Annotated in this window: 36 protein-coding genes; 22 read left to right on the top strand and 14 right to left on the bottom strand. The window is 71.6% G+C overall.

Annotation, left to right across the window (positions count from 1 at the left end; translation table 11 throughout):
* Positions 1 to 866: LysR family transcriptional regulator (locus tag EES42_RS09405; RefSeq protein ID WP_164495233.1), on the bottom strand; the 866-nt coding region annotated here is incomplete at its 3' end.
* Positions 867 to 983: 117 nt separating this feature from the next.
* On the opposite strand from EES42_RS09405, the gene EES42_RS09400 reads away from it, so the two are divergent.
* Positions 984 to 1,583: a short chain dehydrogenase gene (locus EES42_RS09400; protein ID WP_124717688.1), complete on the top strand. Its 600-nt coding sequence runs from the start codon at positions 984 to 986 to the stop codon at positions 1,581 to 1,583.
* Between the two features lie 299 nt (positions 1,584 to 1,882).
* Here the strand turns inward: EES42_RS09400 and EES42_RS09395 are convergent, their stop codons facing one another.
* The 3 genes from EES42_RS09395 to EES42_RS09385 form a co-directional block, all read right to left on the bottom strand.
* On the bottom strand, positions 1,883 to 2,689 hold the full coding sequence (locus EES42_RS09395; protein ID WP_124717687.1) for a hypothetical protein: 807 nt from the start codon (positions 2,687 to 2,689) through the stop codon (positions 1,883 to 1,885).
* A gap of 206 nt (positions 2,690 to 2,895) precedes the next feature.
* Positions 2,896 to 3,075, bottom strand: coding sequence for a hypothetical protein (locus EES42_RS09390; protein WP_206433469.1), 180 nt, complete (start codon positions 3,073 to 3,075; stop codon positions 2,896 to 2,898).
* 209 nt (positions 3,076 to 3,284) lie between these two features.
* A complete protein-coding gene (locus EES42_RS09385) occupies positions 3,285 to 3,938 on the bottom strand; it encodes a hypothetical protein (RefSeq protein WP_124717686.1) in 654 nt (217 codons plus the stop codon).
* A 67-nt stretch (positions 3,939 to 4,005) separates the two neighbouring features.
* On the opposite strand from EES42_RS09385, the gene EES42_RS09380 reads away from it, so the two are divergent.
* Together EES42_RS09380 and EES42_RS47255 are read left to right on the top strand one after the other, a co-directional pair.
* Positions 4,006 to 4,374 (top strand): toxin-antitoxin system YwqK family antitoxin, encoded by a 369-nt coding sequence (locus tag EES42_RS09380; RefSeq protein WP_241196335.1) that lies wholly within the window; start codon positions 4,006 to 4,008, stop codon positions 4,372 to 4,374.
* 92 nt (positions 4,375 to 4,466) lie between these two features.
* Positions 4,467 to 4,595, top strand: coding sequence for a hypothetical protein (locus EES42_RS47255; RefSeq protein WP_266621085.1), 129 nt, complete (start codon positions 4,467 to 4,469; stop codon positions 4,593 to 4,595).
* A 207-nt stretch (positions 4,596 to 4,802) separates the two neighbouring features.
* On the opposite strand, the gene EES42_RS09370 is transcribed toward EES42_RS47255, so the two are convergent.
* Positions 4,803 to 5,780, bottom strand: coding sequence for an ArsR/SmtB family transcription factor (locus EES42_RS09370; RefSeq protein WP_124717684.1), 978 nt, complete (start codon positions 5,778 to 5,780; stop codon positions 4,803 to 4,805).
* 74 nt (positions 5,781 to 5,854) lie between these two features.
* Here EES42_RS09370 and EES42_RS09365 point away from each other — a divergent pair, with 74 nt between their 5' ends.
* The gene (locus tag EES42_RS09365) at positions 5,855 to 7,090 is read left to right on the top strand and encodes an MFS transporter (RefSeq protein WP_124717683.1); all 1,236 of its coding nucleotides are present in this window, start codon (positions 5,855 to 5,857) and stop codon (positions 7,088 to 7,090) included.
* Positions 7,038 to 7,631 (top strand): NUDIX hydrolase, encoded by a 594-nt coding sequence (locus EES42_RS09360; RefSeq protein ID WP_124717682.1) that lies wholly within the window; start codon positions 7,038 to 7,040, stop codon positions 7,629 to 7,631. Before EES42_RS09365 ends, EES42_RS09360 begins: the two co-directional genes overlap by 53 nt.
* On the opposite strand, the gene EES42_RS09355 is transcribed toward EES42_RS09360, so the two are convergent.
* Positions 7,594 to 8,241, bottom strand: a complete 648-nt coding sequence (locus tag EES42_RS09355; protein ID WP_124717681.1) for a mycothiol-dependent nitroreductase Rv2466c family protein — start codon at positions 8,239 to 8,241, stop codon at positions 7,594 to 7,596. The two genes, EES42_RS09360 and EES42_RS09355, sit on opposite strands and share 38 nt — an antisense overlap.
* A gap of 133 nt (positions 8,242 to 8,374) precedes the next feature.
* Here EES42_RS09355 and pepN (EES42_RS09350) point away from each other — a divergent pair, with 133 nt between their 5' ends.
* The 4 genes from pepN (EES42_RS09350) to EES42_RS09335 all read left to right on the top strand — a co-directional run bounded on the left by pepN (EES42_RS09350) (position 8,375) and on the right by EES42_RS09335 (position 17,033).
* Positions 8,375 to 10,996 carry an aminopeptidase N gene (gene pepN / locus EES42_RS09350; RefSeq protein WP_124717680.1) on the top strand — a complete coding sequence of 874 codons (2,622 nt, stop codon included), beginning with the start codon at positions 8,375 to 8,377 and terminating at the stop codon, positions 10,994 to 10,996.
* 226 nt (positions 10,997 to 11,222) lie between these two features.
* The gene (locus EES42_RS09345; RefSeq protein WP_124717679.1) at positions 11,223 to 12,311 is read left to right on the top strand and encodes a hypothetical protein; all 1,089 of its coding nucleotides are present in this window, start codon (positions 11,223 to 11,225) and stop codon (positions 12,309 to 12,311) included.
* 188 nt (positions 12,312 to 12,499) lie between these two features.
* A complete protein-coding gene (locus EES42_RS09340; RefSeq protein ID WP_206433423.1) occupies positions 12,500 to 15,814 on the top strand; it encodes a S8 family serine peptidase in 3,315 nt (1,104 codons plus the stop codon).
* 190 nt (positions 15,815 to 16,004) lie between these two features.
* Positions 16,005 to 17,033: an aspartate-semialdehyde dehydrogenase gene (locus EES42_RS09335; RefSeq protein WP_124717677.1), complete on the top strand. Its 1,029-nt coding sequence runs from the start codon at positions 16,005 to 16,007 to the stop codon at positions 17,031 to 17,033.
* 66 nt (positions 17,034 to 17,099) lie between these two features.
* Here the strand turns inward: EES42_RS09335 and EES42_RS09330 are convergent, their stop codons facing one another.
* Together EES42_RS09330 and EES42_RS09325 are read right to left on the bottom strand one after the other, a co-directional pair.
* The gene (locus EES42_RS09330) at positions 17,100 to 17,447 is read right to left on the bottom strand and encodes a type II toxin-antitoxin system PemK/MazF family toxin (protein WP_124717676.1); all 348 of its coding nucleotides are present in this window, start codon (positions 17,445 to 17,447) and stop codon (positions 17,100 to 17,102) included.
* The gene (locus EES42_RS09325) at positions 17,440 to 17,664 is read right to left on the bottom strand and encodes a ribbon-helix-helix domain-containing protein (RefSeq protein ID WP_124717675.1); all 225 of its coding nucleotides are present in this window, start codon (positions 17,662 to 17,664) and stop codon (positions 17,440 to 17,442) included. The genes EES42_RS09330 and EES42_RS09325 overlap by 8 nt, the downstream gene beginning before the upstream one ends.
* Before the next feature lie 100 nt (positions 17,665 to 17,764).
* Here EES42_RS09325 and pepN (EES42_RS09320) point away from each other — a divergent pair, with 100 nt between their 5' ends.
* Positions 17,765 to 20,341, top strand: a complete 2,577-nt coding sequence (pepN, locus tag EES42_RS09320) for an aminopeptidase N (RefSeq protein ID WP_124717674.1) — start codon at positions 17,765 to 17,767, stop codon at positions 20,339 to 20,341.
* A gap of 150 nt (positions 20,342 to 20,491) precedes the next feature.
* Here pepN (EES42_RS09320) and alc read toward each other — a convergent pair whose 3' ends face one another.
* The 5 genes from alc to EES42_RS09295 form a co-directional block, all read right to left on the bottom strand.
* Complete coding sequence (alc, locus tag EES42_RS09315; protein WP_124717673.1) at positions 20,492 to 21,631, bottom strand: allantoicase; 1,140 nt, start codon at positions 21,629 to 21,631, stop codon at positions 20,492 to 20,494.
* A gap of 55 nt (positions 21,632 to 21,686) precedes the next feature.
* Positions 21,687 to 22,610 (bottom strand): LysR family transcriptional regulator, encoded by a 924-nt coding sequence (locus EES42_RS09310; protein ID WP_124717672.1) that lies wholly within the window; start codon positions 22,608 to 22,610, stop codon positions 21,687 to 21,689.
* A 109-nt stretch (positions 22,611 to 22,719) separates the two neighbouring features.
* Positions 22,720 to 22,950 (bottom strand): hypothetical protein, encoded by a 231-nt coding sequence (locus EES42_RS09305; RefSeq protein WP_124717671.1) that lies wholly within the window; start codon positions 22,948 to 22,950, stop codon positions 22,720 to 22,722.
* Between the two features lie 164 nt (positions 22,951 to 23,114).
* Positions 23,115 to 25,325 carry a 4-alpha-glucanotransferase gene (malQ, locus tag EES42_RS09300; protein ID WP_124717670.1) on the bottom strand — a complete coding sequence of 737 codons (2,211 nt, stop codon included), beginning with the start codon at positions 25,323 to 25,325 and terminating at the stop codon, positions 23,115 to 23,117.
* Positions 25,326 to 25,625, bottom strand: a complete 300-nt coding sequence (locus tag EES42_RS09295; RefSeq protein ID WP_124717669.1) for a hypothetical protein — start codon at positions 25,623 to 25,625, stop codon at positions 25,326 to 25,328.
* A 331-nt stretch (positions 25,626 to 25,956) separates the two neighbouring features.
* Between EES42_RS09295 and EES42_RS09290 the strand changes: the two genes are divergently transcribed.
* On the top strand, positions 25,957 to 28,971 hold the full coding sequence (locus tag EES42_RS09290; protein ID WP_124717668.1) for a beta-N-acetylglucosaminidase domain-containing protein: 3,015 nt from the start codon (positions 25,957 to 25,959) through the stop codon (positions 28,969 to 28,971).
* A gap of 45 nt (positions 28,972 to 29,016) precedes the next feature.
* On the opposite strand, the gene EES42_RS09285 is transcribed toward EES42_RS09290, so the two are convergent.
* On the bottom strand, positions 29,017 to 29,553 hold the full coding sequence (locus EES42_RS09285) for an HNH endonuclease (protein ID WP_018552807.1): 537 nt from the start codon (positions 29,551 to 29,553) through the stop codon (positions 29,017 to 29,019).
* A 366-nt stretch (positions 29,554 to 29,919) separates the two neighbouring features.
* Here EES42_RS09285 and EES42_RS09280 point away from each other — a divergent pair, with 366 nt between their 5' ends.
* From EES42_RS09280 to EES42_RS09230, 11 genes are all read left to right on the top strand, one after another.
* The gene (locus tag EES42_RS09280) at positions 29,920 to 30,984 is read left to right on the top strand and encodes a mechanosensitive ion channel family protein (RefSeq protein WP_164495208.1); all 1,065 of its coding nucleotides are present in this window, start codon (positions 29,920 to 29,922) and stop codon (positions 30,982 to 30,984) included.
* 219 nt (positions 30,985 to 31,203) lie between these two features.
* Positions 31,204 to 32,427, top strand: coding sequence for an ROK family transcriptional regulator (locus EES42_RS09275; protein ID WP_124717667.1), 1,224 nt, complete (start codon positions 31,204 to 31,206; stop codon positions 32,425 to 32,427).
* 62 nt (positions 32,428 to 32,489) lie between these two features.
* Entirely contained in the window at positions 32,490 to 33,824 is a 1,335-nt protein-coding gene (locus EES42_RS09270; RefSeq protein ID WP_124717666.1) for an ABC transporter substrate-binding protein, read from the top strand.
* A 7-nt stretch (positions 33,825 to 33,831) separates the two neighbouring features.
* Entirely contained in the window at positions 33,832 to 34,773 is a 942-nt protein-coding gene (locus EES42_RS09265) for a carbohydrate ABC transporter permease (protein ID WP_124717665.1), read from the top strand.
* A gap of 1 nt (position 34,774) precedes the next feature.
* Positions 34,775 to 35,677 (top strand): carbohydrate ABC transporter permease, encoded by a 903-nt coding sequence (locus tag EES42_RS09260; RefSeq protein ID WP_124717664.1) that lies wholly within the window; start codon positions 34,775 to 34,777, stop codon positions 35,675 to 35,677.
* Positions 35,678 to 35,680: 3 nt separating this feature from the next.
* A complete protein-coding gene (locus tag EES42_RS09255) occupies positions 35,681 to 36,946 on the top strand; it encodes a 6-phospho-beta-glucosidase (protein ID WP_124717663.1) in 1,266 nt (421 codons plus the stop codon).
* Positions 36,937 to 37,911 carry an N-acetylglucosamine kinase gene (locus EES42_RS09250; protein WP_124717662.1) on the top strand — a complete coding sequence of 325 codons (975 nt, stop codon included), beginning with the start codon at positions 36,937 to 36,939 and terminating at the stop codon, positions 37,909 to 37,911. The genes EES42_RS09255 and EES42_RS09250 overlap by 10 nt, the downstream gene beginning before the upstream one ends.
* Positions 37,912 to 38,339: 428 nt before the next feature.
* A complete protein-coding gene (locus EES42_RS09245; protein ID WP_124717661.1) occupies positions 38,340 to 39,638 on the top strand; it encodes a hypothetical protein in 1,299 nt (432 codons plus the stop codon).
* A gap of 11 nt (positions 39,639 to 39,649) precedes the next feature.
* A complete protein-coding gene (locus EES42_RS09240) occupies positions 39,650 to 40,693 on the top strand; it encodes a glutamate ABC transporter substrate-binding protein (protein ID WP_124717660.1) in 1,044 nt (347 codons plus the stop codon).
* A 105-nt stretch (positions 40,694 to 40,798) separates the two neighbouring features.
* Complete coding sequence (locus tag EES42_RS09235) at positions 40,799 to 42,121, top strand: hypothetical protein (protein WP_124717659.1); 1,323 nt, start codon at positions 40,799 to 40,801, stop codon at positions 42,119 to 42,121.
* Positions 42,122 to 42,182: 61 nt separating this feature from the next.
* Positions 42,183 to 43,739, top strand: a 1,557-nt coding sequence (locus EES42_RS09230) for a serine/threonine protein kinase (RefSeq protein ID WP_164495207.1), incomplete at its 3' end; no start/stop codon positions are given.

The raw sequence follows: 43,739 nt of genomic DNA, 5'->3' as shown, positions 1-43,739 counted from the left end.
CCGCTGCTCACCACGTCCCGGACCGCCGCGAGGAACTCCGCTGTCCGTGGATGCGTGGGGTGGGCGGGGCGGGCGAGGTAGACCGTGGCGGCAGGGGCGTCGGAGACCGGGACGAAGCGGACGCCTGGGTGGCCGTGGCTCTCCGCCGTGCCCGCCGCGCCCAGGCCGAACGCACCGCCGGCGGCGATGAGGTTCAGCCACTCGTCCACGTTGCCCACCTCGACCGTCCGGGCCGGGCGCTGCCCCGAGGGCCACAGGTCCGGCGAGGCGGTGCCGGTGTCCGGCCACAGGGCCAGCGGGAGGTCCTGGTCGGCGGTGAGCTCGGCCAGCAGCACCCGGTCCCTGCCCGCGAGCGGGTGGTCGTCGGGCAGGGTCGCGACCCGGTCCTCCGTGTAGAGGGCCTCGGTGCGGATGCGCGGGTCTGCGGGAACCGTGCGAAGCACCGCCACGTCGGTGTCCCCGGTGGCGAGGCCCGCGGTGCTGTTGTCCTGCCGAACCACCTCGAGCGCGGTGTGTGGGTGCGTACGACGCCAGGACCGGAGCAGCGGAACGGTCTGCTGCCCGAGCACCGCGCAGGTGTAGCCGAGACGCAGAGGGCGGGAAACCGTCCGGGTGTCCGCGAGGGCCGCGTCCAGGTGGGCGAGGATCGCCCGCCCGTGGCCGAGCAAGGTCGTCCCGGCAGCAGTGAGGGCAAGGTGTCGGGTGGAACGATCGACGAGCCGGACACCGACGCGCGCTTCCAACTGGACGAGCGTACGGGAGAGCGCGGGCTGCGTCATGTGCAGCCGGGCCGCCGCGGCGGTGACAGTGCCCGCCTCGGCCACCGCGTTCAGAGCTCTGAGGTGGCGCAGTTCCACATCATTCATGCCTACGGAGCATAGTCCCTGACCAAACGGCATTTCCGGGCATGCGGGCGCGATCCGTAGCGTCGTGGATGCCCGGGGGGTTCCCGGGATTTCCCGACATGTGATGGACGGTGTGTTGTGAGGATTCTTTTGGTCGGCGCGGGCGGAACACTCGGCGGTGCGGTACGCCAGGCGCTCGCGGCCCGCGGGCACGAGGTGATCGGCGTGGGCCGTACGGGCGGAGACCTGGTGGCCGACGTCACCGACCCGAAGGCGGTGGCCCGGCTGTATACGGAAGCCGGCCCGCTGGACGCGGTCGCGGTCGCGGCGGGCGACGCCGTGTTCAAGCCGCTGCGTGAGCTGACCGCCGACGATTTCGCGGCGACGTTCCGCGGCAAGGCGCTGAGCCAAGTGGAGTTGGTCCGTCAGGGCGCCCGGCACGTGGCCACGACCGGCTCGTTCACTCTGATCAGCGGGGTCCTCACCGAGGAGCCCATCGTGGCGGGAGCGGCCGCGTCCGCGGCGAACGGTGCGGTCGAGGCGTTCGTACGGGCCGCCGCGATCGAACTCCCGCCCCAGCGGATCAACGCGGTCAGCCCGACGGTGGCCGAGGAGTCACTGCCCTCCTACGGGCCGTTCTTCTCCGGCATGGAGGCGGTCCCGGCGGCCCGTGTGGCGACGGCGTACGTCCGCTCGGTCGAGGGCGCGCAGACGGGCCAGATCTACGGGGTCCGCTAGCCGGTTCGCAGTTCAGAAGGCGTGTGGGACGCCAGCGGGGGCGCTAGCGGTGGTTTGTTAAGCCGGGGAGTAGAGGTCAAGCGGGTGGCCTGCGCCGACGGCGTTGATCAGGGCTCGGAGTTCCGGTGATGGGGTGCATTCGTCCAGGCTCGCCGGCATCGTTGGAGGCTGGTCCAGGGGCCGAGCCAGGCCCGGACGGCGCGTATTGCTTTGGACCGGCCGGGTCAGGGCGCGGGCGGCGTCGGCGGGGGTGTAGCAGTCAGGTCTGGTCACCTGACCCGTCGTGCCGGCCTGCCCGCTCACCCCCGCCGCCGGACGAAACCTGCCACCAGCACAGCCAGGACCACGCCGAACGCGACGACGACCGGCCAGACACTCCCGGTGAGCCAGTACGCACCGATGCTGCAGACCACGACGAGAACGCCCCACACCCAGCCCACAGCGGTGGACCGCTCGGCACTCTGGCTGGATGACCGCCTGACCGCAGTGGCAGCGTAGTGCTCCCGCAGCGCGACGCTCGGCCATCCGTCGCCAGCACCTGACAGTAGCCAGACCGGATCCGTGTGCTGCCACCGCTGAAAATCCGAGATCAGGCTGTCCACTCGCCCGCCGGCCGCTGTGGCATGACCGGCGTCGAGGCGCTCCAAGTCGGCCAGGGTCTCCTCGAACAGCAGGCGGATGCCGCCTTCACCGCCATCGGCCAACGCCTCGGTCCGCAGCAGCACGTAGGGACCGAACCGGGCGTCGATGAGTGCGACGAACTCATCGTAGAGGGGCGAGAACTGCGCGCCGAGCCGACTGGTCAGTCCCTGCCACCGGGCGTGCAGTCGCGACAGCGCCGTCCGCTGGTCGACCACCAGGTACGGGTAGGTGGCCTCGCCCCACTCGCTCAGCAACTCCGCGTGCTCATCGGTACCGGCGTCCTCGGTGTCGGCGATCCTCGCATCCACGAGGTCTCCGGGGCTGAACATCGCCCACCACAGCAGCGGCGGCCAGTTCTTGGCCTCCAGTTCCATCGTCCCGTCGAAGAAATCGACCCATTCACCTGCCGACCCGTCCGGCATACGAGGCTCCCGGGCGCTGTCCAGATAGAGGCGCAAACTCATTTCGGTTCCCCACCTTCACTTGCGGATGCGCCGGCCATGGGGCATCGGTGGCCGCTGCAGCACCATCGCTCACCACCACGGCTTCCTCCCCTGTCGCCGGCGAAGTCTTCCGCAGCTTGATCGTTCCGTCGCGTGAGGACTCACTTTCGCCGACTGCACCGCTCCGGTGCCAGCTGAAGCACTGGGGCGGGTTTCGGAAGTACTGGTCACAGCCATTCGTTGATGGCGGCGACCAGCACCGTGGCTTCGTGGCGGACGGCAAACTTGTCGTATCTCGTGGCCACCGCCCGGTGGCGCTTGAGGCGGGGGCGGCCGGACTTGATGCCCGGCGGCATCAACCGCTCCAGTACCGTCCACTGAGTGGCTGCCAGATCTCTCCGAGCCATCAAACGTGATCAGCGCACAACCTTGATCCACTTCTGAAACACACCCCGGCGGTGGACTGTTGACGGGGGGCAGGGTCGCAGTAGGCCGGTAGCAGAGGAACAAACCACCGCCAGGTGTTCTGGCCGAGAAGGATCAACGGGTCGGCGGTCGCGGTGGCGGTGGCGGTGCGAATACCCCGGCGCCCACCTCCGCTTCACCCCGAGTGGGCTCAGGGCGCGCTTCCTGGCCCCTCCCCCGCCCGGTCGACCAGGAGATCGATGGCCGCCTTCGCCTCCGTCACGGTCGCACCGGTCGCCTTGCGCCAGGTTCTGATCGCCCGGATGCGGTCGCCCGCACGCGCGTGGGCGACGGCGAGCCTCGCGTGGAGCGGGTGGCCCGGCAGCCGGGCGGGAATCGGGCGGCCGCGCGGCTCGCCGTGGCGGCCGCTGGGGTCGAGTTCGTCGAGCGAGGAGTGCAGCCCGTGGACCGGCACTCGTCCGGCCGGCTCCCCGTCGCGGACCGCCACGAGCTCCCAGCGGAACTCCGCGGGCCGGGATCCCTCGTGGTCCAGCCCGATTCCCAGCAGGCCGGGATCGTCGAGCAACTGGCATACGTTGTAGAGGACTTCGTGCTGCACCTCCCGTACCACGTCGGTCAGGTCGTCCGGGTCCACACCGCACGCCAGCACCCGCTGGAGCGCGCTCGCCCCCGCGTCGGCGGGACCGTTGCCCTGCTGGTCGCTCCTGCGCTCGGGTTCGAGCCAGGACGGGTGACCATCGGTGTAACTGTCCTCATCGACGACCATGCTCCACAGTGTGACGAGGAACGACTGGAGTGCCTGCGCCGACCGTTCGTCAGGGCGGGAATCTTCGCGCTCGATCATCCGCCAACCCTGCCAGACGGGACATCCGGGGAGTCGGCGGACAAGGACAAGGGCTACAAACGTGGTGATGGATATGCGCCGTATCGACATCGACGACCTGGACGTCGACATGGACGGCGCTCAGCGAGTGCTCTACCGACGAGAACTCTTCACGGGGGAAGTGGCCGAATACCAGGGCGAACACCTGATCAGCCTGGACGAATACACCGACGGGGTGCCGAACGGACTGTCCCGTGAGTGGTACCAGGACGGGACCCTTCGTTCCGAGGGGGTTGTCCGGAACGGCCGCGCCCTGGGCGAGTTCAAGGAGTGGCACCCCGACGGGGGCCTGAAGTCCCGCAAGTTCTTCGACAGAGAAATCGCTTCTCTTCGCGAAGAGGAAACATGGGACGAGCACGGCGTCCGGCTGACCTCGTGGCACCGCGACAACAGTTGAGCAGCAGCGGATCAAGCACCGCCCACGCGACGGCCGACGCGGGGCCTGCCCAGCAGATTGCGGTCGAGAGTCGCCACGGGGCGTGCAACCAATTGCTCAGCGGGAGCATCCCGAACTGGCGCGAGGCGGAGTACGCGCTGATGACCGACCGGGAGTCGCTGTACGACTGGTCCAAGCCCTGGCCGCCGGACTTCCCGGTGGAGACGGGCAACGTCGGCTGACTCGTCTTTCTGTACGAACGGACACAGCTGGGCGGCCATCCGGGACCCACCGTTGATTCAGATCCGCCATGCGCAGCTCACCGGGCGGATACGCCATAAGAAACGACGTCTGAAGCCCGCGCAGCACGTCGCGTTCGCGGTCGGTGAGGGGGCTCGCTCCGTCGACGGGCGCCGCTGCCGCTGTGAAGGGGTGAGCGGCCGGCCCCCTCAACCACCCTGCTGCGCCCCCACCAGCACGTCGCCCGCCTCCGTGCGGAAGTACAGGACCGAACGGCCTGATCGGCGGCGGTCCGCCAAGCCCGCGTCGAGGAGGATCTTGAGGTGGCGGCCGACCGAGCCGAGGGCCTGGTCGGTCAGGGCGACCAGTTGGGTGGTGCTCTTCGGGGCGGCGAGGAGGACGAGGACGGCCGCTCGCGCGGGACCGAGGAGGCGGGACAGGCTGTCCGGGACCCGGGCCCGGTCCGCGTCGGCCAGGGTGCCGGAGCAGGGGTAGACGACCGCGTAGCGCCGGGCTTCGTCGTCCCAGGAGACCCAGCCCGAGCGCTGGGTGACCGGGACGAACAGCAGCCGTACGCCGGACAGTTGCTTCGGCGGGTAGTCGTGCGCGTTGATCTGGAGCCGGCTGTCGCCCAGCCACCGCATCCCCGGGCGCAGACCGCTCAGGGCGGCCGCCCAGCCGCCCTGGCTCAGCTGTCCGGTCCGCGCGACGATGTCCGCCTCGATGATCCGGCGGCGGCGCGGCCAGTCCGGCAGGACGGTGTGCAGCCAGACCCAGTGCAGGACGTCGGCGGCCCGCCGGGCCAGGTCGTCGCGGTCCAGGAGCACCGGGAGGGGGCCGCCGCCGAGCGACACCACCAGGTCCGCTCGGGCGCGCTCGGGTGTGGTCGCCCGGACGGGGGCCAGCTCCTCCTCGAAGGGCGGGGCGCCCTCGCCCGTCGGCGTCGGGGTGATGAAGTCCGCGTTCCAGCTGCCGCCGAGCGCCGCCGGTACGAGGAGGGCCGCGACCGGGTCGGCGGCCTGCCGGGCGCGGTAGGCGGGCAGATGGGCGTCGAGCCAGGCCCGTTCGCCGGGGTGCTCGGGCCGGCCCCGCTCCAGGGAGTTCAAGGCGGAGAGGGTCTCGGCGAGCGGTGAGACGACGAACCGGCTCCCGGCCAGCGTGTCCGTGTTGATCTGCCACAGGCCCACGACGTCATGCCTCCACGTTTCGCCGACACGCGAAACTGTAACGGTCGCCCCGGACGGCCGCCGAGACTCCCCGCATGCGCACCTACCGGGAACTCTTCCGTACGCCGCAGTTCGGACCGCTCTTCGCGACAAGTGCCGTCCAGGTCGCCGCGTCGACGACGAGCGGGCTGGCCCTCGGCACCCTCGTCTACGCCGCGACCGACTCGCCGCTGCTCGCCGCCCTGTCCATGTTCGGCTCCTCGCTCGCCCAGGTGATCGGGGCGACCGTGCTGATGTCGGCGGCGGACCGGCTGCCGCCCCGGGCCGCGACGACCGGCATGGCGCTCGCCTTCGGACTGGCCACCGCCGTCCTCGCCGTCCCTGGGCTGCCGCTGCCGGTGGTCTTCGCGATCATCCTGGCCGAAGGGGCGGTCGCGGCCGTGGGCGGCGGTGTGCGGTACGGACTGCTCAACGAGGTGCTGCCCAAGGATGGCTATCTGCTGGGGCGTTCCGTACTGAACATGTGCTCCGGCCTGATGCAGATCGGCGGGTTCGCCCTCGGCGGGCTCCTGGTGGCGACGCTGTCCGCGCGCGGCACGCTGCTGGTCGCCGCCGCCCTGTATCTGGCGGGTGCGGTAGTCGCCCGGTTCGGGCTGGCGCGTCGGCCGCCCCGTTCCGCCGGGCGGCCGTCGGCCGCCGAGACCTGGCGGATCAACGCCGTGCTGTGGTCCTCGGGCCCGCGCCGCCGGGTCTATCTCGCGCTCTGGGTGCCGAACGGGCTGATCGTCGGCTGCGAGTCGCTGTTCGTCCCGTACGCACCCGAGCACGCCGGGCTCCTCTTCGCCTTCGCCGCGCTGGGGATGCTCGTCGGGGACACCGTGGCGGGCCGGTTCTTCGCGCGGCGGTGGCGGGGACGGCTGGCCACTCCCCTGCAGCTGCTCCTGGCCGCCCCGTATCTGCTCTTCGCCACACGCCCGGCGTTCCCGGCGGCGCTCGCCCTGGCGGCGCTCGCCTCGGTCGGGTTCGCGGCGAGTCTGCTGTTCCAGGAGCGGCTGATGGCGCTGGTCCCGGACGAGTTCACCGGCCAGGCGCTCGGCCTGCACTCCTCCGGGATGCTCACCATGCAGGGCGTCGCGGCGGCGCTGGCCGGCACCGTCGCCCAGTGGACCTCCCCCGCGACGGCGATGACCGTGATGGCGGCGGCCTCGATCGCGGTCTCCCTGGCCCTGACCGCGGCCGGGCGCCGGGCCGCGGGAGCGGTGGATAGCCTTGCGCCGCATGGGACTTCGGAAGCGGTGGACATCGCGGGTGCTGCTGATCGACGGGTATGAACGGCTGCTGCTGTTCTGCGGCAGGGACCCGAGGCGGGACGGCGCCCGGTGGTGGTTCACCGTCGGCGGCGGGGTCGAGGACGGCGAGGACTACGTACGGGCCGCGTTGCGCGAGGTACGGGAAGAGACCGCGCTGAGTCTGTCGGCCGACCGGCTGGGGCCGGTGGTGTGGACCCGGAACACACTGTTCGGCGTGGACGGTCAGGGCTTCGACCAGTACGAGGAATACCGCGTGGCCCGCGTCACCGCCGCCGAGGTGGCGGCGATGCGGGTGGAGACCGACGAGGCCCGGTACGGCCATCGCTGGTGGACGGTGGACGAGCTGGCGGCCACCCGGGAGACGATCTGGCCGAAGGGGATGGGTGATCTCCTGCCGCCCCTGCTCGGGTGGCAGGAGCCCGGTCCGCGGCCCCCGCTGCATCTGGGCGATTTCGAAGTGGACAAGGACAACGAGGGCGGTGCGGGGCCCGGCAGCTGCCAGAGCCCGCACCGCCCCGTACAGGTCAGTCGAAGATCGGCCCCTGGGTCCGGGTCCGCTTGATCTCGTAGAAGCCGGGGATCGACGCCACCAGCAGCGTGCCGTCCCACAGCTTTGCCGCCTCCTCGCCCTTCGGGGCGGGGGTGACGACCGGGCCGAAGAAGGCGATCTGCTCGCCGTCCGCGCCCGGGACGGCGATGACCGGGGTGCCGACGTCCTGGCCGACCTTGTCGATGCCCTCCTTGTGGGAGGCGCGCAGCTCGGCGTCGTACACGTCCGAGTCCGCGAAGTCCGCCAGCTCGGCCGGCAGGCCGACGTCCTGGAGCGCCCCCACGACCGCCTCGCGGGTGGGGCCCTCGCCCTGGTTGTGGAAGCGGGTGCCGAGCGCGGTGTACAGCGGGCCGACGATCTCGTCGCCGTGCTTCTGCTGGGCGGCGATCACCACGCGGACCGGGCCCCAGCCCTTCTCCAGCAGCTCGCGGTACTCCTCGGGCAGCTCGTCGATCTTGTCCTCGTTGAGGACGGACAGGCTCATCACGTGCCAGCGGACCTCGACGTCGCGGACCTTCTCCACCTCCAGCATCCAGCGGGAGGTCATCCAGGCCCAGGGGCAGAGCGGGTCGAACCAGAAATCGACGGGGGTCCTGCTGGTCGCCGTGCTGTTGTCAGACATGTCTCTCCTCATAAGGGCCATCGCATCTGCCCGCCAGAACGCCCCGGGGCGCACCGGCCATTCCCGTATGCCGGGCCGAGTGGTGGCATGGGAGGATCAAAACTATTCGAACGTGACACAAAGGAGTGTGCCCGTGCCCGGTGAGAACCTGTCCCGTGACGAGGCCCGCGTGAGGGCCGAGCTGCTGACCGTCGACGGTTACGAGGTCGAACTCGATCTGCGTTCCGCCGTGGATGGGCCCGACGGTGACGGGGACGCCGCCTCCGGTCCGCGGACCTTCCGCTCGGTGACCACGATCCGCTTCCGCAACGCGCGGGCGGGGGCGTCGACCTTCGCGGATCTGGTGGCGCCGGCCGTGAACGCGGTGACGCTGAACGGGCGGCCGCTCGACCCCGCCACCGTCTTCGACGGCACCCGGGTGGCGCTGGAGGACCTCCCGGAGGGTGCCAACACCCTGGTGGTCGACGCGCAGTGCGCGTACAGCCGGACCGGCGAGGGTATGCACCGGTTCGTCGACCCGGAGGACGGCGAGGTCTACCTCTACACGCAGTACGAGCCGGCCGACTCGCGCCGCGTCTTCGCGAACTTCGAGCAGCCCGACCTGAAGGCCCCCTTCCGGTTCCAGGTGACGGCGCCCGAGGGCTGGACGGTCCGGAGCAACGGGGCCGAGGAGTCCCGGGACGGCGAGGTCCGGCGGTTCGCCGAGACGAAGCCGATCTCCACGTACATCACGGCGGTCGTCGCCGGTCCGTACCACTACGTCACGGACTCCTACAGCCGCACCTTCGAGGACGGCACGACGCTGGAGATCCCGCTCGGCGCGATGTGCCGCAAGGGCCTCGCCCGGCACTTCGACGCGGACGACATCTTCTTGATCACCAAGCAGGGCCTGGACTTCTTCCACGACAACTTCGACTACCCGTACCCGTTCGGGAAGTACGACCAGGCGTTCGTGCCCGAGTACAACCTCGGCGCGATGGAGAACCCGGGCTGTGTCACGTTCCGCGAGGAGTACATCTTCCGCGGCAAGGTGACGCAGGCGGCGTACGAGAGCCGGGCCAACGTCATCCTGCACGAGATGGCCCACATGTGGTTCGGGGACCTCGTCACCATGCAGTGGTGGGACGACCTGTGGCTGAAGGAGTCGTTCGCCGACTTCATGGGCGCCTTCACGATGGTCGAGTCGACCCGCTTCAAGAACGGCTGGATCACCTTCGCCAACAACCGCAAGTCCTGGGCGTACCGCGCCGACCAGCTGCCGTCCACCCACCCGGTCACGGCCGACATCCGTGACCTGGAGGACGCCAAGCTGAACTTCGACGGCATCACGTACGCCAAGGGCGCCTCGGTGCTGAAGCAGCTGGTGGCGTACGTGGGGCGGGAGGCGTTCCTGGAGGGCGCCCGGCGCTACTTCAAGAAGCACGCCTACGGCAACACACAGCTGGGCGATCTGCTGTCGGTGCTGACCGAGACCTCGGGGCGGGACATGGCCGCCTGGTCGCGGTCGTGGCTGCAGACCGCGGGCGTCAACTCGCTGACCCCGGTGGCGACGTACGACGCGGCGGACCGGATCACGGAGCTGGCGGTGCTCCAGGAGGCGGCCGAGTCGCACCCGGAGCTGCGGCCGCACCGGGTCGCGGTCGGCCTGTACCGGCGCGCCGTCGACGGCGACCTGGTGCGCTACGCCCGCGCCGAGGTCGACGTGGCCGGGCCGCGCACGGTGGTCGCGGAGCTGGCGGGGGCCGAGCGGCCCGAGCTGATCCTGGTCAACGACGACGACCTCACGTACTGCAAGGTCCGCTTCGACGAGGCGTCGCTGGCCACGCTGCGGGCGCACCTCGGCGACATGACCGACCCCCTGGCCCGGGCGCTGTGCTGGTCCGCGCTGTGGAACATGACCCGGGACGGGCTGATGCCGGCCCGCGACTTCGTCTCCCTGGTGCTGGCCTTCGCCGGCCGGGAGTCCGACATCGGCGTGCTCCAGATGCTGCACGCCTGGACCCGGACCGCGCTCACGCAGTACGCGACGCCCGGGTGGCGCGAGGAGGGCGGCCGGGCGCTGGCCGAGGGCGCGCTGCGGGAGCTGCGGGTCGCCGAGCCGGGCAGCGAGCACCAGTTGGCGTGGGCGCGGTTCTTCGCGTCGGTCGCCGATTCGGAGGCGGACTTCCGGCTGCTGTCGGGGCTGCTGGACGGTTCGGCCCGGATCGACGGGCTCGACGTCGACCAGGAGCTGCGGTGGGCGTTCCTGTCCCCGCTGGCCTCGCACGGGGTGGCCGACGAGTCGGCCATCGATGCCGAACTGGCCCGCGACGACACGGCGTCCGGCAAGCGGCACCAGGTGCGGTGCCTGGCCTCGCGGCCCTCCGCCGCGGTCAAGGCGCAGGCGTGGGCGGGCGTCGTGGAGTCGGACGCGCTGTCCAACGCGCTGGTCGAGGCGACGATCGCGGGCTTCACGCAGTCGTCGCAGCGGGAGCTGCTGGCGCCGTACGCGGGCAAGTACTTCGACGCGATCGAGCGGGTCTGGGCCGAGCGGTCGATCCAGATCGGGGTGATCGTGGTCAAGGGCCTGTTCCCGGCGCTTCAGGACGACCCGGCGACGCTGGCCGCGACGGACGAATGGCTGTCCGTCCACGCGGACGCGGCCCCGGCGCTGCGCAGGCTGGTGCTTGAGGCCCGGGACGACCTGGCGCGGGCGCTGCGGGCGCAGGCGTGCGACGCGGGCGCGGCGGAGGCCGCGGCAGCGGCCGGGATCTGAGGACGCGGGGCGGGGAGGGGAGGGGTCGGCGTGTCCGGTCCCGCCCCTCCCCGGTCCCGCCCCTCCCGGCTCCCGGCCCGCGCGCCGGCCCGCGCGGCCGTCGAAAGGGGCCGGGCCGGGCCTTTCGGTCGTCGAACGTACGTACTTTAGGACGGCGTTGTCCTGAATTGTCGACGAGCGTGTAACAGGGGTTAGCGCCGCCACGCCGTGCGGGATACCCCGGAACATGACCCAGAACACCCCAGCCTCCCCGGCCTCCCCCTGCCACCCACGCAACACCGTCGATCTCCGCCAACGCGTGCTGTCCGCAGCGCAGTTGAAGATGCGGGGCGTGTCCGTCGCGGAGGCCGCCGCGCGCTGCGGGGACGGCGGGCCGTGGCAGCGGCCGCTGCCCGGTGTGTACGTACTGCACCCGGAGCCGCCCACCGGCGAGGAGCGGCTGCGCGCCGCCCTGCTGTACGCCGGCCGGCCACCGGCCTCCGGCCGCCGCAGCGTACCGGCGCAGCCGGGCCCGGAGGCGGCGGACCCGGAGTCCGGGTACGGCGAGGCCATGATCACCGGGCTCGCCGCGCTCGCCCTGCACGGGTTCGCCGCCGCCCCGCCGCCCGCACCGGCGGACGCCGTCGACGTGCTGGTGCCGCGCACCCGGCGGCTGCGCTCGGTCGGGTACGTACGCCTGGTGCGCTCCGCCGGAACGCCCCGCGCCGAGCAGCTGCGCGGCCTGCCCGTGGCCCCCGTGGAGCGGGCGCTCGCGGATGCGATCGCCGGGCTCGGGGACCCCCTGGCCGTACGCGGGCTGCTCATCGAGGCGGTGCGCGGCGGGCACTGCGAACCGGCTGTCGTGGTAGCCGAGTTGAGCCGCGCCAAGCTGCTGGGGCGGCCCCAGGTGGTGGCGGCCGTCGACTCCTTCCTCGCCGAGGGCCGGGCGGTGGCGGAGGGCCGGCTCTACGACCTGGTGCGGACGTACGACCTGCCTGAGCCGCTGTGGAACGTGGAGCTGAGGCTGCCCGGCGGCCCCCTGCTCGGCGGAGTGGACGCCTACTGGCCCGAGCAGGCGGTCGCCGTGGAGCTGGACACCCGGGCGCCGCGGCGCGGCGGGTCCGGGAACGGCCGGCACCGGGAGGAGCAGGGTGCCCAGTGGTCCGCGTACGCCGCCCGGCGGGAGCACCTGGAGCGGCTGGGCATCACCGTCGTCCACCTCACACCGAAGAAGCTCCGCGACGCGGGCGAGCAGCAGGCGGTCGTGGTGCGTACGGCGCTGATGGCGGCGGCCTACCGCGAACCGGCCGCGCAGGTGACGGTCCTGCCCCGTTGAGAACGGCGGAGCGGGTCACAGGCGCCACTTATCCACCGCTTCATCCCTGATGGCGCATCAGCACCGGTGGCGGGATTCTGCCATGTCCTCATCTCGCCCCCTTCAACTCTCCACAAACCCCTGTCATTTACGAAAGGGTGAGCGGTCATCCGGTACCGAATTCCGGACTCTCTCTTTCATATCCAGGGATGCTGATGACCTCCGAATCCCCCAGTTCCATACCCGGGGCGAGACGCGCGGCCCGAGTCGCGGCTGCCGCCGGTCTGGTGGCCGCACTGGCCGCCACCGGCGTCGCCCCCGTCTTCGCCGCCGACGCCCCTGACACCGCGCCCGTCAAGTCGGCCGCGACCGAGGGCGCCACGGCGAACAAGCTCGGCACCAACGACGAGCAGCTTCTGGCCAAGGCCAAGGCCAAGGGCCAGAAGAACGTCACGATGATGGTCGCCACCGCTCCCGGTGCGACCGAGCAGGTCGCCAAGCAGCTGGACGCCGTCAAGGGCTCCGTGCTGGGACGCGCCTACGACAAGCTCGGCTACGTACGGGCCACCGTGCCCACCGCGACCGCCGAGGCGACCATCAGGGCGGCCGCCAAGCTGCCGTCCGTCCACGGCATCGATCTCAAGCAGGAGATCAAGCTGGACGACCCGACGCCGACCGCGGACCGGGCGACCGGCGCCAAGGTCAGCACCAGGTCGACCGGTTCCTACCCGGCGCCCGGCAAGAAGACCCCGGCGAAGAACCCGTACAACCCGTCCTTCGAGACGGGCGCGGTCGACTTCGTCCAGCAGCACCCGAAGGCCGACGGCCGCGGGGTGACCATCGGTGTTCTCGACTCGGGTGTCGACCTCGGCCACCCGGCGCTGCAGAAGACCACCACCGGTGCCCGCAAGATCGTCGACTGGGTGACCGCGACCGACCCGGTCAGCGACGACGACGGCACCTGGCTGCGGATGACGGACGCCGTGTCCGGCCCGACGTTCACGTACAAGGGCAGCACGTACAAGGCGCCCGAGGGCGACTACCGGATCAAGCTGTTCGCCGAGGCCGCCACCAAGGGCGGCGACATGGCGGGCGACCTGAACCGCGACGGCGACACCACCGACGTGTGGGCGGTGCTCTACGACCCGGTCACCGGCACCACCCGCGTCGACCTGAACAACAACGCGGACTTCTCCGACGACACCGTGCTCAAGCCGTACAAGGAGAAGCACCAGGTCTCCTACTTCGGCAAGGACGACCCGCGGACCGATGTCGCCGAGCGCATCCCGTTCGTCGTCGAGACCCGCAAGGACGTCGTCTACAACGCGGCCGGCGACACCTCCGACTTCGTCAGCATCGGTGTCATCGAGAGCGAGCACGGCACCCACGTCGCGGGCATCACCGCCGCGAACGGCCTGTTCGGCGGCAAGATGAACGGTGCCGCGCCGGGCGCGAAGATCGTCTCCTCGCGTGCCTGCACCTGGGACGGCGGCTGCACCAACATCGCGCTCACCGAGGGCATGATCGACCTCGTCGTGAACCGCGGTGTCGATGTCGTCAACATGTCGATCGGCGGCCTGCCGCCGCTCAACGACGGCAACAACGCCCGCGCCGAGCTCTACAAGCGGCTCATCGACATCTACGGCGTCCAGCTGGTCATCTCGGCCGGCAACGACGGCCCGGGCGTCAACACCATCGGTGACCCCGGCCTCGCCGACCACGTGATCTCCGTCGGCGCGTCGATCTCCAAGGAGACCTGGGCCTCCAACTACGGCTCCAACGTCACCAAGAAGTACGACATGCTGCCCTTCTCCTCGCGCGGTCCGCGTGAGGACGGCGGCTTCGCGCCGATCCTGACCGCTCCGGGTGCGTCCATCAACACCACCCAGACCTGGCTGCCCGGCGGCCCGGTCAAGGAGTCGGGCTACTCGCTCCCGGCCGGCTACTCCATGCTGCAGGGCACCTCGATGGCCTCGCCGCAGGCCGCGGGCGCCACCGCGCTGCTGCTGTCCGCCGCGAAGCAGAAGCACATCGAGCTGCCCCCGGCCGACCTGCGCTCCGCGCTGACCAGCACCGCCACCCACATCAAGGGTGTGCCCGCGCACGCCCAGGGTTCCGGTCTGATCGACATCGTCGGCGCCTGGAAGCAGATCGAGAAGCAGGGCACCCCGGCGCACGAGTACTCGGTGAAGGCCCCGGTCGACACCGCGATCGACTTCGCGCTGAAGACCCCCGGCTTCGGCACCGGCCTGTACGACCGCGAGGGCGGCCTGAAGGCCGGCCAGAAGAAGTCGTACGACGTCACGATCACCCGCACCACGGGCCCGGACAAGGCCGTCAAGCACAAGCTGTCGTGGAAGAACAACGACGGCACCTTCAAGCTGACCGGCCCGAGCACCGTCTCGCTGCCGCTGGGCAAGCCGGTCACCGTCAAGGTCCAGGCGAAGCCGGGCAGCGCGGGCGTGCACAGCGCGATCCTGAAGGTGGACGACAGCAGGACCGCCGGTGTGGACCAGCAGATCCTCACCACGGTGGTCGTCTCCACGAAGCTGGTGAAGCCCGGCTACGCGTTCAAGGCGTCCGGTTCGGTGCAGCGCAACAGCACCGAGTCGTACTTCCTGACCGTCCCGGAGGGCGCCAAGACCCTTGAGGTCGCGATGAGCGCGCTGCGCTCGGGCAGCCAGACCCGCTTCATCTCCATCCACCCGTACGGGGTGCAGATGGAGGACAGCGGAACGCCGTTCTGCTACCCGAACTACGAGAACCCGGCCAACACCTGCCGTCCGGACGTGCGCTCGTACAAGGACCCGCAGGCGGGCGTCTGGGAGATCGAGGTCGAGGCTCGGCGCACGTCGCCGCTGCTGGACAACCCGTACAAGCTGGATGTCTCGCTGCTCGGCGCCACCTTCGACCCGACGGTGCAGACCATCGCCGAGGCGAAGATCGGCACCCCGGCCTCGGTGAACTGGAAGGTCACCAACAACGCCGGCCCGCTGGAGGGCAAGCTCAAGGGCGGCTCGCTGGGCTCGGCCAAGGTCGACAAGCCGTCGATCAAGACGGGTGACACCCAGGAGTACACGGTCACCATCGGTGAGGGCGTCGAGAAGCTGGACGTCAACATCGGCGGCACGGCGGACGCCAACGCGGACCTGGACCTGTACGTCTACAAGGGCGCCACCGAGGTCGGCAAGTCCACCACGGCGGGCTCCGAGGAGGCCGTCAGCCTGGCGAAGCCGGCCGCCGGCACGTACACCGTCGTGATCGACGGCTACGACGTCCCGGCCGGCACCACCACGTACGACTACCGCGACGTGTACTACACGCCGTCGCTCGGCACGATCAAGGTCGACGAGTCGAAGGCCGTGAACCTGGCCAACGGCGCCTCGGCGCAGATCGGTGCCGAGGTCTCGGTCGCCGCCGCGGCCCCCGAGGGCCGGCAGTTCTTCGGCGAGGTGCACCTGGTGAACGGCAAGGGTTCCCCGGCCGGTACCGGCAGCGTCGTGATCGAGAAGGTCACGCAGTAACGGTCACCATGTGATCCGTACGACAGGTACGACGGTGGGGCGGGCGCTCGGCAGAGCTCCCGCCCCACTGTCGTGTGCCCGGGCGGGCGGGCACTGTCCGTACCCCGGACAATGGATTGGACAAGAAAGCCGTGGACATACGCATCATGGAGCGGCAACCGTCTCAGTTCGTACGTTCGAAGGAGTCCCTGTGAAGGTCGGAATCGTCGGCGCCACCGGTCAGGTCGGCACAGTCATGCGCAGCATCCTGGCCGAGCGGAAGTTCCCGGCCGACGAACTGCGGCTGTTCGCCTCCGCGCGCTCCGCGGGCTCGACGATCGAGTGGGAAGGCCGGGAGATCACCGTCGAGGACGCCTCGACGGCCGACTACACCGGGCTGGACATCGTGCTGTTCTCGGCCGGTGGCGCCACGTCGAAGGCGCTCGCCGAGAAGGTCGCCTCGCAGGGTGCCGTGGTGATCGACAACTCCTCCGCCTGGCGCAAGGACCCCGAGGTCCCCCTCGTCGTCTCCGAGGTCAACCCGCACGCGATCGCCGACCGGCCCAAGGGAATCATCGCCAATCCGAACTGCACCACGATGGCCGCCATGCCCGTGCTGCGCCCGCTGCACGACGAGGCCGGTCTCCGGACGCTGACCGTCGCCACCTACCAGGCGGTCTCCGGCTCCGGTCTGGCCGGCGTCGCCGAGCTGCACGGCCAGGCGTCCAAGGTCGTCGCCGAGGCCGACCGGCTCACCCACGACGGCGGGGCCGTCGAGTTCCCCGAGCCGAACGTCTACAAGCGCCCGATCGCCTTCAACGTGCTGCCGCTGGCCGGTTCGATCGTGGACGACGGCTCCTTCGAGACCGACGAGGAGCAGAAGCTCCGCAACGAGTCCCGCAAGATCCTGGAGATCCCGGAGCTGAAGGTGTCCGGCACCTGTGTCCGGGTCCCGGTCTTCTCCGGTCACTCGCTCCAGGTCAACGCCCGTTTCGCCCGCCCGATCAGTGTGGAGCGCGCGTACGAGCTGCTGAAGGACGCGCCGGGCGTCGAGATCTCCGAGATTCCCACCCCGCTCCAGGCGGCCGGCAAGGACGCCTCCTTCGTCGGCCGGATCCGGGTCGACGAGACCGTGGAGAACGGCCTCGCGCTCTTCGTCTCCAACGACAACCTGCGCAAGGGCGCGGCGCTGAACGCGGTGCAGATCGCGGAGCTGGTCGCGGCGGAGCTGAACGGCTGACGCCGGACGTGTGAAGGGGCGGTCACCGGGTGCGGTGGCCGCCCTTTCGTATGCGTTCGGTGTCCGTCAGAGGGCGAGGTGGCGTCGCAGGGCGGTGTCGATCTCGGCCATGCGCCGGCGGGGGACGGTGCCGATCCGCTTCCGTACGCGTTCCGGGGTGACGGCCCGAACCTGCTCGCACTGGGCCTTCGAGTCCTTCGGCAGACGGCACTCGTCGGCCCCGAGCAGGACCTGGAACGTGAGAACACGGGCGGTGTTCGACGTCAGGGGCACCACGGTGATGACGCCTCTGCCGTTGAGCTCGACCGACCGGTTGGCGGCGTTGTTGGACACGATCACGGCCGGTCTGACCTTGTTGGCCTCACTCCCCCTGGCCGGCTCCAGATCGACCAGGTGGATGTCCCCCCTACGCATCCGCGATTCCGTCCCCGACCGTGCGGTCCCAGAGCTCGGCGTCCTCGCTCGCGTCCCACTCCTCGAACGCCTCCGTGTACTCCGCCTCCAGACCGGCGGCACGCAGCAGCTCGATCGCGGCGTGGATCACCGCGGACCGGGAATCGGCCTCGGTCTTCATGGCGTACTCGTCGACGAAGGCGACATCCTCCTGCGGCAGGCTCACACTGATCTTCATACCCCCAATACTACCGCTGGTAGCACGCCTGTGGCCACTCCACCGAGGCCTGCGACGTGGAAGGATGACCGGAAACGTCACATACCAAGGAGATGACCGCGTGCCTGGCACGAATCTGACCCGCGAAGAGGCACAGGAGCGGGCGCGCCTGCTGACCGTGGACGCGTACGAGATCGATCTCGACCTCTCCGGAGCGCAGGAGGGCGGCACCTACCGGTCCGTGACCACCGTGCGCTTCGACTCCGCCGAAGCCGGTGCGGAGACCTTCATCGACCTGGTCGCCCCGGCCGTGCACGAGGTCGAGCTGAACGGCAGGTCGCTGGACGTCGCGGCCGTGTTCCGCGACTCGCGCATCGCACTGCCGCACCTGGTCGCGGGCTCCAACGAGCTGAAGGTCGTCGCCGACTGCGCGTACACCAACACGGGCGAGGGCCTGCACCGCTTCGTCGACCCGGTCGACCAGCAGGCGTACCTCTACACCCAGTTCGAGGTGCCGGACGCCCGCCGTGTCTTCGCGAGCTTCGAGCAGCCGGACCTGAAGGCGACGTTCCGGTTCACCGTGACGGCTCCGGAGGGCTGGACGGTCATCTCGAACTCTCCGACGCCCGAGCCGAAGGACAACGTCTGGTCCTTCGAGCCGACGCCGCGCATCTCGTCGTACATCACGGCCCTGATCGTCGGCCCGTACCACTCGGTGCACAGCAGCTACGAGAAGGACGGCCGGTCCGTCCCGCTCGGCATCTACTGCCGTCCGTCGCTGGCCGAGTTCCTCGACGCGGACGCGATCTTCGACGTCACCCGGCAGGGCTTCGACTGGTTCCAGGAGAAGTTCGACTACGACTACCCGTTCGCCAAGTACGACCAGCTCTTCGTCCCGGAGTTCAACGCGGGCGCGATGGAGAACGCGGGCGCGGTCACCATCCGCGACCAGTACGTGTTCCGCTCGAAGGTCACGGACGCCGCGTACGAGACGCGGGCCGAGACCATCCTCCACGAGCTGGCCCACATGTGGTTCGGCGACCTGGTCACCATGGAGTGGTGGAACGACCTCTGGCTGAACGAGTCGTTCGCCACGTACACCTCGATCGCCTGCCAGGCGTACGCCGAGGGGTCGAAGTGGCCGCATTCCTGGACCACGTTCGCCAACTCCATGAAGACATGGGCGTACCGCCAGGACCAGCTGCCCTCCACGCACCCGATCATGGCGGACATCCGTGACCTGGACGACGTGCTGGTCAACTTCGACGGGATCACCTACGCCAAGGGCGCCTCGGTCCTGAAGCAGCTGGTGGCGTACGTCGGCATGGACGAGTTCTTCAAGGGCGTCCAGGCGTACTTCAAGGCGCACGCGTTCGGCAACACCCGGCTGTCCGACCTGCTGGGCGCACTGGAGGAGACCTCCGGCCGCGACCTGAAGACCTGGTCGAAGGCGTGGCTGGAGACGGCGGGCATCAACATCCTGCGCCCGGAGATCACCACGGACGAGAACGGCCACGTCACGTCGTTCACCGTGCTCCAGGAGGCCCCGGCCCTGCCGGCCGGCGCGAAGGGCGAGCCGACGCTGCGGCCGCACCGCATCGCCATCGGCTGCTACGAACTCGACGGCTCCGGCAAGCTGGTCCGTACGGACCGGATCGAGCTGGACGTCGACGGCGCGCGCACGACAGTGCCGTTCCCGGCCGGCACCGCCCGCCCCGCGGTGATCCTGCTCAACGACGACGACCTCTCGTACGCGAAGGTCCGGCTCGACGAGGAGTCGCTGCGGGTCGTCACCGAGCACCTCGGTGACTTCACCGAGTCCCTCCCCCGCGCCCTGTGCTGGGCCTCCGCCTGGGACATGACCCGCGACGGCGAGCTGGCCACCCGCGATTACCTGGCCCTGGTGCTCTCCGGCATCGGCAAGGAGTCGGACATCGGCGTCGTCCAGTCGCTGCACCGCCAGGTGAAGCTGGCGGTGGACCTGTACGCGGCGCCGGAGTGGCGCGAGGCCGGGCTGACCCGGTGGACCGAGGCCACGCTCGCGCACCTGCGCGCGGCGGAGCCGGGCAGCGACCACCAGCTGGCCTGGGCCCGCGCCTTCGCGGCGACGGCCCGCACCCCGCAGCAGACGGACCTGCTCCAGTCGCTGCTCGACGGCCGGGAGACGATCGAGGGCCTGGCCGTCGACACCGAGCTGCGCTGGGCGTTCGTCGAGCGGCTCGCCGCGACCGGTCTCCTCGAAGAGGACGAGATCGCCGCCGAGTACGAGCGTGACAAGACGGCGGCGGGCGAGCGCCACGCGGCGACCGCCCGCGCGGCACGCCCCACCGAGGAGGCGAAGGCGGAGGCGTGGGCCTCGGTCGTCGAGTCCGACAAGCTGCCGAACTCCCTCCAGGAGGCGGTCATCACCGGCTTCGTCCAGACCGACCAGCGCGAACTGCTGGCCCCGTACGCGGAGAAGTTCTTCGCCACGGTCAAGGACGTCTGGGACTCGCGCAGCCACGAGATGGCCCAGCAGGTCGCGATCGGCCTCTACCCGGCCCTCCAGGTCTCGCAGGCCACCCTGGACGCCACGGACGCCTGGTTCGCCTCGGCGGAGCCGGGCGCGGCCCTGCGCCGCCTGGTGTCGGAGTCCCGCTCGGGCGTCGAACGCGCGCTGAAGGCCCGCACGGCCGACGCGGCGGCGGCGACGGTGTAACGCGCCGGACGGTGAAGCAGTGAGGGGCGCCTCCCGTGGCGGGGCGCCCCTTCTTCGTGCTCCGGGCCGTGTGGCGCTGGATACCGCCCGTCGGACGGGCGCCATCGCGCAGCCGTCCGACGGGCGGGAGCAGGGGTGCCCGGGGTCCGGCTAAGCGCCCGACTCCTCGTAGCGGTGGGCGAGTTCGGTCGCGCCGGATTCCGTCAGGCTGCCGTGCAGGCGCATGCGGGCGACGCCGCCGTCCGGGAAGGCGTCGAGGCGGACGTGGGTGACGATCGCCTGGGCGCGGAGCGGGAAGCGGTGCAGGGTGTCGGGCTGGAGCCGGGTGCGGGGGATGATCTCGAACCATTCGCCGGTCTCGCCGTTGCGGCCCTGGAGGGCGATCCAGCCGGCCGAGTTGCCCTTGAGGTAGGCCGTGTCGATCTCGATCGCGCGGACCGCACCCTGGGCGGGCAGCCGGAAGCGGACCCAGTCGTTCGTGTCGCGGACCCGGCGGCGGCGGTTCTCCCAGCCGTCGTCCATCTTGCGGGAGGTGCCAGGCAGGATGATCTGGGTCGGCGAGGAGTAGAAGCGGTCGGAGGCGTCCTCGTAACTGCCGCCGTTCAGGACCGAGATCAGGTCGAACGTGCCGAGCGTGGCGAGCCAGGACGGGTCGGGGAGGACCTCGCCGTGGACGCGGAGGCGGGCGATGCCGCCGTCGGGGTGCTGGCACAGGCGTACGTGGGTGTAGCGGCGGCCGCCGGTGATCTCGAAGCCGTTGGCGGCGTGGCCGCGCACGGGGGTCGGCGGGACGATCTCCTCCCACTTCACGTCGTCGGCGAGGAGTTCGGCGGGGCCGGGCGAGCCCTCGACCGAGGTGGCCTGGACCGAGACGCGCTGCGGGTAGTTGCCGCGGAAGTGGGCCGTGTCGACGACGATGCCGCGGATGATGCCGGGGGCGCCGAGCCGGATCAGCGCCCAGTCGTGCTCGTCGGGGGCCGGGAACGGGTGCTCCGCGTCCGCGCCGCGTCGGCGGCGGGTCTCCCAGCCGTCCATGATCTTGCCCTTGTGGCCGAAGTGCTCGGGGTCGAAGACCGCGCGCTCCCGGAGCAGGAGGTTCTCGCGCTGGGCGAAGAACTCGTCGTTGGCCGCGATCACGCCCGCGCCGAGGCGGCGGTCGGCGAGGTCGACGAGTTCGGTGAAGGGGAGGTCGGTGGTCCGGTAGTCGGCGTACGGGTCACCACCGCTGTACGGGGCCGCGTCGTTGGCGTGGGGGTCCTCGTGGTGGTTCTCATTCTGGTCGAAGGTCATGCGCCTACTGTCACGGCGGAAGACCCATCAGGTCCAGCGAAAGTTCTTTCACTGTCTATTCAGCAGAAGTGAACGATTCGGCGGTCGTGGTGAGCGCGGCGAGAACCCTGGCCACCGCGGGGCCCCGCTCGGCGCCCTGCCGTACCGCCGCCACCACATGGCGGCGCGGCTGGTCGGCGTCGAGCGCCCGCATCACCACGCCGCCCCGGCTGCGGCGTTCCGCCGACGCCATGCGCGGGACCAGTGCCACGCCCATGCCCGCCTCGACCATGGCCAGGATCGCCGTCCAGCCGGAGGCGCTGTGCGCCTGCTCGGGCACGAACCCGGCGGCCTCGCAGGCGGCCGTCGTGATCTGCGACCAGGGCCCCGAGCCGCCGAAGATCCAGGGCTCGCCGGAGAGGTCCGCCAGCCGGAGGGCGGACGCGGCGGCGAGGCGGTGGTCCGCGGGCAGCGCCACGTCCAGGGGGTCCGCGAGCAGCGGCAGCACCGCGAAGCGGGGATCGCGGGCCGTCGGGGCGTGTGCGGCGAGGGAGAGCGCGAGGTCCACGTCACCGGCGACCAGCAGCTCGTACGCCTGCGCGGCCTCCGCCTCCCGCACCCGCACGTCGGGACCCGGGCGGTTCTCGGCCCGCAGCCGCTGGATCGCCGGTACGACGAGGGCGGACACCGCCGTGGAGAACGCCGCGATCCGTACCTCGCCGGCCTCGCCGCGCAGATAGCCGGTCAGTTCGGCGTCGGCGCGCTCCAGTTGGGCGAAGACCGCCTCGGCGTGACGCAGCACCAGGTGTGCGGCGTCGGTGAGCCTGACCCGTCTGCCCTGGGCTTCCAGGAGCGGTACGCCGAGCTGCCTGGACAGACCGGAGAGCTGCTGCGAGACCCCGGAGGGGGTCATCAGCAGGGCCTGTGCGGTGGCGGTGACCGTGCCCCGGTCGCGCAGGGTGCGCAGGATGCGGAGCTTCTTGACGTCCCACTCGATCATGGCCGCAACCTACCCGGCGCCCCGGACGGGGGGACCGGTCGCGGACATGCGTGTGCGCCGCGCGGTACTCGGGGAGTACCTGCGGCGCACTCGGGAGGGGCGTGGAGCGTCAGGCCTGCTTCTTGGACTTGTCCAGGACCATGACCAGGCCCGTGATGACCAGGAACAGGACGATGGGTGCCACGACGTAGAGGCCGATGGTCTCCATCGCGCTCAGGCCGGGCCCCGGGTCGTCACCGTCGTCGCGGGTGAGCGCGAGCGCGGGGGACGACATGAGCAGCATCATCAGCGTCGTTCCGGCCGCGACGGCGCCGGCGCGCATAGCGTTCTTCTTGTCCACGGTGCAAACGTAGCGAACGCCCGCGAGGGGCGCGCGCCCGGGGGTGCCGTACGGGGTTCGGGGCGGGATCCGGGGCGGGATCCCGGGCCGAGTCCGGGGTGACGGAACGGGCCCGGTTCCGGGACGGATCGCGGGCCCGGCCGCGACCTCGATCGCGGGCCGGGTCACCGGGCGGACTCCGGGTGGTCGCCGCGTCGCTCGAAGACCTCCATCAGCCGGTGCAGGCGGGGCGCGGCGGCCAGTTCCTCCAGGGTGACCGGGTGGCCCTCCGCATCGGCGACGGGCAGACGCCAGTTGGGGTACTGGTCCCAGGTGCCGGGGAGGTTCTGCGGGCGGCGGTCGCCCAGCGCGTCGGGCAGCCAGACGCCGGTCATGCGGGCGGGGGTGCGCAGCAGGAAGCGGTGCACGGCGCGTACGGCGCCCTCCTCGTCGCCCTCGCCCTCGGGGAGCAGGCCGAGACGGGAGAGGTACCCCAGCCATTCGGTGGTGTCCGCCGCGTCCGCCGTCAGCTCCTGGTCGAGGGGGCGGGTGAGCAGGCCCAGGCGGTGGCGCAGCGTCACATGGTCGCCGCTCAGCCGGGCCGCGGTGGACGGCAGGTCGTGAGTGGTGACCGTCGCCAGGCAGTCCTCGCGCCACTGCTCGGGGGCCAGTGGGCGGCCGGTGCCCGCCCAGTCCCGCTCGAACCAGAGGACGGAGGTGCCGAGCACCCCGCGCCGGGCCAGCTCCTCGCGCACCCCGGGCTCGACGGTGCCGAGGTCCTCCCCCATGACGACCGCGCCGGCCCGGTGTGCCTCCAGGACGAGGACGGCGAGCATCGCCTCGGCGTCGTGGCCGACGTAGGTGCCCTCGGTGGGCGGGCGCCCCTCGGGCACCCACCAGAGCCGGAACAGGCCCATGACGTGGTCGATGCGCAGGGCGCCCGCGTGGGCGAGGAGCCCGCGCAGCAGTCCGCGGTACGGGGCGTAGCCCGACGCGGCCAGGACGTCCGGGCGCCAGGGCGGCAGGCCCCAGTCCTGGCCCCGGGCGTTGAAGGCGTCCGGGGGCGCGCCGACGGACATGCCGTGCGCGAAGGCGTCCTGCTGGGCCCAGGCGTCGGCACCGCCGGGGTGCACGCCGACGGCGAGGTCGTGGACGACGCCGACGGACATGCCCGCGTCGAGCGCTGCGCGCTGGGCGTCGGCGAGCTGACCGTCGGTCAGCCAGGCGAGCCGGCAGTGGAGGTCGACCCGGTCCAGCAGTTCGCCGCGGGCTCGGGCGGTCTCCTTGGAGCGGGGGTCGCGCAGCCCGGCGGGCCAGGTGTGCCAGTCGGGGCCGTGCACCTCGGCGAGGGCGCACCACAGGGCGTGGTCCTCCAGGGCCTGCCCCTGCTCGGCCAGGAAGTCACAGTACGCGGCGCGGCGGCCCGGGGTGAGGGGCACCTCCCGTACGAGTTCGAGAGCCTGGCGCTTGAGCTCCCAGACGGCGTCACGGTCGATCAGGGCGCCCTTGTTCAGGACGGTGTCGCTGAGCGTCGCGGCGTCCTGCCGCAGGTCGTCGAGGGTGCCCCGGTCCGTCACGTGCCCGTACTCGGGGATGGACTCGATGTGCAGATGCACGGGGTCGGGGAAGCGCCGCGAGGAGGGGCGGTAGGGGGACGGGTCGGAGGGGCGGCCGGGTACCGCGGCGTGCAGCGGGTTGACCTGGACGAAGCCGGCGCCCAGCATCCGGCCGGACCAGGCGGCGAGGTCGGCGAGGTCCCCGAGGTCGCCCATGCCCCAGGATCGGGCGGAGAGCAGGGAGTAGAGCTGGACGAGGAAGCCGTGGCTGCGGGCGGGCGGCCGGGGCGCCCGGGGCGGGGCGACGACGAGCGTGCCGGACCCGGTACGGCCGCCGGGTGCCCGCACGGCCAGCCGGTGCACCCCGAGCGGCGGCTCGGTCCACCAGGCGGGGGCCGCGGGCGCTTGCGCACCGGCGTCCGGCACCCCGCCCGTGCCGCCCGCGCCCCGGCCGCCTCCGGGGTCCGTACGCCCGCCGGCGGCGCACCGGGCCGAAACGGCCGGATCCGGTCGGTCGGCCGGAACGCGCATCCGCGGGAGCGGGTCCGAGCCGGGGTCTTCGAGGTGGATCTCCAGCGTGGTGCCGGGCGGCAGGCCGGTCAGGGCCGCGGGCAGCGGCTCGCCGGTCCACACCACCAGCGTCGGCGGGAGCAGCCGGGAGCGGGCCGCGGACTCGGCGGCGGCGAGCGACTCCCGTACCGCCTCGGGTGTGGCGGCGTCCACGCCGAGCGCGGCGAGCACGGCGACGACCGTGTCGTCGGGGACGGACACCGTCGCATCGGCGGACGGGGAGTAGGAGGTGGCGACGCCGTGCAGTGCGGCGAGCCGGGACAAGCCCATTCAGACTCCTGGGGACTCCGTGCCCCACGCGCCGCCGGACGTGGCCGGCTCGCTGGTCAGCGGGGCGTTTACGGCGAGCGGGGGTTCGCTGGTCAGGGGGGTGGCGTCGGCGAGCGGCGGCTCGCTGGTGAGGGGTATCGCGTCGGCGAGCGGCGGCTCACTGGTCAGCGGGCCGGTGCGGAGCGCCGGGACCAGCAGTGCGCCGGGGCCGGGAGCCGGGGGCGCGTCGGCCGGCGGGGCGGCGGCGTCCGGCACCTGTGCGGAGAGGGCGGAGAGCAGAAGCTGTGCGGCGGCGGGCATGGCGGCCTCCTGGCCGTGGGGATACAGGACACAGCAGACCTACCCGGCGGGCTCGACCACAGACGTAGGCGTCATCACAACGAGTCCAACGTGCCCTGGGTCACATTCCGTTCCCCCCGGGCCGGTTCCCCGCAAGTTGTCCGCTCTTTTCGGCCATCCGGCGTCATCTTTGGCGTCCGCCGCCCTGCCCGGCCGCGGCCCGCCCCATCTGCGACTTCGGGCATTTCCGGCACACCACCCACGCGCATTGACACCCTCGCGCGCGGGTGGTGGGCTCGGAGCCCACCGGCCCGAACGCCGGGGGCCACCGGCGGAACGAGGGAGACGAGCGATGCGGCTCAGGCGCGGAAAGCAGGCGACGGCCATCGCGGTCGCCGTGCTCGGCGGACTGCTCTCCACAGGAACCCCGGCCGCCGTCGCGGCCCCTTCGGCACCCGGCTCCCCCGCCTTCACCACCTCCGACCGCACGGACGACGCGGGGCTGCCCGCCGTATGGCCCCGGCCGCAGTCCATCGAGGCCGCCGGACAGTCCGTACCGCTGACCGCCGAGGCCACCCTCGTCGCCGACGCGCACGCCGATCCGTACGCGGTCGACGCGCTCCGGCGCGTCCTGCGGGACGCGGGCGTGCACACCGTCCACGAGGCCCTGCCCGGCCGCGGCCCGGTCATCAGGCTCGGCGGCGGCACCGCCCGCGACGCGCTGCGCACCCTGCGTGCCCCGGAGCGCGGCGATCTGCCCGGCGGGGGCTACCGGATCGCGGTCGGCAGGGTCGCGGGCCGGGACACCGTCGCCGTGGACGGTGTGGGCGAGGACGGCCTCTTCCACGGCGTGCAGACGCTGCGGCAGCTGATCCGGGACGGAGGCGTCGCCGGGGTCACCGTCAGGGACTGGCCGGGCACCGCCGTGCGCGGGATGACCGAGGGCTTCTACGGGCAGCCGTGGACCCGTCAGGAGCGGCTGGCCCAGATCGGCTTCATGGGGCGCACCAAGCAGAACCGGTATCTGTACGCGGCGGGCGACGACCCCTACCGGCAGGCCCGTTGGCGCGACCCCTACCCCGCCGACCGGCGCGCCGACTTCCGGGCGCTGGCCGAGCGGGCCCGCGCCGAGCATGTGACGCTCGGCTGGGCCGTCGCCCCGGGCCAGGCCATGTGCATGTCGTCGGCCGGTGACGTGAAGGCGCTGACGAAGAAGCTCGACTCGATGTGGGCGCTGGGCGTGCGGGTCTTCCAGCTCCAGTTCCAGGACGTCAGCTACAGCGAATGGCACTGCGACAGCGACGCCGAGACCTTCGGCAGCGGCCCCCGGGCGGCGGCCAGGGCGCAGGCCCGGGTGGCCGGCGAGGTGGCGCGGCACCTCGCGGACCGGTATCCGGGTTCGCAGCCGCTGTCGGTGATGCCGACGGAGTTCTACCAGGACGGGTCCACCGACTACCGCAAGGCGCTGGCCGAGGAGCTGGACGACCGGGTCCAGATCGCCTGGACCGGGGTCGGGGTCGTGCCGAGGACCATCACCGGCGGGGAACTGGCCGGTGCCCGCGCCGCGTTCGGGCACCCGCTGGTCACGATGGACAACTACCCGGTCAACGACTACGCCCAGGACCGGATCTTCCTCGGCCCGTACACCGGCCGGGACCCGGCGGTGGCCATGGGTTCCGCGGCGCTGCTCGCCAACGCGATGGAACAGCCCTCCGCGTCCCGCATCCCGCTGTTCACCGCCGCCGACTTCGCCTGGAACCCGAAGGGTTACCGGCCGCAGGAGTCCTGGCGGGCGGCGATAGACGATCTGGCGGGCGGTGACGCCCGCACCAGGGAGGCGCTGCGCGCGCTGGCCGGGAACAGTGCGACGTCGGTGCTGGGCGGTGACGAGTCCGCGTATCTGCGGCCGCTGCTTGCCGCGTTCTGGAAGTCCCGCGCGGAGCACGACGTGACGGCCCGGGACGACGCGGCGCGTGCGCTGCGGGAGGCGTTCACCGTGATGCGGGAGGCCCCGCAGCGGCTGAAGGGCCTGGCGGACGGGCGTCTGGACGGCGAAGTGCGTCCGTGGACCGAGCAGTTGTCCCGGTACGGCCGGGCGGGCGAGCAGGCCGTGGATCTGCTCCAGGCCCAGTCGCGCGGCGACGGCGACGCCGCCTGGCAGGCGTCGCTGGCCCTGGAGCCGCTGCGCAAGGCGGCGAAGGCGGACGGCGCGACGGTCGGCAAGGGGGTCCTGGGCCCGTTCCTGGACCGGGTGCGCCGGGAGGCGGACGCCTGGACGGGCGCGGACCGCGACGCCGGTACGGTCACCAGGGCCCCGGGCAGCTACACGGTCCGGCTGAACCGGTCGCGTCCGGTGGAGGCCGTGACGGCGATGACCCTGCCCGGCGGCGGCACGGTGGCCGGCGCGACGCTGGAGGCGCATGTGCCCGGCGAGGGCTGGCGCCGCCTGGGCACGCTGTCGGAGACCGGCTGGACCCAGACGGCGGGCAAGGGGCTGCGGACCGACGCGATCCGGATCAGCTGGCCCACGGGCGGCCCGTCGATGCCTCCGGTCGTCGCGGGCCCGGTGGCGCCGATGGCCCCCGGGAGCAACGCCGCCGGGAAAACCTCGGTGCCGGCTCCCCGGGTGCACGCGCTGGTGCCCTGGTTCGGCGACGAGCCCGCGGCCCGGCTCGATCTCGCGCGCGGCGAGACGGACGCCGAGATCGGCGGCGGGCCGCAGCGGGTCGACGCGCGCCTGGCCGCCCGGCGCCCCACCGAGGTGCGTGGCGCGCTCACCGCGAAGGCGCCCAAGGGCATCAAGGTGGACATCCCGAAGCAGACGAGGGTGCCACGGGGTTCGCGTACCGAGGTCCCGGTCGAGATCACGGTCCCGGCGGGCACCCCGGCCGGGGAGTACGAGGTGCCGCTGAGCTTCGGCGACGAGCGCAGCACGCTCACCGTCCGGGCGTTCCCGCGCACCGCGGGCCCCGATCTGCTGCGTACCGCCACCGCGTCCTCGTCCGGCGACGAGACCCCCGACTTCCCGGCGTCGGCCGCCGCCGACGGCGATCCGGAGACCCGCTGGTCCTCACCGGTCGAGGACAACGCCTGGTGGCAGGCGGAGCTGCCGCGGACCGCCCGGATCGGCCGGGTGGTGCTGAACTGGCAGGACGCGTACGCCGCCCGCTACCGGCTCCAGGTCTCCTCGGACGGCCGCAGCTGGCGCACGGCGGCGACTGTCCGGGACGGCAGGGGCGGGCAGGAGTCGGTCCGGATGGACGCGAAGGACGCCCGCTACCTCAGGGTCCAGGGCGGTGCCCGGGGCAGCGAGTTCGGCTACTCGCTCTGGTCGGTGGAGGCCTACGCCGTCGCCGGGACGGAGTAGCGGTCCGGCCCCGTTCCGCCCGGGGACGACGAAGGCCCGGATCTCTCAGGCTGAAATGCCGTCGATCCGGGCCATGGCGTCGTCCGCGCCGAACGGTTGCAAGTACGGCAACCAGCGCGGGTCGCGGTGTCCCGTGCCGATGATCCGCCAGGCCAGGCCCGTGGGCGGGGCGGGTTGCTGGTGCAGCCGCCAGCCGAGCTCCGGCAGGTGCCGGTCCGCCTTGACGTGGTTGCAGCGGCGGCAGGCGGCCACCACGTTGTCCCAGGCGTGCTGTCCGCCGCGACTGCGCGGAATCACGTGGTCGACGCTGGTCGCGGCGGCGCCGCAGTACATGCAGCGCCCCCCGTCCCGGGCGAACAGCGCCCTGCGGGTCAACGGCACGGGCCCCCGGTAGGGGACGCGTACGAACCGCTTCAGGCGGACGACGCTGGGGGCCGGGACGGCCCGGGTGGCACTGTGCATGAAGGCGCCGGACTCCTCTAGGCAGATGGCCTTGTTTTCGAGGACGAGGACGAGCGCGCGGCGGAGCGGTACGACGCCGAGCGGCTCGTACGACGCGTTGAGAACCAGGACATGCGGCACGGTGGATGCCTCCTTGTACGCCGGCGGCGCGTGGCTCGCGCCGGGACGATCCGATCTCAGTCTCTACTCCTGCCTGGTCGAAGCGCCACCACGTGCGGGTAACGGGCCGGGAGGATTTTTCTCCGGGCCGCCCGCCGCCCGTGCCGCGGCGGCGTGCCGGAAGCGGGCGCTCCGGCGGCGCTGTCCGGGCGGCCGCACCCGATGTGCGATCGGCCACAGACCGCCGCGCCGGCCGCTCGCCGTATCCGCCACCCGACCTGGGTATCCCCTCGTGAGAGGTGTCTCTCCCCTCGGTCACGGCAACGGAGTACGCACGATGCCCCGTTAGTGTGGTCGGGCCGTCGTCGCCCACCTGGAGGTCCCACCGTGTCCCTGTCCGCCCTGTTGGCCGCAGCCCCGTCACCCGAGCCCGGCAGCTCGTTGGACGAAGCCGCCAAGCAGGCCGGCGACGCCGCGGGCTGGGTTGAGGAGAACTGGTCCACCTGGCTGAACACCAGTCTGCGCATCATCCTCATCGCGGCGATCGCGATCGTGTTGCGGACAGCGATCCGGCGTGCTCTGACCAAGCTCATAGAACGGATGAACCGCAGCGCCCAGGCGGTGGAGGGCACCGCACTCGGCGGGCTGCTGGTCAACGCGGAGCGTCGCCGCCAGCGCTCGGAGGCGATCGGTTCGGTACTCCGCTCGGTCGCGTCGTTCCTGATCCTCGGCACCGCCGCCCTGATGATCCTGGGCGCCTTCCAGATCAACCTGGCCCCGCTGCTGGCCTCCGCCGGTGTGGCCGGTGTGGCGCTCGGTTTCGGTGCGCGCAACCTGGTCACCGACTTCCTCTCCGGTGTCTTCATGATCCTGGAGGACCAGTACGGCGTGGGCGACACCATCGACGCGGGCGTCGCCTCCGGCGAGGTCATCGAGGTCGGCCTGCGGGTCACGAAGCTGCGCGGCGACAACGGTGAGATCTGGTACGTCCGCAACGGCGAGGTGAAGCGGATCGGCAACCTCAGCCAGGGCTGGTCCACGGCCGGCGTCGATGTGACGGTGCGCCCCACCGAGAACCTCGACAAGGTCCGTACGGTGATCACCGAGGCCGCCGCGGCCATGGCCAAGGAAGACCCCTGGAACGAGCGCCTGTGGGGCCCGGTGGAGATCCTGGGCCTGGACTCCGTGCTCCTGGACTCGATGACGGTGCGGCTGAGCGCCAAGACGATGCCGGGCAAGGCGCTGGGCGTGGAGCGCGAGCTGCGCTGGCGGATCAAGCGGGCCTTCGACGAGGCGGGCATCCGCATCGTCGGCGGTGTCCCGGCCCAGGCGGACGAGCCCGCCAAGGCCGACCCGTCGGCCTCCGTGGCCGCCCCCTCGGCCTATGCCTCGACCACCTCGCCGCAGTCGCTGGCCACGGCCCCGATCAATCCGCCGAACATCTCGAAGTAGGCCGCGGCCGTCCCGGCGGCCGGCGGCCGACGTGTCCCCAACTCGGTTCACCGGCGGCCCGATCGGGCATGCGCCACCATGGACCCGGAGATTCCGGAAGTGACCGAGGTAACGCTTTGGTTGCCACCGGGGCGCTGCCCATTGACGCCCCGGTGACGTGCGCATACCGTCCTCTCATCGAATAGGAAACTTTCCTAACAGAGGGCGGGTGCAGCACTCATGGCCGGAACCACACCGGGTACCCCCCGCGTTCTGCGGGCCATGAACGACCGGGCCGCCCTCGACCTGCTGCTGGAACACGGCCCCCTGTCCCGGACCAGGATCGGAAAGCTGACCGGGCTCTCCAAGCCGACCGCCTCGCAGCTGCTGGCCCGTCTGGAGGCGGCCGGGCTGGTCGTCGCGACCGGGACCGTCGCGGGGCGCCCGGGGCCCAACGCGCAGTTGTACGGGGTGAACGCGCGGGCCGCCCATGTCGCGGGGCTGGACGTGAACGCCCGCCGGATCGTCGCCGCCGTCGCCGATGTGACCGGCGAGACGGTCGGGAACTTCGAGCTGCGCACCCCGGGGCGGCGGGCCGAAAGCGTGGTGCGGCAGGTGGCTCAGGCACTGGACGGGGCGGTGAAGGACGCCGGGCTCACCCGCGGCGATGTGCACCGGGTCGTCATCGGCACCCCGGGCGCCTTCGACCCCGGGACCGGGCGGCTGCGGTACGCCTCGCACCTGCCGGGCTGGCACTCCCCGACACTGCTGGAGGAGCTGGCCGCCTTCCTGCCGATGCCGGTGGAGTACGAGAACGACGTGAACCTGGTCGCGGTGGCCGAGCAGCGGCTGGGCGCGGCGCGGGGGCACGACGACTTCGTCCTGCTGTGGAACGAGGAGGGACTCGGTGCCGCCCTCGTCATAAACGGCCGGCTGCACCGCGGCTTCACCGGGGGCGCCGGCGAGGTCGGTTTCCTGCCGGTGCCGGGCGCCCCGCTGGTCCGTCAGGTCACCAAGGTGAACGCGGGCGGCTTCCAGGAGCTGGCCGGCGCCCAGGTGCTGTCCCGGCTGGGCCGGGAGCTCGGCATCGACGACGAGCTGATCCGCGCCTCCGGCACCCATCACGAGGTCGCGGCCCGGCTGCTCGCCCGCGCCGCCGAGGCCGCGGAGGCCGGCGAGGAAGGCCCGTACCCCCGGCTGCTCGACCGGTTCGCCACCGGCCTCGCGACCGGTCTCGCCTCCATGATCGCCGTGCTCGACCCGGAGATCGTCGTGCTGTCCGGCGACGTCATCGCGGCCGGCGGGGAGCCGCTGCGCTGCCGGGTGGAGGCCGAGCTCACCCAGCTGGCGGCCTCCCGTCCCCGGCTGATCGCCGGAGAAGTGATGCGCCGCCCCGTACTGCGCGGCGCGCTGGAGAGCGCCCTCGCCACCACCCGTGACGAAGTCTTCGACACGTCCCGCTGACCCCTTCTCGGCCCGCCCGTTTCCTCCGTACCCCTGCCCCATTCCTTCACCGGGAGACCGCCATGTCCGGAAACCGCCGGAAGACGGCCGCCGCGCTCGCCGCGACCGCCGCCATATCTCTGCTCGCCTCGGCCTGTACGGGGCAGAGCAACGGTGCCAGTGATGACCCGTCCAAGGAGACGACCATCAACTTCTGGCACGGCTGGAACTCCCCGAACGAGGTCCAGGGAATTCAGGCGACGGTCGACGCCTTCGAGAAGGCGCACCCCAACATCCATGTGAAGGTCATCGGCGACATGACCGACGACAAGGTCAACCAGGCACTGCGGGCGGGCGGTTCGAACGCCCCGGACGTCGTCTCGTCGTTCACCACGAACAATGTCGGCAAGTTCTGTTCGTCGAAGGCGTTCCTCGACCTCGACCCCTTCCTGAAGAAGGACGGGATCGACCCGGACAAGACCTTCCCGAAGGCGATGAACGAGTACACCCAGTTCGACGGGGTGCGCTGCACCCTGCCGCTGCTCGGTGACGCGTACGGCCTCTACTACAACAAGGACGCGTTCGAGAAGGCCGGCATCAAGAGGCCCCCGCAGACCTGGTCGGAGCTGGCCGCGACCGCCAAGCGGCTGACGAAGACCAAGGGCGACTCGTACGAGCAGCTCGGCTTCATGCCGAACTACCACGGCTACGAGACGACGACCGAGCACTACCTCGGTGGCTGGGACCCGAAGTACTTCGACGCGGACGGCAAGTCGAACATCGCCGAGGACCCGTCGTTCGCCGCCATGCTCAAGACCCAGAAGAAGCTGGTCGACGACCTGGGCGGCTACGAGAAGCTGGAGAAGTACCGCACGTCGTTCGGTGACGAGTGGGGCGCCAAGCACCCGTTCCACACCGGCCAGGTGGCCATGCAGCTGGACGGCGAGTGGCGGCTCGGGATGGCCGAGGAGACCAAGCCGAAGTTCGAGATCGGCGTCGCCCCCATGCCCGTCGCCGACGACGAGGCCGACACCTACGGCAAGGGCTATCTGACCGGCACCATCGCCGGTATCGCCGCCACCTCGAAGAAGCAGAACGCGGCCTGGGAGCTGGTGAAGTTCATGACGACCGACACCGACGCCGTGGTGAATTTCGCCAACGCCATCCACAACGTGCCCTCCACCCTGGCGGCGCTGAAGTCGCCGAAACTGAAGTACGACCCGCGGTTCAAGACCTTCCTGGACATCGCCGCGGACCCGAAGAGCACCACCACCCCGCCCTCGGTGAACGGCGGCGCGTACCTGGTGTCCCTGCAGAACCTCGGATTCGACATCGAGAAGGGCAAGCAGAAGGACATCGAGGCGGGTCTGGAGAAGACCGCCAAGGAGATCGACGCAGCCATCGCCCAGGCGAAGTAGCGCCGCGATGACCACATACACACTCCGTGCGAAGCGCCGCCGGTCGGCGCTTCGGACAGCGGCCTTCATGTCGCCGTGGCTGATCGGGTTCTGCGTCTTCTTCGCCTACCCGCTGATCTCCACCGTCTACTTCTCCTTCACCTCGTACGACGGTTTCACGGCCCCCGAGTTCAGCGGGCTGAAGAACTGGTCGTTCGTCTTCAACGACTACCCGCTGTTCTGGCCGGCGCTGCGCAACACGCTCTGGCTGGTCGTGGTCATGGTCACCTGCCGGGTGGTGTTCGGCCTCGGTGTCGGGCTGCTGATCACGAAGATCAAGACGGGTGCCGGGGTCTTCCGGACCCTGTTCTACCTGCCCTACCTGGCCCCGCCGGTCGCGGCGACCCTCGGCTTCGTCTTCCTGCTCAACCCGGGTACCGGGCCGGTCAATTCGATCCTCGGCGAGATCGGGCTGCCCACGCCCGGCTGGTTCACCGACGCCGCCTGGTCCAAGCCGGCCCTGACCGCGCTGGCGGTCTGGGGGGTGGGCGACCTGATGGTGATCTTCATGGCCGCGCTGCTCGACGTACCGAAGGAACAGTACGAGGCGGCGGAGCTGGACGGGGCGACCGCGTTCCAGCGGTTCCGCTTCGTCACCCTGCCGAACATCTCGCCGATCATCCTGTTCGCGGTAGTCACCGGGATCATCCAGACGATGCAGTACTACACCCAGCCGTTCGTGGCCGGGAAGGTCGCCTCGGGCGTGATGGGCGGCTCCGGGCAGCAGTTCGAACCGGGCTATCCCGACAAGTCGACACTGACGCTGCCGCAGGTCGTCTACAACCTCGGTTTCCAGCGCTTCGACTACGGCTCCGCCTGCGTGGTCGCGCTCGTTCTCTTCGTACTCGCCATGGCGTTCACCGCACTGCTGATGCGGCGCCGCAGCGGACTGATCCAGGCAGGTGAGTGACGTGGCGCAGACTCTCGACGCCGTGAAGACGGCCGGCCCCGCGACCGGCCCGGCCACCCCGGCCGAACGCGTCGCGCGGCGCAAGTCGCTGCTGAACTGGATCGCGGTGCACGCGCTCGGCGTCGCCGCCGCGCTCTTCTTCGTGCTGCCGTTCGTCTTCCTCCTGCTCACCTCGCTGATGAGCGACCAGCAGGCGCTGACCCGCGAGCTGTGGCCGCACCCCTTCGAGTGGAGCAACTACCAGCGGGTCTTCGAGACCGACGGCTTCCTGACCTGGTGGCGCAACACCCTGCTGTACGCGGGGCTCGGCACCGTCCTCACGGTCGTCTCGTCGCTGCCCGTGGCCTACGCGCTCGCCAAGTTCCGCTTCCGCGGCCGGCATCTGTCGCTGATGCTGGTCATCTCGATGATGATGCTGCCGCCGCAGGTCGTCGTCATCCCGATGTATCTGTTCTGGGCCAAGCAGCTGGACATGTCCGGCACGCTCTGGCCGCTGATCATCCCGATGGCGTTCGGCGACGCGTTCTCCATCTTCCTGCTGCGGCAGTTCCTGCTGACCATCCCGAACGAGTACCTCGACGCGGCGAAGGTCGACGGCTGCGGCGAGTTCCGCACCCTGATGCGCGTCGTGGTGCCGATGGCCAAGCCGGGCATCGCCGCCGTCGCCCTCTTCCAGTTCTTCTACGCCTGGAACGACTACTTCGGCCCGCAGATCTACGCGTCGGAGAACCCCGCTGCCTGGACGCTCAGTTACGGCCTGGACTCCTTCAAGAGCGCACACCACACCGACTGGAACCTGACCATGGCCGCGACCGTACTGGTCATGGCCCCCGTGATCCTCGTCTTCTTCTTCGCACAGAAGGCATTCGTCGAGGGCGTCACACTGACCGGAGTAAAGGGCTGACCTATGAAGCTCGCAGTAGTTGGTGGCGGGTCCACCTACACACCTGAACTGATCGACGGTTTCGCCCGGTTGCGGGACACGCTGCCCATCGAGGAGCTGGTGCTCGTCGACCCGGCGGCCGACCGCCTGGAGCTCGTCGGCGGCCTCGCCCGGCGGATCTTCGCCAAGCAGGGCCACCCGGGGAGGATCGTCACCACCTCCGACCTGGACGCGGGCGTCGCCGACGCCGACGCGGTCCTGCTCCAGCTGCGCGTCGGCGGCCAGGCAGCCCGCAACCAGGACGAGACCTGGCCGCTGGAGTGCGGCTGCGTCGGCCAGGAGACCACCGGCGCCGGCGGCCTCGCCAAGGCGCTGCGCACCGTGCCGGTCGTCCTGGACATCGCCGAGCGGGTCCGCCGGACCAACCCGGACGCCTGGATCATCGACTTCACCAACCCGGTCGGCATCGTCACCCGGGCGCTGCTCCAGGCCGGCCACAAGGCCGTCGGCCTGTGCAACGTGGCGATCGGCTTCCAGCGCAAGTTCGCGCGGCTGCTCGACGTCACCCCCGCCGAGGTGCACCTCGACCATGTCGGGCTCAACCACCTGACCTGGGAGCTCGGCGTCCGTCTCGGCGGCCCGGACGGCGAGAACGTGCTGCCGAGGCTGCTCGCCGAGCACGGCGACGCGATCGCGGACGATCTGCGCATGCCCCGGGCGATCACCGACCGGCTCGGCGTCGTCCCCTCGTACTACCTGCGTTACTTCTACGCGCACGACGAGGTCGTGCGGGAGCTCGGCACCAAGCCGTCCCGGGCGGCCGAGGTGGCCGCGATGGAGAAGGAACTGCTCGCCATGTACGGCGACCCGACGCTGGACGAGAAGCCCGCGCTGCTCGCCAAGCGCGGCGGCGCCTTCTACTCGGAGGCGGCCGTGGACCTGGCGTCCTCGCTGCTCGGCTCCGGCGGCTCCGCGGTGCAGGTGGTCAACACGTACAACAAGGGCACCCTGCCGTTCCTGCCGGACGACGCGGTGATCGAGGTGCAGGCCCGGGTCGACGGCACGGGCGCGACGCCGCTCGCCGTTCCCGCGCTGGACCCGCTGTACGCCGGTCTGATCTCCAACGTGACGGCGTACGAGGACCTCGCCCTGGAGGCCGCGCTGCGCGGTGGCCGCGATCGGGTGTTCAGGGCGCTGCTCGCGCACCCGCTGATCGGTCAGTTCGAGTACGCCGAGGCGCTGACCGACAAGCTGATCGCGCACAACCGGGAGCACCTGGCGTGGGCGTGAACGCTTCGGTCCTCGCGATCGACGCGGGGAACAGCAAGACCGACGTGGCGCTGATCGGCGGGGACGGAACGGTGCTGTCGACGGCCCGGGGCGGCGGCTTCCAGCCGCCCGCCGTGGGCATCGAGACGGCCGTCGACGCCCTCGGCGCGGCGGTCGAACAGGCGCTGGAGCGCTCCTCCGGACCGGTCGGCCCCGTCACGCACGTGTCCGCCTGTCTCGCCAACGCCGACCTTCCGGTGGAGGAGGAGCAACTGGCCGCGGCGCTGCGCGCGCGGGGCTGGGGCGCCACCGTCGAGGTGCGCAACGACACCTTCGCGATACTGCGCGCGGGGGTGGACGAGCCGCGCGGTGTGGCCGTGGTCTGCGGCGCGGGGATCAACTGTGTCGGCATGGTGCCGGACGGGCGGACCGCGCGGTTCCCCGCCATAGGCCGGATCTCCGGTGACTGGGGCGGTGGCGCGGGGCTGGCCGAGGAGGCGATGTGGTTCGCCGCGCGGGCCGAGGACGGGCGCGGTGAGCCGACCGAGCTGGTCCGCACGCTGCCGGGGCACTTCGGGCTCGGTTCGATGTACGCGCTGATCGAGGCGCTGCATCTGGGCCGGGTCGAGTTCGAGCGCCGGCACGAGCTGGCTCCGGTGCTCTTCGCGACCGCGGCGGCCGGGGACGCGGTGGCGGGCGCGCTGGTGGACCGGCTGGCCGAGGAGGTCGTCGCGATGGCGTCGGTCGCGCTGGGCCGGCTCGGCCTGCTGGACGAACCGGCGCCGGTGGTACTGGGCGGCAGCGTGCTGGCCGCCCGCCACCCGCAGTTGGACACGAGGATCGCCGAACTCCTCGCGGCGCGCGCCCCGAAGGCGGTGATCCGGGTGGTGACCCAGCCGCCGGTGCTGGGCGCCGCGCTGCTCGGTCTGGACCACACGGGTGCGGCGGCCCCGGTGCACGAGAGGCTGCGCGCGCAGTACGGCTGACGCGTCGTCCGCCGTCAAGGGGCGTCCCCCGGTGCCTGTGCGCCGAGGGACGCCCCTTGCGTACGGGAACCGATCAGTTGTCCCGGACGTGTTCATGAGTGGGGAGATCGGCCCGCATCGGGTACTGGTCCGCCGATCGTCTTGATCGGCGGCGCATGCCTTGATCGAATGCGGGGTGACCGCAGTCGGATGTGCGCGAGCGCGTCCGTGGGCCGATGCAGGATCCGGACGTTCCAGGTGTGGATGTCGGTCCCTGCGGCCATACTTCATGGCCGGGCACCAGTCCCCGATCGGCCGGGGGCCGGGCCACCGTCAGTGACCGAGGGGGAGGTCGAGTGACATACCCGCCGAATGTACGCACGGCGCCGGAACACGAGCAGGCATCGCCGCCCGCGCCCGCGACCGTACCCGCTCCGCCGCATCGCGGCGTGCTGTCCACGACGGCCGGCCGGGTGCGGGCCGCGGCCACCACCGAGCCCGGCAGGCTGCAGATCATCGGGGCCGTACTGGCCCTGCTCGTCGTGGCGTTCGGGGCCGTGACGGCGTTCGAGGTCGCCGACCGGGAGTCCGCCGCGAGTGACGTGGTGGGCCGCAGCCAGCCGCTGAGCGCCGACGCGGCGGCCGTCTACCGCTCGCTGGCGGATGCCGACACCGCCGCGGCGAGCGGCTTCCTGGCGGGTGCTCAGGAGCCGAAGGACGTCCACGACCAGTACGAGCGGGACATCAAGGAGGCGTCCCGGCTGCTGGTGAAGGCCGCCGCCAACACGGACTCGGCGACGAGGTCCGGGCAGGAGATCGCCACCCTCAACGTGGAACTCCCCCGCTACACCGGCCTGATCGAGCGCGCCCGGGCCAACAACCGGCAGGGCCTGCCGCTGGGCGGCGCCTATCTCCGGTACGCCAACCAGAAGATGAGCAACGTGCTGCTGCCCGCCGCCGAGCGGCTGTACACGGCGGAGACCGGCCGGCTGGGCGAGGACAACGAATCGGCGCGGACCTGGCCGTTCCTCTCGCTGGGGCTCGGCGTGGTGGCCCTGGCCGGGCTGTTCTGGGCGCAGCGGCGCAACTACCGCCGCACGAACCGGGTCTTCAACCACGGACTGCTCGTGGCGACCGCCGCGTCCACCGTGATCCTGCTGTGGCTGGCCGTGGGGCACACGGTGGCCCGGTCCCAGTTGCATGCCGCGGATGTGAACGGGCAGCAGTCCCTCGATGTGCTCAACCACGCGCGGATCGACTCGCTGAAGGCCCGCGCCAACGAGAACCTCACGCTCGTCGCCCGGGGCGCGGTGCTCACCCCGGACGGCAAGAACGACAAGTACGAGTCGGACTACACGACGGACATGAAGGCACTGCGCGAAGCGCTGGGGAACGCCGGAGGGCTGGCCGAGGACGACCGGGGGAAGTCCCCGGTGGAGGCCGCCGTCACCGCCGCCACCGAGTGGCAGGAACGTCACCGGGCCGCCCGCACCACCGACGACAACGGTGACTACGAGGGTGCCCTGGAGCAGATCATCGGGCCGAAGGAATCGACCGGCCGGTCCTTCCAGCAGGTGGACGACGCGCTGGCGAAGGCGCTCGCCCACGAGCAGGACCAGTTCACCCGGGCCGCCGAGGACGGGCGCGGGGCGCTGTGGGGGCTGTCGGCCGGGGCCGCCGCGCTGGCCGTGCTGGGTGCCGCCGCCGCGATCGTCGGGATCAACCGCAGGCTCTCGGAGTACCGATGAGAGGGGGAGCGATGACCGACAAGCGCAGGGGCGCCCGGTCCGCCCGGGTCAGGCTGCGCGGCTGGGGCGGGGTGACGGCCATGGCCGCGGCCTGCGCGGTGACGGCCTCGCTGACCCTGCTGCCGCTCTCCCACGGCGGCGCCGAGGCCTTCGGCGGGGCCGTCGCGGGCCAGCGGACCGCGCAGGCGGTCCAGACCAGCGCCGAGGACTGCACCGACCCGGAGGCGAGCCTCCCGCCGTCGTCCGCCGACGGTCCGAACATCGAGAAGATCAAGAAGCGCGGCAAGCTGATCGCGGGCGTCGACCAGAACAGCTTCCGCTGGGGCTACCGCAACCCGGAGAACCGCCGGATCGAGGGCTTCGACATCGATCTGGTGCGGGCCATCGCCGGGAACATCCTGAACGACCGCGACGCGGTGATCTTCCGGGCCATCCCCACCAACAAGCGGGCCGAACTCCTGGCGGACGGCAAGGTCGACGTCGTCGTCCGCACGATGACGATCAACTGCAAGCAGGCGCGCAAGGTGTCGTTCTCCACCGCCTACTTCCAGGCCGGCCAGCAGGTCCTCGCGCCGAAGGACTCGACGATCACCGGGTACGACAGGTCCCTGGCCGGCAAGCGGGTCTGCACCGCCAACGGCTCCACCGCCTACGACGCGCTGAAGAAGCAGTCGTTCGGCGCGGTCTTCGAGGACCCGCACGACGGCACCGCCGCGGACGAGAACCAGCTCACCGTCCCCAACCAGCTGGACTGCCTGGTGCGGTTGCAGATGGGCGAGGTCGACGCGGTGGTCACGGACAACGCCCTGGCGGCCGGACAGGCCGCCCAGGACCCGGCGGTCGAGCTGAAGGGCGACAAGCCGTTCACCACCGAGTACTACGGTGTGGCGGCGAAGCTCGGGGCGGACGACCTGGTGGCCAGGGTCAACCAGGTGCTGGTCGACTACCGCAGTGGTGGTGCGAGGAGCGACTGGATGCTGTCGTACCAGGAGTGGTTGGAGGCCGGGCTGCCGGGGATAAAGGGACCGCCGGCCCCCAAGTACCGGAACGACTGACCGCCGGCTCCGGCCGGGTCGGCGCGATGGCGCGGACCCGGGCGGTGAGGCAGTGGCACTGATCCTGCCGGGCACGTCCCGGCAGCAAGAGCGGAGAGGTGATCGATGGGCGCGGGCCCCTTCCCCGGCTATGCGGCCAGGCCCCCCGGCCCGGTCATGGACCGGGACGAGGCGGACCGTGCGCTGGCCCGGCTCGGCGCGGAGCACGAGGCGATCGAGACCTCGCTGCTCGCGCTGCAGGACCACGCGGGCCGCCGGCTCCTGGAGGGCGCCGAGCTGACCGGTGTCACCAGGGAGCGCTGGGCCTCCACCGAGCAGTCGATCACGCTGCTGTGGGGGTATTTCGACGCCTACGCGGGGGCGCTCGCCCAGGCCCGTTCGGTGCGGGCCCGCCGCCGCTATCCCAACCGGGACGATCTGGTGGCCCTCACCGAGCTGCTGCGCGGCCAGGGCGTCACCGTGGCGCACGCGGCGGCCCGCCCCGACCCTTCGGTCAACGGCCCGGCCAAGCTCTCCGAGCGGTTCACGCTGGAGGAGCTGGTCGCCCGGATGAACGAGCTGTACGCCCGCTCGCTGGACATGGTCGTGGCCTCCGACTCCGTGTGGTCCGCGCTGCCCGCCCGGATAGATCTGCTCGCCGCCGAGCTGCACCGCACCCGTTCGCTTGCGCACTCCGTGGGGGTGCGGCCCGGTGAGCACCCGGCGGGTGACGATCTGGAGGCGATCACGCACGAGCTGACCACGCTGCGGGTACAGGTGATCTCCGATCCCCTGGCGTTCTGGCTGCCGGGGCCCGGCAGTTCGGCGCCGGGCGGCGGTCGCCCCGACACGGCTCGCTACGACCGGGCGGCCCGCGCCCTGGACGACGTACGCCGCGAGATCGAGGCGGTGCTCGCGGTCCGGCAGGACGCCGAGCAGCGCCTGGTCCAGCTGCGCGACGTGCTCTCCCGCGCGGACCGCACCCTGACCGAGGCCCGGTCGGCGCGCGGCGAGGTGCTGGCGAAGATCGCGGCCTCCGAGGTGCCCGCGGTCAGCGGCCCCGCGACGGTTCTCCAGGAGCGGCTGGCCGCCGCCTCGGAGTACCGCAGGCACGCCCAGTGGCACCGGCTGTCCCCGCTCCTGGAGACCCTGGAGCGGGAGGCGGAGGAGGAACTGCTGCGGGCCCGTGAGTCGTTGACCGCGGTCACGGCCCCGCTGGCCGTGCGGGCGGAGCTGCGCGGCAGGCTCGACGCGTACAGGGCGAAGGTCGCCCGGCACGGGCTGGCCGAGGATCCGCTGCTGATCGAGCGGTACGACGCGGCGCGCCGGATGCTGTGGAGCGCGCCCTGCGATCTGCGGGTCGCCGGGCAGGCGGTGCTGCGCTACCAGGAGGCGGCGGCCGAGCTGCTGTCCCAGCGCCGGGCGCCGGGGCCGGAGGACCGGCGATGACCACAGACGTGTGCAAGGTGGCAGGGCCGCTGCGGCGGCGGGGCGATCAGGGGGACCGACCATGAGTACGCAGTGCCAGCGCCCCGCGTGCGAGGGCAGTTACGAGGACATGGGCGGCGGTGAGCTGTACTGCGACACCTGCGGTCTGGCTCCGGTCGTCTCGCCGAACGGGATGGTGAGCTCGCCGGCCACCGGGATCGCGGGCGGCGGTGCGAACAGCCGGGGCAGCAACAGCAGTTCGCGGTCCTCGTCCCGGGCGTCCTCGCGTTCGTCCCGCTCCTCCCGCTCGTCGACCTCGCGGCGTTCGGTGTCGGGGCGGCTCTCGCGGTCGCTGTCCGGCGCCGCCACCTCCCCCTCGGTCTCGGTCCGTTCCTCCGGTTCGTCCTCGGGCGCGTCCGCCCGGGGCAGGCTGGGCGTGGGCCTGGTCGAGGTGCCGGACGTGCCGCGTCCCGACCCGCGCTCGGCGGTGATGGAGAACCCGGAGGTGCCGGAGCGGAAGCGTTTCTGTTCGCGTTCCGACTGCGGGGCGCCGGTGGGCCGGTCGCGCGGTGACCGGGTGGGCCGCACGGAGGGGTTCTGCACCAAGTGCGGCCACCCCTACTCCTTCGTGCCCAAGCTCCACGGGGGCGACATCGTCCACGGCCAGTACGAGGTGGCCGGCTGTCTGGCGCACGGCGGGCTCGGCTGGGTCTATCTCGCGGTCGACCGTGCGGTCTCGGACCGCTGGGTGGTCCTCAAGGGTCTGCTCGACACCGGTGACCAGGACGCCATGGAGGCCGCGATCTCCGAGCGGCGCTTCCTCGCCGAGATCGAGCACTCCAACATCGTCCGGATCTACAACTTCGTCGAGCACCTCGACCAGCGCACCGGCTCGCTCGACGGCTACATCGTGATGGAGTACGTCGGCGGCAAGGCGCTCAAGGACATCGCCAACGAGCGCCGCACCGCCGCCGGGAAGCGCGATCCGCTGCCGGTCGAGCAGGCGTGCGCGTACGGCATCGAGGCGCTGGAGGCGCTCGGCCATCTGCACAGCCGCAACCTGCTCTACTGCGACTTCAAGGTCGACAACGCGATCCAGACCGAGGACCAGCTGAAGCTGATCGACATGGGCGCCGTCCGGCGGATGGACGACGACGAGTCGGCCATCTACGGCACGGTGGGGTACCAGGCGCCGGAGGTCGCGGAGATCGGCCCGTCGGTCGCCTCCGATCTGTACACGGTCGCGCGGACACTCGCGGTGCTCACCTTCGACTTCCAGGGCTACACCAACGTCTTCGTGGACTCGCTGCCCGACCCGGACAACATCGAGGTGTTCCGGACCTACGAGTCGTTCTACCGGCTGCTGGTGCGGGCCACCGACCCGGATCCGGCGCGGCGGTTCGCCTCGGCGGCGGAGATGGCTGAGCAGCTGACGGGTGTGCTGCGCGAGGTGGTGTCGCTCCAGACGGGGCGGCCGCGCCCGGCGCTCTCGACGCTGTTCGGCACGGAAGTGCGGGTCATCGACACGGAGTTGTTCCCGGAGCTGATGGGCGACGCGTCGCAGCTGGGGGGCCGGGCCGGCCGCTCCGGGCGGCGCGGCGGGGCCGGCACGGGGCCCCGGACCGCGGCGCCGCTGACG

It is taken from the genome of Streptomyces sp. ADI95-17 (assembly GCF_003846175.1).
Taxonomy (GTDB): Bacteria; Actinomycetota; Actinomycetes; order Streptomycetales; family Streptomycetaceae; genus Streptomyces; species Streptomyces sanglieri.
The sequence above is the reverse complement of the archived record's forward strand: the minus strand, read 5'-3'. Positions and strand labels throughout refer to the sequence as shown.

What these genes read in the sequence shown, in the direction of transcription:
- EES42_RS09395 (WP_124717687.1), bottom strand. Translation starts at nt 2,689, where the DNA reads ATGAGTTTGCGCCTCTATCTGGACAGCGCCCGGGAGCCTCGTATGCCG.
- EES42_RS09390 (WP_206433469.1), bottom strand. Translation starts at nt 3,075, where the DNA reads ATGGCTCGGAGAGATCTGGCAGCCACTCAGTGGACGGTACTGGAGCGG.
- EES42_RS09385 (WP_124717686.1), bottom strand. Translation starts at nt 3,938, where the DNA reads ATGATCGAGCGCGAAGATTCCCGCCCTGACGAACGGTCGGCGCAGGCA.
- EES42_RS09380 (WP_241196335.1), top strand. Translation starts at nt 4,006, where the DNA reads ATGGATATGCGCCGTATCGACATCGACGACCTGGACGTCGACATGGAC.
- EES42_RS09365 (WP_124717683.1), top strand. Translation starts at nt 5,855, where the DNA reads ATGCGCACCTACCGGGAACTCTTCCGTACGCCGCAGTTCGGACCGCTC.
- EES42_RS09360 (WP_124717682.1), top strand. Translation starts at nt 7,038, where the DNA reads ATGGGACTTCGGAAGCGGTGGACATCGCGGGTGCTGCTGATCGACGGG.
- EES42_RS09355 (WP_124717681.1), bottom strand. Translation starts at nt 8,241, where the DNA reads ATGTCTGACAACAGCACGGCGACCAGCAGGACCCCCGTCGATTTCTGG.
- EES42_RS09345 (WP_124717679.1), top strand. Translation starts at nt 11,223, where the DNA reads ATGACCCAGAACACCCCAGCCTCCCCGGCCTCCCCCTGCCACCCACGC.
- EES42_RS09340 (WP_206433423.1), top strand. Translation starts at nt 12,500, where the DNA reads ATGCTGATGACCTCCGAATCCCCCAGTTCCATACCCGGGGCGAGACGC.
- EES42_RS09330 (WP_124717676.1), bottom strand. Translation starts at nt 17,447, where the DNA reads ATGCGTAGGGGGGACATCCACCTGGTCGATCTGGAGCCGGCCAGGGGG.
- EES42_RS09325 (WP_124717675.1), bottom strand. Translation starts at nt 17,664, where the DNA reads ATGAAGATCAGTGTGAGCCTGCCGCAGGAGGATGTCGCCTTCGTCGAC.
- alc (WP_124717673.1), bottom strand. Translation starts at nt 21,631, where the DNA reads ATGACCTTCGACCAGAATGAGAACCACCACGAGGACCCCCACGCCAAC.
- EES42_RS09310 (WP_124717672.1), bottom strand. Translation starts at nt 22,610, where the DNA reads ATGATCGAGTGGGACGTCAAGAAGCTCCGCATCCTGCGCACCCTGCGC.
- malQ (WP_124717670.1), bottom strand. Translation starts at nt 25,325, where the DNA reads ATGGGCTTGTCCCGGCTCGCCGCACTGCACGGCGTCGCCACCTCCTAC.
- EES42_RS09295 (WP_124717669.1), bottom strand. Translation starts at nt 25,625, where the DNA reads ATGCCCGCCGCCGCACAGCTTCTGCTCTCCGCCCTCTCCGCACAGGTG.
- EES42_RS09290 (WP_124717668.1), top strand. Translation starts at nt 25,957, where the DNA reads ATGCGGCTCAGGCGCGGAAAGCAGGCGACGGCCATCGCGGTCGCCGTG.
- EES42_RS09275 (WP_124717667.1), top strand. Translation starts at nt 31,204, where the DNA reads ATGGCCGGAACCACACCGGGTACCCCCCGCGTTCTGCGGGCCATGAAC.
- EES42_RS09270 (WP_124717666.1), top strand. Translation starts at nt 32,490, where the DNA reads ATGTCCGGAAACCGCCGGAAGACGGCCGCCGCGCTCGCCGCGACCGCC.
- EES42_RS09265 (WP_124717665.1), top strand. Translation starts at nt 33,832, where the DNA reads ATGACCACATACACACTCCGTGCGAAGCGCCGCCGGTCGGCGCTTCGG.
- EES42_RS09255 (WP_124717663.1), top strand. Translation starts at nt 35,681, where the DNA reads ATGAAGCTCGCAGTAGTTGGTGGCGGGTCCACCTACACACCTGAACTG.
- EES42_RS09240 (WP_124717660.1), top strand. Translation starts at nt 39,650, where the DNA reads ATGACCGACAAGCGCAGGGGCGCCCGGTCCGCCCGGGTCAGGCTGCGC.
- EES42_RS09235 (WP_124717659.1), top strand. Translation starts at nt 40,799, where the DNA reads ATGGGCGCGGGCCCCTTCCCCGGCTATGCGGCCAGGCCCCCCGGCCCG.